Annotated in this window: 53 protein-coding genes, 1 tRNA gene and 1 riboswitch (1 of these 55 cut by a window edge); of the genes, 21 read left to right on the top strand and 33 right to left on the bottom strand. The window is 65.1% G+C overall.

What is annotated here, in order from left to right:
* The first annotated feature begins 61 nt into the window (after window positions 1-61).
* The 7 genes from ACFPPB_RS01600 to ACFPPB_RS01570 all read left to right on the top strand — a co-directional run bounded on the left by ACFPPB_RS01600 (window position 62) and on the right by ACFPPB_RS01570 (window position 8,281).
* The gene (locus ACFPPB_RS01600) at window positions 62-1,225 is read left to right on the top strand and encodes a DmsE family decaheme c-type cytochrome (protein ID WP_377323717.1); all 1,164 of its coding nucleotides are present in this window, start codon (window positions 62-64) and stop codon (window positions 1,223-1,225) included.
* Window positions 1,226-1,251: 26 nt separating this feature from the next.
* Complete coding sequence (locus tag ACFPPB_RS01595; RefSeq protein WP_377323715.1) at window positions 1,252-3,882, top strand: MtrB/PioB family outer membrane beta-barrel protein; 2,631 nt, start codon at window positions 1,252-1,254, stop codon at window positions 3,880-3,882.
* 22 nt (window positions 3,883-3,904) lie between these two features.
* Window positions 3,905-4,603, top strand: coding sequence for a c-type cytochrome (locus tag ACFPPB_RS01590; protein ID WP_377323713.1), 699 nt, complete (start codon window positions 3,905-3,907; stop codon window positions 4,601-4,603).
* Between the two features lie 82 nt (window positions 4,604-4,685).
* Entirely contained in the window at window positions 4,686-5,684 is a 999-nt protein-coding gene (locus ACFPPB_RS01585) for a TorF family putative porin (RefSeq protein ID WP_377323712.1), read from the top strand.
* 79 nt (window positions 5,685-5,763) lie between these two features.
* A complete protein-coding gene (locus ACFPPB_RS01580) occupies window positions 5,764-6,351 on the top strand; it encodes an RNA polymerase sigma factor (RefSeq protein ID WP_377323710.1) in 588 nt (195 codons plus the stop codon).
* Window positions 6,348-6,980, top strand: coding sequence for an anti-sigma factor family protein (locus ACFPPB_RS01575; RefSeq protein ID WP_377323708.1), 633 nt, complete (start codon window positions 6,348-6,350; stop codon window positions 6,978-6,980). Before ACFPPB_RS01580 ends, ACFPPB_RS01575 begins: the two co-directional genes overlap by 4 nt.
* Window positions 6,977-8,281 carry a S8 family serine peptidase gene (locus ACFPPB_RS01570; protein WP_377323706.1) on the top strand — a complete coding sequence of 435 codons (1,305 nt, stop codon included), beginning with the start codon at window positions 6,977-6,979 and terminating at the stop codon, window positions 8,279-8,281. The genes ACFPPB_RS01575 and ACFPPB_RS01570 overlap by 4 nt, the downstream gene beginning before the upstream one ends.
* A gap of 185 nt (window positions 8,282-8,466) precedes the next feature.
* On the opposite strand, the gene ACFPPB_RS01565 is transcribed toward ACFPPB_RS01570, so the two are convergent.
* The 9 genes from ACFPPB_RS01565 to ACFPPB_RS01525 form a co-directional block, all read right to left on the bottom strand.
* Window positions 8,467-8,697 (bottom strand): site-specific integrase, encoded by a 231-nt coding sequence (locus ACFPPB_RS01565; RefSeq protein ID WP_377323704.1) that lies wholly within the window; start codon window positions 8,695-8,697, stop codon window positions 8,467-8,469.
* Between the two features lie 7 nt (window positions 8,698-8,704).
* Window positions 8,705-9,016, bottom strand: a complete 312-nt coding sequence (locus ACFPPB_RS01560) for a hypothetical protein (RefSeq protein ID WP_377323702.1) — start codon at window positions 9,014-9,016, stop codon at window positions 8,705-8,707.
* The gene (locus ACFPPB_RS01555) at window positions 9,013-9,228 is read right to left on the bottom strand and encodes a DUF6538 domain-containing protein (RefSeq protein ID WP_377323700.1); all 216 of its coding nucleotides are present in this window, start codon (window positions 9,226-9,228) and stop codon (window positions 9,013-9,015) included. The genes ACFPPB_RS01560 and ACFPPB_RS01555 overlap by 4 nt, the downstream gene beginning before the upstream one ends.
* A gap of 79 nt (window positions 9,229-9,307) precedes the next feature.
* Window positions 9,308-9,400: transfer RNA gene (locus ACFPPB_RS01550), tRNA-Ser, on the bottom strand.
* A 75-nt stretch (window positions 9,401-9,475) separates the two neighbouring features.
* Window positions 9,476-9,679 carry a carbon storage regulator CsrA gene (gene csrA / locus ACFPPB_RS01545; protein WP_377323698.1) on the bottom strand — a complete coding sequence of 68 codons (204 nt, stop codon included), beginning with the start codon at window positions 9,677-9,679 and terminating at the stop codon, window positions 9,476-9,478.
* 279 nt (window positions 9,680-9,958) lie between these two features.
* Entirely contained in the window at window positions 9,959-12,586 is a 2,628-nt protein-coding gene (gene alaS, locus ACFPPB_RS01540) for an alanine--tRNA ligase (protein WP_377323696.1), read from the bottom strand.
* An 87-nt stretch (window positions 12,587-12,673) separates the two neighbouring features.
* Complete coding sequence (locus ACFPPB_RS01535; RefSeq protein WP_377323694.1) at window positions 12,674-13,210, bottom strand: regulatory protein RecX; 537 nt, start codon at window positions 13,208-13,210, stop codon at window positions 12,674-12,676.
* 224 nt (window positions 13,211-13,434) lie between these two features.
* A complete protein-coding gene (gene recA, locus ACFPPB_RS01530; protein ID WP_377323692.1) occupies window positions 13,435-14,472 on the bottom strand; it encodes a recombinase RecA in 1,038 nt (345 codons plus the stop codon).
* A 137-nt stretch (window positions 14,473-14,609) separates the two neighbouring features.
* Window positions 14,610-15,119 carry a CinA family protein gene (locus ACFPPB_RS01525; protein WP_377323690.1) on the bottom strand — a complete coding sequence of 170 codons (510 nt, stop codon included), beginning with the start codon at window positions 15,117-15,119 and terminating at the stop codon, window positions 14,610-14,612.
* Between the two features lie 89 nt (window positions 15,120-15,208).
* Here ACFPPB_RS01525 and mutS point away from each other — a divergent pair, with 89 nt between their 5' ends.
* Window positions 15,209-17,803, top strand: coding sequence for a DNA mismatch repair protein MutS (mutS, locus tag ACFPPB_RS01520; protein WP_377323688.1), 2,595 nt, complete (start codon window positions 15,209-15,211; stop codon window positions 17,801-17,803).
* Between the two features lie 120 nt (window positions 17,804-17,923).
* Here mutS and ACFPPB_RS01515 read toward each other — a convergent pair whose 3' ends face one another.
* Window positions 17,924-18,424: a hypothetical protein gene (locus ACFPPB_RS01515; protein WP_377323685.1), complete on the bottom strand. Its 501-nt coding sequence runs from the start codon at window positions 18,422-18,424 to the stop codon at window positions 17,924-17,926.
* A gap of 100 nt (window positions 18,425-18,524) precedes the next feature.
* The gene (locus ACFPPB_RS01510; protein WP_377323683.1) at window positions 18,525-19,166 is read right to left on the bottom strand and encodes a glutathione S-transferase family protein; all 642 of its coding nucleotides are present in this window, start codon (window positions 19,164-19,166) and stop codon (window positions 18,525-18,527) included.
* A gap of 143 nt (window positions 19,167-19,309) precedes the next feature.
* Between ACFPPB_RS01510 and ACFPPB_RS01505 the strand changes: the two genes are divergently transcribed.
* Window positions 19,310-19,897, top strand: coding sequence for a TetR/AcrR family transcriptional regulator (locus ACFPPB_RS01505; RefSeq protein ID WP_377323681.1), 588 nt, complete (start codon window positions 19,310-19,312; stop codon window positions 19,895-19,897).
* Window positions 19,898-20,050: 153 nt separating this feature from the next.
* On the opposite strand, the gene ACFPPB_RS01500 is transcribed toward ACFPPB_RS01505, so the two are convergent.
* Window positions 20,051-20,410 carry a hypothetical protein gene (locus ACFPPB_RS01500; RefSeq protein ID WP_377323679.1) on the bottom strand — a complete coding sequence of 120 codons (360 nt, stop codon included), beginning with the start codon at window positions 20,408-20,410 and terminating at the stop codon, window positions 20,051-20,053.
* A gap of 424 nt (window positions 20,411-20,834) precedes the next feature.
* Here ACFPPB_RS01500 and ACFPPB_RS01495 point away from each other — a divergent pair, with 424 nt between their 5' ends.
* Window positions 20,835-22,277 carry a catalase gene (locus ACFPPB_RS01495; RefSeq protein ID WP_377323677.1) on the top strand — a complete coding sequence of 481 codons (1,443 nt, stop codon included), beginning with the start codon at window positions 20,835-20,837 and terminating at the stop codon, window positions 22,275-22,277.
* Window positions 22,278-22,346: 69 nt separating this feature from the next.
* Here ACFPPB_RS01495 and ACFPPB_RS01490 read toward each other — a convergent pair whose 3' ends face one another.
* From ACFPPB_RS01490 to ACFPPB_RS01475, 4 genes are all read right to left on the bottom strand, one after another.
* Window positions 22,347-22,988: a response regulator gene (locus ACFPPB_RS01490; protein WP_377323675.1), complete on the bottom strand. Its 642-nt coding sequence runs from the start codon at window positions 22,986-22,988 to the stop codon at window positions 22,347-22,349.
* Between the two features lie 96 nt (window positions 22,989-23,084).
* Complete coding sequence (locus ACFPPB_RS01485) at window positions 23,085-23,513, bottom strand: RNA-binding S4 domain-containing protein (protein ID WP_377323673.1); 429 nt, start codon at window positions 23,511-23,513, stop codon at window positions 23,085-23,087.
* 90 nt (window positions 23,514-23,603) lie between these two features.
* Window positions 23,604-24,194 (bottom strand): response regulator, encoded by a 591-nt coding sequence (locus ACFPPB_RS01480; protein ID WP_377323671.1) that lies wholly within the window; start codon window positions 24,192-24,194, stop codon window positions 23,604-23,606.
* A 65-nt stretch (window positions 24,195-24,259) separates the two neighbouring features.
* Window positions 24,260-25,153 carry an AEC family transporter gene (locus ACFPPB_RS01475; RefSeq protein WP_377323669.1) on the bottom strand — a complete coding sequence of 298 codons (894 nt, stop codon included), beginning with the start codon at window positions 25,151-25,153 and terminating at the stop codon, window positions 24,260-24,262.
* Window positions 25,154-25,318: 165 nt separating this feature from the next.
* Here ACFPPB_RS01475 and ACFPPB_RS01470 point away from each other — a divergent pair, with 165 nt between their 5' ends.
* The 4 genes from ACFPPB_RS01470 to ACFPPB_RS01455 all read left to right on the top strand — a co-directional run bounded on the left by ACFPPB_RS01470 (window position 25,319) and on the right by ACFPPB_RS01455 (window position 30,388).
* Window positions 25,319-26,455: a phosphotransferase enzyme family protein gene (locus tag ACFPPB_RS01470; protein WP_377323667.1), complete on the top strand. Its 1,137-nt coding sequence runs from the start codon at window positions 25,319-25,321 to the stop codon at window positions 26,453-26,455.
* A 19-nt stretch (window positions 26,456-26,474) separates the two neighbouring features.
* Window positions 26,475-26,571, top strand: a riboswitch (TPP riboswitch).
* Between the two features lie 54 nt (window positions 26,572-26,625).
* Window positions 26,626-28,812, top strand: coding sequence for a TonB-dependent siderophore receptor (locus ACFPPB_RS01465; protein ID WP_377323665.1), 2,187 nt, complete (start codon window positions 26,626-26,628; stop codon window positions 28,810-28,812).
* Window positions 28,812-29,393: a nicotinamide riboside transporter PnuC gene (pnuC, locus tag ACFPPB_RS01460; protein WP_377323663.1), complete on the top strand. Its 582-nt coding sequence runs from the start codon at window positions 28,812-28,814 to the stop codon at window positions 29,391-29,393. The genes ACFPPB_RS01465 and pnuC overlap by 1 nt, the downstream gene beginning before the upstream one ends.
* Before the next feature lie 362 nt (window positions 29,394-29,755).
* On the top strand, window positions 29,756-30,388 hold the full coding sequence (locus ACFPPB_RS01455; protein WP_377323661.1) for a DUF4124 domain-containing protein: 633 nt from the start codon (window positions 29,756-29,758) through the stop codon (window positions 30,386-30,388).
* Window positions 30,389-30,433: 45 nt separating this feature from the next.
* Here the strand turns inward: ACFPPB_RS01455 and ACFPPB_RS01450 are convergent, their stop codons facing one another.
* Window positions 30,434-31,909 carry a serine hydrolase gene (locus ACFPPB_RS01450; RefSeq protein WP_377323659.1) on the bottom strand — a complete coding sequence of 492 codons (1,476 nt, stop codon included), beginning with the start codon at window positions 31,907-31,909 and terminating at the stop codon, window positions 30,434-30,436.
* Here ACFPPB_RS01450 and ACFPPB_RS01445 point away from each other — a divergent pair.
* Window positions 31,908-32,060 (top strand): hypothetical protein, encoded by a 153-nt coding sequence (locus ACFPPB_RS01445; protein ID WP_377323657.1) that lies wholly within the window; start codon window positions 31,908-31,910, stop codon window positions 32,058-32,060. The two genes, ACFPPB_RS01450 and ACFPPB_RS01445, sit on opposite strands and share 2 nt — an antisense overlap.
* 82 nt (window positions 32,061-32,142) lie before the next feature.
* Here the strand turns inward: ACFPPB_RS01445 and ACFPPB_RS01440 are convergent, their stop codons facing one another.
* From ACFPPB_RS01440 to ACFPPB_RS01415, 6 genes are all read right to left on the bottom strand, one after another.
* Window positions 32,143-33,081, bottom strand: coding sequence for a MurR/RpiR family transcriptional regulator (locus tag ACFPPB_RS01440; RefSeq protein WP_377323655.1), 939 nt, complete (start codon window positions 33,079-33,081; stop codon window positions 32,143-32,145).
* A 10-nt stretch (window positions 33,082-33,091) separates the two neighbouring features.
* Window positions 33,092-34,414: a peptide MFS transporter gene (locus tag ACFPPB_RS01435; protein WP_377323653.1), complete on the bottom strand. Its 1,323-nt coding sequence runs from the start codon at window positions 34,412-34,414 to the stop codon at window positions 33,092-33,094.
* A 45-nt stretch (window positions 34,415-34,459) separates the two neighbouring features.
* Window positions 34,460-35,479 (bottom strand): dipeptide epimerase, encoded by a 1,020-nt coding sequence (locus ACFPPB_RS01430; protein WP_377323651.1) that lies wholly within the window; start codon window positions 35,477-35,479, stop codon window positions 34,460-34,462.
* A gap of 44 nt (window positions 35,480-35,523) precedes the next feature.
* Entirely contained in the window at window positions 35,524-37,548 is a 2,025-nt protein-coding gene (locus ACFPPB_RS01425) for a serine hydrolase (RefSeq protein ID WP_377323649.1), read from the bottom strand.
* A gap of 36 nt (window positions 37,549-37,584) precedes the next feature.
* Entirely contained in the window at window positions 37,585-39,927 is a 2,343-nt protein-coding gene (locus ACFPPB_RS01420) for a TonB-dependent receptor (RefSeq protein WP_377323647.1), read from the bottom strand.
* Between the two features lie 454 nt (window positions 39,928-40,381).
* Window positions 40,382-42,184, bottom strand: a complete 1,803-nt coding sequence (locus ACFPPB_RS01415; RefSeq protein WP_377323645.1) for a DUF885 domain-containing protein — start codon at window positions 42,182-42,184, stop codon at window positions 40,382-40,384.
* 66 nt (window positions 42,185-42,250) lie between these two features.
* Here ACFPPB_RS01415 and ACFPPB_RS01410 point away from each other — a divergent pair, with 66 nt between their 5' ends.
* Window positions 42,251-43,285 (top strand): alpha/beta hydrolase, encoded by a 1,035-nt coding sequence (locus ACFPPB_RS01410; protein WP_377323643.1) that lies wholly within the window; start codon window positions 42,251-42,253, stop codon window positions 43,283-43,285.
* 189 nt (window positions 43,286-43,474) lie between these two features.
* Window positions 43,475-44,068: a TetR/AcrR family transcriptional regulator gene (locus ACFPPB_RS01405; RefSeq protein WP_377323641.1), complete on the top strand. Its 594-nt coding sequence runs from the start codon at window positions 43,475-43,477 to the stop codon at window positions 44,066-44,068.
* A 20-nt stretch (window positions 44,069-44,088) separates the two neighbouring features.
* Here ACFPPB_RS01405 and ACFPPB_RS01400 read toward each other — a convergent pair whose 3' ends face one another.
* The 5 genes from ACFPPB_RS01400 to htpX all read right to left on the bottom strand — a co-directional run bounded on the left by ACFPPB_RS01400 (window position 44,089) and on the right by htpX (window position 49,835).
* Complete coding sequence (locus ACFPPB_RS01400; protein WP_377323639.1) at window positions 44,089-44,976, bottom strand: hypothetical protein; 888 nt, start codon at window positions 44,974-44,976, stop codon at window positions 44,089-44,091.
* 256 nt (window positions 44,977-45,232) lie between these two features.
* Window positions 45,233-45,475, bottom strand: a complete 243-nt coding sequence (locus ACFPPB_RS01395) for an XAC0095 family protein (protein WP_377323637.1) — start codon at window positions 45,473-45,475, stop codon at window positions 45,233-45,235.
* 346 nt (window positions 45,476-45,821) lie between these two features.
* Window positions 45,822-46,628, bottom strand: a complete 807-nt coding sequence (locus tag ACFPPB_RS01390) for an isocitrate lyase/PEP mutase family protein (RefSeq protein ID WP_377323635.1) — start codon at window positions 46,626-46,628, stop codon at window positions 45,822-45,824.
* 330 nt (window positions 46,629-46,958) lie between these two features.
* Complete coding sequence (gene htpG / locus ACFPPB_RS01385; protein WP_377323633.1) at window positions 46,959-48,827, bottom strand: molecular chaperone HtpG; 1,869 nt, start codon at window positions 48,825-48,827, stop codon at window positions 46,959-46,961.
* A 117-nt stretch (window positions 48,828-48,944) separates the two neighbouring features.
* A complete protein-coding gene (gene htpX, locus ACFPPB_RS01380) occupies window positions 48,945-49,835 on the bottom strand; it encodes a protease HtpX (protein WP_377323631.1) in 891 nt (296 codons plus the stop codon).
* 138 nt (window positions 49,836-49,973) lie between these two features.
* Between htpX and gluQRS the strand changes: the two genes are divergently transcribed.
* Both gluQRS and phbB read left to right on the top strand, forming a co-directional pair.
* A complete protein-coding gene (gene gluQRS / locus ACFPPB_RS01375; protein ID WP_377323629.1) occupies window positions 49,974-50,840 on the top strand; it encodes a tRNA glutamyl-Q(34) synthetase GluQRS in 867 nt (288 codons plus the stop codon).
* A 107-nt stretch (window positions 50,841-50,947) separates the two neighbouring features.
* Window positions 50,948-51,688 (top strand): acetoacetyl-CoA reductase, encoded by a 741-nt coding sequence (phbB, locus tag ACFPPB_RS01370; protein WP_377323627.1) that lies wholly within the window; start codon window positions 50,948-50,950, stop codon window positions 51,686-51,688.
* Between the two features lie 100 nt (window positions 51,689-51,788).
* Here phbB and ACFPPB_RS01365 read toward each other — a convergent pair whose 3' ends face one another.
* A complete protein-coding gene (locus tag ACFPPB_RS01365; protein ID WP_377323625.1) occupies window positions 51,789-52,574 on the bottom strand; it encodes a tRNA threonylcarbamoyladenosine dehydratase in 786 nt (261 codons plus the stop codon).
* A 57-nt stretch (window positions 52,575-52,631) separates the two neighbouring features.
* Between ACFPPB_RS01365 and ACFPPB_RS01360 the strand changes: the two genes are divergently transcribed.
* Both ACFPPB_RS01360 and ACFPPB_RS01355 read left to right on the top strand, forming a co-directional pair.
* Window positions 52,632-53,108 carry a cytochrome C gene (locus tag ACFPPB_RS01360; RefSeq protein WP_377323623.1) on the top strand — a complete coding sequence of 159 codons (477 nt, stop codon included), beginning with the start codon at window positions 52,632-52,634 and terminating at the stop codon, window positions 53,106-53,108.
* A 119-nt stretch (window positions 53,109-53,227) separates the two neighbouring features.
* Window positions 53,228-53,488 (top strand): hypothetical protein, encoded by a 261-nt coding sequence (locus ACFPPB_RS01355; protein ID WP_377323621.1) that lies wholly within the window; start codon window positions 53,228-53,230, stop codon window positions 53,486-53,488.
* A 144-nt stretch (window positions 53,489-53,632) separates the two neighbouring features.
* Here ACFPPB_RS01355 and ACFPPB_RS01350 read toward each other — a convergent pair whose 3' ends face one another.
* The 4 genes from ACFPPB_RS01350 to ACFPPB_RS01335 all read right to left on the bottom strand — a co-directional run.
* Entirely contained in the window at window positions 53,633-53,935 is a 303-nt protein-coding gene (locus tag ACFPPB_RS01350; RefSeq protein WP_377323619.1) for an Mpo1-like protein, read from the bottom strand.
* Window positions 53,936-54,005: 70 nt separating this feature from the next.
* On the bottom strand, window positions 54,006-54,884 hold the full coding sequence (locus ACFPPB_RS01345) for a pirin family protein (RefSeq protein WP_377323617.1): 879 nt from the start codon (window positions 54,882-54,884) through the stop codon (window positions 54,006-54,008).
* Window positions 54,885-54,900: 16 nt separating this feature from the next.
* Entirely contained in the window at window positions 54,901-55,962 is a 1,062-nt protein-coding gene (locus ACFPPB_RS01340) for an NADH:flavin oxidoreductase/NADH oxidase (RefSeq protein WP_377323615.1), read from the bottom strand.
* 68 nt (window positions 55,963-56,030) lie between these two features.
* Window positions 56,031-56,478, bottom strand: partial view of an alpha/beta hydrolase family protein gene (locus ACFPPB_RS01335; protein ID WP_377323613.1) — the 3' end only. 470 nt of this gene lie beyond the right edge of the window; the window shows 448 of its 918 coding nt (coding positions 471-918); its start codon lies off the right edge, out of view; its stop codon occupies window positions 56,031-56,033.

Below are 56,478 nucleotides of genomic sequence, written 5' to 3'. Positions count from 1 at the left end.
CGAAGCAGGCCATGGGGGATGCATGGGAATCGGCTGGATGAGGGCAACACGCAAACATGCCTTGAGTGCAAAGAAGGTTTGTCGAGCGACGGCTGCGATAACGCTATCGCTGACGGCACTGCTGGCCGTGCTGACCGGTATTGGCGGCGTGTTGCTGTGGTCGCCCGGTGCCCGGGCGCAGCAAAGTGACGACGCGAATACCGCGCAGGCCACTGCCCACCAGCGGTCCAATCGCCTGAGCGAGAGCGATATCGCACGTATGCTGCCGTCCACCGACATGGATGCCGGCGCATCGATGCATAGCGAAGTACGCGCGCACGCCTTCGACGGCGGCTCGGCCACACCGTTCGACGCGGCCCCGATCCCGCGGAATCCGCTGGCGCCGGGCGCGGATGGGATCGGCGCGAAGAGCTGTTCCGCCTGCCACGCGCTGGAAAGCATCCAGGCCTCGCACAGCCTGCACGTGGCCTCGTTCCGCGCGGGCAGCACAAACACTGGGCCGCAGGCCTCCTGCGAGGCCTGTCATGGTCCCGGTTCCGAACACGCAAAGAACCCCGCGGCGCCGGGCCTGATCATCGCCTTCACGCACGACGCCAAGACGCCGGTGGAGACCCAGACGCGCACCTGCCTGAGCTGCCACGTCGGCGGCGCGCGCCAGCACTGGATCGGCTCGGTGCACCAGGAGCGCGGACTGTCGTGCACCGACTGCCACAACCCGATGACGCGACTATCGGCCGAGGGTGTGCTGGCGAACGATTCCATCAACCAGGTGTGCGCGACCTGTCACCAGGATGTCCGTGCCCAGTTCAACCGCCGTTCGCACATGCCGCTGCCGGAAGGGCAGATCTCCTGCGTCGACTGCCACAACCCACACGGCACCATCACCCGACCACTGCTGAAGACCGACACCGTCAACGAGACCTGCGACACCTGCCACGCCGAGAAACGCGGTCCCTTCGTGTTCGAACACGCACCGGTCGGCGAGAACTGCCTCAACTGCCACACCCCGCACGGCTCGAACCAGGAAAACCTGCTGGCACTGCCGCTGCCGATGCTGTGCCAGCAGTGCCATACGAACAGCGACCACCCCAACGATTTGCTGACGCGTCAGGGCCTGCGCAACGGACTGGCGCCGGACGAGCGCGTGATGGGACGCAGCTGCCTGAACTGCCATAGCAACATCCACGGCTCCAACGACCCCAACGGCGCCAAGTTCCACCAGTGAACGGCCACCAAATTAAGGGCGGAGAGATGCTGAAGCGTAACCCGATGACTGCGCTGCTCGGCCTGGCACTGGGTCTGGGCGGCCCTTTGCCGTTGCTGGCGCAGACCGATGCCAGCGACAGCCAGCGCGTGGGCAACATCCAGTTCGGCAACGACCTCGATCCCACCGGTTGGGAGGCGTTCGCCCTGCCGGATCCGGCGGGCATGTCCTATCTGCATGCCGGCCAACTGCGCACGCCGACCGGCATGCTCTATCCCTACCCCCGCCAGATACCCGACGAAGCCACGCTCGGCCCGGGCGACTGGACCTATACGTGGCTGGCCCAATTCGGCTACATCCACACCAGCGGCGACCGCAACGACGAATTCTTCCGCATGTACTCGGGCTGGAAGAACGGCGCGGTGCTGGGCATGCTCGCGTTCTCCGCCTTGAACCGCAAGACCGGACAGTACGTCGACTTCCGCGGCAGCCGGATCAGCAGCCAGGACCAGTACTACCGCCTGCGCACCGGTCGCTATGGCAACTACCATGTCGAGGCGTTCTACCGGGACACTCCGCATACGTTGAGCACGACGGCCTATCCGCTGTGGAACGGCGTCGGTTCCACCGATTTGACCCTGCCCAACGGCCTCGCCACCGGCAGCACGCCGGCCCAGGTGCAGGCCGTGGAGGCGGTCCGGCCGCGCCGGAACTTGTCCGTGACACGCCAGAGCGAGGGCGTCAGCTGGGAGGGCGCACTGACCCGGGACTGGATCGGCTACGCCGGTGTGACCAACGAGAACCGCAAGGGCGACCGCGACTGGGGCGGCCCGATGTATCTGACCTACTTCTTCGTTGCTCCGGGACCCGGCGGCCCTGGCACCCCGAGCATACCCGGCACGTTCGGCGGACAGTACGACACGGTCCGCCCGGTCGACTTCACCACCACCGACGTCAACCTCGGGCTGCGCAACAAGGGTGGAGCCTCGGGCTGGCTGTTCAACTTCACCATGACCGGCTCGTTCTTCCGCGACCACAAGAGCAGCCTGGACTATGCCGTACCTTTTGCCGTGTCGCCGGGCTCCACGTCGGCGATCACCGGCGGCACGTGGTCGCTGGAACCTGACAACAACTACTACAACGTGCGACTGGAGGCTTCCCATCCGCTGAAGCTCTGGCTTGGCGAATTCTCTGTCTCGGCGGCCTACGGCAGCATGCGGCAGAACGATGCGTTGCGTGCTCCGCTCAGTCCCATGTATTGCCCCAGCGGACAGTACATCGGCACCACCGGCATTGCCTGCGCCAACTGGAACACCACGGCCGCGCTGTCGCGGCAGGACGGCGATGCGCGCATCGACACTGGTTTGCTCGACCTGCGCCTGGATTTCCGTCCCACCGCGAAGCTCAGCTGGCACATCAACCTGCGCCAGCGCGACGAAAACAACATGACGCGCTACACCATGTACAACCCGCTGACCGGGCAGTACGGCTATGTTCCCGAGAACGGTGCGGAGCCTATCGTCACCGGGCAGACCCAGCTGTTCCAGCCCGGCAGCCCCCTTTACCAGTCGAATTTCGCGCAGATCGCCAGCATTCCCTTCAGCTACAACGACCGCAAGACGGAACTGGGCGGCAGCTACCGGCTCAACCGGAACAACACATTGAGCGCGAGCTACGTGTTCGACTATCAGACGCCGCACCCGCGCGAACGCACTTATGTCGACGACCAGCATTTCAGGCTGGGCTGGGATACCAAGGCCTTCGGTGACGCAACCCTGCGTCTCAGCTACGAGTACCAGAAGCGCTCGGGCGGCTCCTATAACCCCAATCCATACCTCGCTGCGTATTCGCCCTCGATGCCAGGATACCTGCTGCCCGCGGTTGGCTATACCGCGTTCACCGTCGCCCAGATGTACAAGTACGACATGAGCAACCTCGAGGCGAGCAAGCTCAAGGCGATCCTGACCAATCCGCTGGGAACCACGGCAACGTTCACCGCCACGCTGTATGGCAACCGCCATCGCTACGGGGCGGATATCGGGCGGCAGTCCTTCGACACCACCGGCGCCGACGCCTCCTGGGACTGGCAGCCGACGCCGGCGACCTCGATGAGCGTCTATGCGGGCGTCGAATCGAGCCGGCTCAAGCAGGGCAATGTCAATGACAACGAGGCGCTGACCTTTTCCTCGCCGGGACAGGCCGACATGCAATTCGGCGGGCCGTTTTTTCCGTACGCCAATTTCTGGACGGCGACGGACAACGAGCGCGACGCCAACGCCGGGGCGCATTTCAACCACATCTTCTCGCCACGCGCCAGGCTCGACCTCAACTACGACTATACCTATTCGCGCGGACTCAACAGCTACAACTACGCCAGCCTGACGGCCCTTTCCACCGTGTACCTGCCGATCCTGACCGCAACGGCTGCCGGCAACAGCTTTCCTCCCAACATCTATCGCATGCAGACGCTCACAGCCAATCTGAATTTCACGCTGACCCGGAGACTGGGCATGCGCCTGTATGGGAAATACGAGTTCGGCAACTACGCCGACTGGAACTACGCCGGCTTCGGCATGCCTGCCGACCTCATCGTCGGCAACCGCGTCTTTACCGAGTTGGGCCCGCAGCCACACTGGCATGCCATGGTGGTAGGTGTCTTCATGACCGTGAAGCTCTGAGTAGAACACCGCCATGTCCTTCATGCTCCGTTCTCTTCATCTGGTGGCGACCGCGGTCCTGTGGCTGCCGGTGTTTTCCGCTGCCGCCGCCGAGGACGCCACGGCGCGTGCGCCGACGGCGTGGACCGACCTGCGCCAGCAGCTGCCCATCTCCGGCGACGCCCAGGCCGGTCATGCGAGGTCGGCCGTATGCGCGGCCTGCCACGGGCCGCAGGGCCTGGCGATCGCACCGAACTTTCCGAACCTGGCAGGACAGTCGGCAACCTATCTCTATGTGCAATTGAAGACGTTCAGGAACGGACAGCGCAACGATCCGACCATGAGCGGCCAGGCCGCCGCGCTGAGCGACACCGACATGCGCAACCTGGCCGCTTATTACGCCTCGCTTCCGGCAAAACCGGCCGGCCACGCCGATGCCTCCTCCCGTGGCAGACGGCTCTTTCTCGATGGCGATCCGGCGCACGGCGTGCCGCCCTGCCAGGGCTGCCATGGCCCGACGGGGCAAGGACCGCGGGCGTACCCCAGCGACGCACCGCAACCACCCTGGTCGACTTTTCCCCGGCTGCGCGGCCAGTCGGCGATCTACGTGACCAAGGAACTGGGCGAGTTCGGCAGCGGCGCGCGCAGCGGCACCAGCAACGCGCTGATCATGCATGGCGTGGCGCAGACGCTCGATGACGCCGAGATACAGGCGCTGTCCACCTACATCGCGACGCAGTGAGCGGGCAAACCGCTCCTCGAGCTGGGCGGCAACGGCCCTTTCAGAGATCCTGCGCGCTTCCTGATCAAGCAGCGTGCCAGGAATGGAAGGTCTGTCCAGCCGTTCCGGTGCGATCGGCGCCGGGGTTACACTCCATGCCGAACTGCATCTGGCCCGCATTCGTTCGAAATGCGCGGCCGGATCCACCAAGCATGGCCAGCTACCCCATTCCACGGTCGGCGACATGAAATCAGGGCAAGTTCATTTCGCTGTGACTTTGCCCGACCTCCAGGGGACTTCTGTCGTTCGTACCCGCCTGCGCTTCATGTCGGCCGCCATTGCAGCATGCCTTTCCATGCCGCTTCATGCCCAGTCGACCACCTTCAGTGGCACTGCGGCACTCAGCTCGCAACTGGTCGATCGGGGCCAGGTGATTACCGGCGATACGCCCATAGTGCAGGGAGCCGCTTCCTGGACTTTTCCCACCGCGGGAGCTGCGTCCCGGACCTTTGCATCGGGTTGGTCGCTGGACCTGTCGGGAAGCACGGAAGTGCGTTCGCCCGGCCGCCTTGTGGAAGCCCTTGTCGAGGCATCACGCTACTGGTCTCTTCCCGGCGAGTGGCAGATGCAGGTGAGCCTGCTCTATTACCGATATCCCGCCATTAGCGGATCGAGAGCCTTTGATCGGACCGAAGCGGGAGTCAGCTGGAGCTACCGCGACGTGTTGAGCTTCGGACTGTCGGCCATCCACGTCGTCGGTGCGAAAAACCAGCAGGCGCGTGGCGCCGCCGACATCAATCTCCAATGGCCATTGACGCGGCGTTTCTCCCTTTCCGCCGGCGCGGGCATCACCCAGTCCCTCACGGAGTCCTACGGCCCCTATCGCCACGTTTACACAGGCTCCTACGACTACGACCGCGACTACGCAGGCCACGCCCGCCCCGTCCGCGCAAACCATTACAGCTATGGCCACCTGGGTTTATTGTGGAGCAACGGGCCTTGGCGGATTGAACTCGACCGCATCGTGGCCGCCCCGGAGACACAGCAATGGGCCAATCTGAACGCCCCATCCTGGGTTGCGACGATTTCGCGGTCCTTTTGACCCGGCAGCAACCTTTTCGCTGCGATACGGCACCTACGCAGGGAACCAGCTGCAGATCCAATGATCTCGACCCGAGCCCATGAACGACGACGCTATCGACGCTGACGCCACCGACCGCATGCTGCTTCAGCGCATGTCGGCCGGTGATCGTGTCGCCCTGGGCGTGCTGTATCGCAGCTATCACGGCAGGTTGTGTCGTTTCCTGTCCCGGCTGACGCGGCGCCCCGATGTCATCGAGGAAGTCATCAACGACTGCTTGTGGATCGCCTGGCAGAAAGCAGGCAACTTCCATGGCGACTCGCGCGTTTCCACCTGGCTCATGGGCATTGCCTATCGCTGTGGACTGAAGGCGCTGCGGCAACATGGTGACGAACCGGTCGAAGACGACACCTTGTCGGAACAACGCACTCCCGCCCATGACCTGGATGATGAGGATCGCGAATTGCGCGACTGGCTGAGCAAGGGGCTCGATCATCTCTCCGTGGATCAGCGCGTCGTGATCGAACTGGTTTACGGAGTGGGCCATACCCTGGACGACGTTGCCGTGATCATGCAGTGCCCCGTAGGCACCGTTAAAGCGCGTCTGTTCCATGCGCGGGTCAAACTGCGCAACGTGCTTCCGGCGCTGGCCGGAGACTCGCCCCGGCATCGGGAGAACGTGCCATGATGTTCCCGAAACATTCCGGCGGGGACTGCGTCCGTGCCTGGGACACGATGCCCTGGGTACTGCAGCACAGTGCCACGCGAGAACAAGGCAAATGGCTGGAAGCTCACCTGGCGCACTGCGAGTCGTGCCGTACGGAATTCGCGCAACAAAGCCGCTTGCGGCGCGCCATGTCGCTGCCCACGGATATCGCGATCGATGCGAATGCCGGATTGAGGCGCTTGCTGAGTCGTCTTGACATGCCTGATGCCCAGGAAGCGCCTTATCGTTCGCGCCCGCGACCTTGGTTGGGCCGGGCACTGGTCGCTGTGGTGCTGGTCCAGGCTCTCAGTATCGGCGTCCTGGGCGTGAAGTTGTGGTCGGCGGGTGGCGCCCCTCAGTATCGAACACTCAGTCAGGAGTCTGTGCCCGCGGCTCCCGGAACGATCCGCGTCGTGCCCGACGCGGCCATGACGCTGGCCGACTGGGACGCGCTGCTTCATGCCCTTCGATTGCAGGTCGTGGGCGGCCCCAACGACGTGGGTGCCTATACGGTCGCCCCGACGGACTCCACGTCGACAGCCCATGCATTGCAGCAGCTGCGCGCCACTCGCGGTATCCGCCTGGCGGAGCCTGTCGCCGTCACGCCATGAAATGCGGCTTTCTCATTCTCGTCGCATCCGCGGCTTTGAGCGCTTGCGCGTCCTCGCGTCCCATGGCGCTTGCGGACAATCGCGCCAGTCACGGCCACGCATCGGTCGCCAATGTATCCGCCATGGACAGCCAGCGCGACATCGTCCTGGCCGTCGCCAACCCGCTCGAATCTCCCTCCACAAACGCTGGCTCCAGCTTGCTGGGTTACGCCGCGCCACGGTATTACGGCGCCAGCCAGCGCGCGGCTTCGACGCTGGCTGCGTTGAAGAAGAACTACGGATTGCGCGAGGTCGCGGGTTGGCCCATCAAGGCGCTCGACGTGTACTGCGTCGTGTTCGAGCCGCCATCCGGCATGACCCAGGATGCATTGCTCAAAGCGCTCGCCAAGGACGATCGGGTGCAGCTTGTGCAGCCGTTGCATGATTTTTCCGTCTACGCGGAGAAATCCCGGAACGTACACCGGTACAACGACCCCTACGTCAACCTCCAGCGCGGCTTCGTGGAAACCGATGCCGCCCTCGCGCACAACCTCAGTCAAGGCGACGAGGTCCATATCGCGATCGTCGATACCGGCGTCGACGTGACGCATCTCGATCTGCAGGGGCGCATTCGCGATGTGCACAACCTGGTCGACGACGATGCGGCGACGTTCAATCACGACAGCCACGGCACCGAAGTCGCTGGTGTCATCGCCGCGGACGCGGACAACCGCCAGGGGATTGTAGGAATAGCGCCCAGGGCCGAGCTCAGCGTCTACAAGGCATGCTGGTATTCGCAGGCGCCGCACGCCGGCGCACGCTGCAATTCCTTTACGCTCGCCAAAGCCCTGGCGGCGGTCATCGATACCAACACCCGTATCATCAATCTGAGCCTGGGCGGGCCGGCGGATCCGCTGCTCAACAAGCTGCTTGGCCGGTTGCTGGACCAAGGCCGCATCGTGATCGCAGCGATGCCGCCGGACGGGGCCACCGATGGATTCCCCGTGGACGCTCCGGGGGTCATCGTGGTTCGTGCAGCGACGTCGGAGGCCGCAGCACCGCCCGGCATTTTGAGCGCTCCGGGAAACGACATCCTGACCACCCAGCCCGGCGGCGGATATGACTTCACCTCCGGATCATCGATGGCCGCCGCGCATGTGACCGGCATGGCCGGCTTATTGCTGTATCTCGCACCAGGACTGGATGCGCGCACGATCCACGATCTTTTCCTGCGGAGCAGCAAAGTCTCCGACGGCATGCTTCAAGTGAACGCGGCTTCGGCCGTGGAGGCACTGGGCAGCACCCGGAACGCTACCCCGTGAGTCGGATGACTGGCCCCATGAAGCCTGACGTTCTGCACTCATCATCATGTGGCCCGTCTCACCCTTAAACTCGGACGAGAAGCTTCCATCCTCGCGCATGTAGATGTAGCACCCCATGCAATCGGCGAGAGCGGCAAGATGACGTGCCCCATGGCGGGGTTCTCGTCTTTCTGAAACTTCGGGTACTAACTGCCCTGCACCGCCCATTCAAAAAAGCCACGCAGATAAGAGGTTTTGTTGACGAGCGTTGGGGTTTGCAACCCGCTTGCCCGCAGGGCCTCCACCCACGCATGAACATCCTCACGGGCGACCTCATGAACCATTTTCTTGGAGCCGACGTGTTGGGCGAACTCCATCACGGCCGCCGACTTGATCGTGAGCGTCTTTTGAGACGTATCCGAAGCAATGCTTTTCAACCATTGATCAGCCGCCGCTCCGATGGCGCGGGTGCGGCGGTGTTGCGGCACGGGTGCAAGGCTGACAGCCGGAGCCGGAGTGGGCGCGCAGGGCCTGCCCGCGATCGAAGGCTTCCATCGCGCGTGAGTGATCCTCTGGGCCATCCGCTTCAAAGCGGGAGGATCCATCCGCTCGCACTTCGCAGACGTAATCGACAACGTCGAACCGATCCCCTCTGACCAGCACAACCTTGGGACGACCTTCCACTGTGCTTGGCGGTGGCTCTTTGCTGATGTCGAACCAGGCCTGTCGCTCGGCGTCCCACCATTCCTTGCTCATCCCCTTCCCTCTGCTTCGTGCGTCGGCAAAGAGTTGAACATAACGCGCACCCAAGGTGTAAGCCCAAAGGCGCGCAGCGATGGGGGGTCTCGTGTGCGAAGCGAACGCTTGATGATGCGAAGCCCGAGCACCGCGTGCAGGGCCTGCGGAACCACCAAACGGAAATGCCACATGCCCGACGAATGGCGCAGAAGATGATGTGCGAGTCGCATTGGATTGACCAACCGACTTGACCAAGCACCTTTCTCAAGGTCACAAAAAAGCCCTGAAAAATCAGGGCCTTGATGTATCTGGCGGAGAGAGAGGGATTCGAACCCTCGATAAGGCTTTTGACCCTATACTCCCTTAGCAGGGGAGCCCCTTCGGCCACTCGGGCATCTCTCCGGGGTTGTTTCCGCATCGCTGCGGAGCCGGCAAGGATACTGACCGGCGGCGTCGAGGTAAAGGTTTAATTCACGATCAATGGTCGGCGGACTCGTCGGGCGTATTGCCGCCTTCGTGCTCGCCTTTGATCCGTTGGTAGATTTCTTCACGATGAACCGCGACGGTCTTCGGTGCATTGATGCCGATACGCACCTGGTTGCCTTTCACGCCAAGAACGGTAACGGTCACCTCGTCGCCGATCATCAGGGTTTCACCGACCCTGCGGGTCAGAATCAACATGATTGCTGCTCTCCATCCATAAATGCTGTTGGTCAAAGGCCTGCGGCTCGACGACGCCTCACCCCTGAGCAGCCGTCCACCCGCAGTTCGACGATTGATCCGTCGAAGGCCTTATCGCCTTCCCGGCTCACAGCCAAAACACTCCTGAGCGTCCTGACTGGCGACACCACCGTTACCGATCGCGCCGACACTCTGTCGATAGTAACTGAGCCTGATTCCCCTGTGCAATCTACCTGAATCGTGGCAAATGAAATGTTCAGGTTGTAGCTGCGGGCAGATTTATTGTGCCGAGACCCAGTCCGGCAACGCGGCCAGAATCGCCGGCAAATCCGGAGCATCCGATCCGCCGCCCTGGGCCATGTCGGGACGGCCGCCGCCCTTGCCGTCGATCTGCGCGGCGACATGCGCCACCACGCTGCCCGCCTTGATCCGGCCCAGCGCCTTGCCGTGCACGCCGGCAATCAGGGAGACTCGCCCGTCGGCTGCACCGGCAAGCAGGATCACGCAGTCGCCGAGCTGCTGCTTGAGCTGATCCACGCTGTCGCGCAGCGCCTTGGCATCAAGCCCTTCCAGCCGCGCGGCAACCACCTTGATGCCGTCGACGTCCCGCGCGGAACCGGCCAGACCGGCAGTGGCGGAACCGGCTGCCTTGCTGCGCAGCGAGTCCAGTTCGCGTTCGAGTTTCTTCTGCTTGTCGAACAGCTGGCGCAGCTTCTCCACGGCGTCGTCACCGCTAGTGGAGAGCAATTGCGACAGCTCGCCGAGACGACGCTCTTCGTCGTCGATATACGCCAGTGCACCGGCACCGGTGACCGCCTCGATACGACGGACACCCGAAGCCACGCCTGCCTCGGCGACAATCTTGAACAAGCCGATATCGCCGGTGCGGCCTACATGGGTACCGCCGCACAACTCGGTGGAGAAGTCGCCCATCTTCAGCACGCGAACTTCATCGCCGTACTTCTCGCCGAACAAGGCCATCGCGCCGAACTCGATCGCCTGGTCATAGGCCATGTTGTGCACTTCGGCGACTGCGTTGCGGCGCACTTCGGCATTCACCATCGCCTCGACCTGGGCGAGTTCATCGCGACTCATCGGCTTGAAATGCGAGAAGTCGAAACGCAGCCGCTCCGGCGCGACCAGCGAGCCCTTCTGGGCCACGTGATCGCCCAGCACCTTGCGCAAGGCCGCATGCAGCAGATGCGTGGCCGAATGATTGAGCACGATCGCCTGCCGGCGCGAGGCGTCCACGCTGGCTTCGACGATGTCGCCGGTGCGCAGCGGCTGGCCACCGTGCCAGCGGCCGGCGTGACCGAAAAACACGCCCCCCATCTTCAACGTATCGCCGACCTCGAAGCGGCCGGCCGGATTGCTCAGCTCGCCGGTATCGCCGACCTGTCCGCCCGACTCGGCGTAGAACGGTGTGCGATCGAGAATCAGCAGGCCTTCCTCGCCCTCCGCAAGCTGATCGACCTGCTTGCCGGCACGCACGATGCCAAGCACCTTGCTGCCCTGGCTACGCAGCGCGTCGTAACCCAGGAACGTGGTGGGCTTCAACTGGCTGGCCAGCTCGGCCGGCATCTGGCCCTTGGCCTCGAAACGACCGGCGGCGCGGGCGCGCTCGCGCTGCTCGTTCATCGATCGCTCGAATCCATCCATGTCGACTTCCAGTCCGCGCTCACGCGCGATGTCGGCAGTGAGATCGACCGGAAAACCATAGGTGTCGTACAGGCGGAACGCATCCACGCCGGGAATGATCTTGCCGGACTTGCCCGCGACTTCGTCGAACAGGCGCATGCCATGTTCCAGCGTCTCGCCGAAACGCTGTTCCTCGACGCGCAACGCCTCTTCGACCAACGCCCGTTTGGCAGCGAGCTCGGGGTATGCAACCCCCATTTCCTCGACCAGGGGCTGCACCATCTTCCAGAAGAAGTCGCCGCGCACGCCGAGCATCCAGCCATGGCGCAACGCGCGGCGGATGATACGGCGCAGCACGTAGCCGCGACCTTCGTTCGACGGCAGCACGCCATCGACGATGAGGAAGGAACAGGCGCGAATGTGGTCGGCGATCACTCGCAGCGACTTGTTCGCCAGATCCCCGGTGCCGGTGAGTTTGCCCGCCACGCGGATCAGGTGCGCGAACAGGTCGATCTCGTAGTTGGAATGGACGCGCTGCAACACCGCCGCCAGGCGCTCCAGGCCCATGCCGGTATCCACGCATGGCGCCGGCAACGGGCTCAGCGTGCCGTCCGGCGCGCGGTCGAATTGCATGAACACCAGGTTCCATATCTCGATGTAGCGGTCGCCATCTTCGTCCGGCGAACCCGGCGGTCCGCCGGCGATGTCGGCGCCGTGATCGAAGAAGATCTCGGTGCATGGACCGCACGGACCGGTATCGGCCATCTGCCAGAAATTGTCGGAGGCGAACGGTGCGCCCTTGTTGTCGCCGATGCGCACGATGCGCTCGGCCGGCACGCCGACTTCCTTGTCCCAGATGTCGTAGGCCTCGTCGTCGGTGTGATAGACGGTGACCCACAGCTTGTCGGCGGGAAGCTTGAACACCCCGGTCAGCAACTCCCACGCATAAACAATCGCGTCGCGCTTGAAGTAGTCGCCGAACGACCAGTTGCCCAGCATTTCGAAGAAGGTGTGATGGCGTGCGGTGTAGCCGACCGCGTCCAGGTCGTTGTGCTTGCCGCCGGCCCGCAGGCACCGCTGCACGTCCGCTGCCCGGACGTATCCAGGTTTCTCGCTGCCGAGAAATACGTTCTTGAACTGCACCATGCCCGAGTTGGTGAACAGCAGGGTCGGGTCGCTGGCCGGCACCAGCGAGCTGGACGGCACGATGGTGTGCCCCTTGGAGCGGAAGAAATCGAGGAAGGTCGAACGGATTTCGGAGGTTTTCATGCGGATCATGGTGGCAGGCGGTAAAAGGCCACACCGCGGCCAAGCCGCCCGACCGGTCAATCCATCATCATCCCTGGATGATGGATTTCAGGAATCCTCGTCGGCAGCTTCGTCCACATCGGCGTGGGTAACACTCCGTACTGTGGCGGCGGCAAAGCCGCGGCGCAAGAGGAATTGCGCCCGGCGGCTGCGTTCGGCGGGGTCGGTCGTGCCCGCGCCGCCATAACGGCGGCGCAACTGGGCGGCGGCGGAAGCATCCCAATCGACCTCGGCCGCGTCCAGCAGTTCGCGGATGCGCGCGTCGGACAAACCGTGGGTCTTCAGCTCCATCCGCAACCGCATCGGGCCGTAGCCCTGCGCGATCCGGCTGCGCAGCAGCACTTCGCCGAAGCGGTCGTCGTCCTGGTAATGCTGCTCGCCGAGACGATCGATCGCGGCGCTGGTCTCGTCGCCTTCGTAACCGCCCTGGCGCAGCTTGGTCTTCAGCTCGCGGCGCGAGTGTTCGCGGCGAGCCAGCAGGCCCAGCGCCTTGTCGTAGGCGCTGCGTTTTGGCTTGGCTGGCCGATTTTGGCCGGATCGATCTTCGCCGGATTGATCCTTGCCGGGCGGGCGTTTCATGGCCATGCCGGCAAGTGCCTGGCTGGGGCAGATTTCCTCAGCCGTTCGCCCTGAGCGTAAGCCCGAAGGGCTGAAGTCGAAGGGCAACCCTTCGACTCCGCTGCGCTGCGCTCGGGGCGAACGGCTGGGCTGTCCCGCGTTGCCTTGTCCAGGCTCGACGGCGGGCCGAAACGCACATGGCCCGGGCGAGCCGGGCCATGTGCGTGCAACGGGCCGCTAACGAGCACGGCTCACGCTTCCTCTAGCGCCTCTTCCGGCGCGGCAGCAGCGGGCTTGCCGACCGGCACCAGCAGACGCTCGCGCAGGAGTTTATCGATCTCGTTGGCGATCGCGGGGTTGTCGCGCAGGAACTGGCGTACGTTTTCCTTGCCCTGGCCGATGCGGTCGCCGTTGTAGCTGTACCAGGCGCCGGACTTGTCGATCAGGTTCTGCGCCACGCCAAGCTCGATGATCTCGCCTTCGCGCGAGGTGCCTTCGCCATACAGGATCTCGAACTCGCACTGGCGGAACGGCGGCGCCACCTTGTTCTTGACCACCTTGACGCGGGTTTCCGAACCGATGATCTCGTCGCCCTTCTTCACCGCGCCGATACGGCGGATGTCCAGCCGCACCGAGGCGTAAAACTTCAGCGCGTTGCCGCCAGTGGTGGTTTCCGGGCTGCCGAACATCACGCCGATCTTCATGCGGATCTGGTTGATGAAAATCACCAGGGTGCCGGACTTCTTGATGTTGGCGGTGAGCTTGCGCAGCGCCTGGCTCATCAGGCGGGCGTGCAGGCCGACGTGGGAGTCGCCCATCTCGCCTTCGATTTCCGCCTTCGGCGTCAGCGCGGCGACCGAGTCGACCACGACCATGTCGACCGCGCCGGAGCGCACCAGCATGTCGGCGATTTCCAGCGCCTGCTCGCCGGTGTCCGGCTGCGACACCAGCAGGTCATCGACCTTGACGCCCAGCTTTTCCGCGTAGGTCGGGTCGAGTGCATGCTCGGCGTCGATGAAAGCGGCGGTGCCGCCGGCGCGCTGGCAGCTGGCGATCGCCTGCAGCGTCATGGTGGTCTTGCCGGACGACTCCGGCCCGTAGATCTCGACCACGCGGCCGCGCGGCAGGCCACCGACGCCGAGCGCGATGTCCAGCCCGAGCGAGCCGGTGGAGACCGTCTCGATCGCTTCGTTGACGCGGTCGCCCATGCGCATGATGGCGCCCTTGCCGAACTGCTTTTCGATCTGGCCTAGGGCGGATGTAAGTGCCTTGCGCTTGTTGTCGTCCATCGTCTTGAATTCCGGTTGGGCTGTGAATGGGGAACATGATGCCCGGAACGGGTCTCACGGGCTGCGATCACTGGCGGTCGACAGCAGGGGAGTCATTATCCCACACCGGTCAAGCCGGCCTGAGCGTCCGCGCCGCCTCATTCCGTCAGTGTTTTGCGCAATCCGGTGAGCGCGGCGGCCACAGTCTGCCGCCGCACGGCTTCGCGGTCGCCCGGAAAGTGGAACAGTTGCGCATGACCGTAGCCGCCACGGCGCTTCCAGCCGATCCAGACCGTGCCGACCGGCTTGTCCGGCGTACCGCCGGACGGCCCGGCAATCCCGGTCACGGCCACCGCCACGCCCGCACCGAAGCGCGCCAGCGCGCCGGACACCATCTCCAGCACGGTTTCCTCGCTGACCGCGCCGGCGTGCTCCAGCGTGCGGGGATTCACCCCGAGCAGCGCCTCCTTCGCCTCGTAGCTGTAGGTCACCACGCCGGTATCGAACCAAGCCGAACTGCCCGGGAGATCGGTCAGCGTCTTGGCGATCCAGCCGCCGCTGCACGACTCGGCGGTGACCAGCATCAATCGGCACCGCTGGACCTCGCTGGCAACCTCACCGGCCAACGCCAGCAACTCCGCATCGGTAGGAACAGACGACAACTCCATGCGAGACTCCCGAACTTGAATGAGCTTGGCGCTGCGCGCTGAGGCACCGTTCTACCTGTTCCGCGCGACCACGCCAAGACTTGCATTTCATGAGCCACGACGATCTCACCAAGCACACCCCCTTCATGCGCCAGTACCTGTCGGCCAAGGCCGAGCATCCGGAGGTGTTGCTGTTCTTTCGCATGGGCGACTTCTACGAGCTGTTCTATGACGACGCACGCAAGGCGGCGCGGCTGCTCGACATCACGCTGACCCAGCGCGGGCAGTCGGGCGGTTCACCGATTCCGATGGCGGGCGTGCCGTACCACGCGGCGGAGAATTACCTGGCGCGGCTGGTGCGTTTGGGCGAGTCGGTGGCGATCTGCGAGCAGATGGGCGACCCGGCTCTGGCCAAGGGTATCGTGGAGCGCAAGGTGGTGCGCATCGTCACGCCCGGCACGGTGACCGACGCCGCGCTGCTGGAAGAGCGCCGCGACAACCTGCTGCTGGCCATCGCCACCGGAGCGAATGGCGCGTACGGTCTGGCCTGGGTCGACCTGTCCAGCGGTCGCTTCCTGCTCAGCGAGGTGCCGCACGCCGAAGCGCTGGCGGCCGAACTGGCCCGGTTGCAACCGGCCGAGACCCTGGTCGACGAGAGTGTGGCGTGGCCGAAATTCGTCGGCGGCCTGCCCGGCCTGCGCAAGTGGCCGCCGTGGCACTTCGACGGCGATGCCGCAGGACGCGAACTGAACCGTTTCTTCGGCACCCGCGATCTCGGTGGTTTCGGTGTCGACAAGCTGCCGCTCGCCACCGCCGCGGCGGGTTGTCTGCTCGGCTATGTCGAGGAAACCCAGAAGAGTGCGCTGCCGCATCTCACCGGCATGGCGGTGGAAAGCGCCAGTGAGACGATCGCACTGGATGCCGCCACCCGGCGCAATCTGGAACTGGACACCCACCCCAGCGGCCGCATCGAGCACTCGTTGCTGGGCGTGCTCGACGAAACGACGACGCCGATGGGCGCGCGCCTGCTGCGCCGCTGGCTGACTCGTCCGCTGCGCTCGCGCGAACCGCTGCGACGGCGCCATCAGGCGATCGGCGCGTTGATCGACAGCCGCCGCTACGAATCCCTGCGCGAGCAGCTGCGCGGCATCGGCGACCTGGAACGCATCCTCGCCCGCGTGGCGCTGCGTTCGGCGCGTCCACGGGACCTGTCCACCTTGCGCGACGGCCTCGCCGCGGCGCCCGTGCTGCGCGAGCGGATCGCATCGCTGGACAGTCCGTTGCTGCATGCCCTGGTCGAGCGCATCGGCGACCATGCCGACAACGCAGCCCTGCTCGCCCGCGCCATCGTGGCGCAGCCGCCGGTGCTGCAGCGCGACGGCGGCGTGGTCGCCGACGGTTACGACACCGAGCTGGACGAACTGCGCCGCCTGTCCACCCATGCCGACCAGTACCTGGTCGAACTGGAGGAACGCGAGAAAGCCGCCAGCGGCATCAGCACGCTGAAGGTCGGCTACAACCGCGTGCATGGCTATTACATCGAGATCACCCGGGCGCAGTCGGACAAGGCGCCCGCGCATTACACGCGCCGGCAGACGACCAAGAACGCCGAGCGCTACATCACCGAAGAACTGAAAACCTTCGAGGACAAGGTGTTGTCGGCGAAGGAACGTTCGCTGATGCGCGAGCGCGCGCTGTACGAAGCGCTGCTCGACACGCTGACCGAAAAACTCGAGGCGCTGAAGGCCGTCGCCGCCGCGATGGCCGAACTCGACGTACTCGCCACGCTGGCCGAGCGCGCCGAGGCGCTGGACTGGAGCGCACCGGAACTGACCGACGAACCCGGCATAGCGATCGAACGCGGCCGCCACCCGGTGGTCGAGAAAGTCCGCGACGAGCCGTTCGAGCCGAACGACCTCGTCCTCGACGACAACCGCCGCATGCTGGTGATCACCGGCCCGAACATGGGCGGCAAATCGACGTACATGCGGCAGAACGCGTTGATCGTGCTGCTCGCGCATATCGGCAGCTACGTACCGGCGCGCCGCGCCGCGATCGGCCCGATCGACCGCATCTTCACCCGCATCGGGGCCGGCGACGACCTGTCGCGCGGGCAGTCCACCTTCATGGTGGAAATGAGCGAGACGGCGAACATCCTGCACAACGCGACCGAACACAGCCTGGTGCTGATGGACGAAGTCGGCCGCGGCACCAGCACCTACGACGGCCTTTCGCTGGCGCGTGCCGCCGCCGTACATCTGGCGCGAAGCAGTCGCGCCTACACATTGTTCGCCACGCACTATTTCGAGTTGACCGAACTGGCCGGCGAGCATCCCACCATCGCGAACGTGCACCTGGACGCGGTCGAGCTTCACGATCAGAAGCGGGGCGAGCAGCTGGTGTTCATGCATGCCGTGAAGGAAGGACCGGCCAACCGCAGCTTCGGCCTGCAGGTGGCCGCGCTGGCCGGCCTGCCGAAGTCGGTGATCGCCGATGCGAAACGCACGCTGGCCGAACTCGAGCGCGGCATGCATGCGCACGCAGGCGCACCCGCGCCGGTCACCACCGAATCATCGCCGCAACTGGGTCTGTTCGCGTCGGTGCAGTCCTCCGCAGTGGAGCGTGCGCTGGACGGCATCGATCCGGATGCATTGACCCCGCGCGAGGCGCTGGAGGCGCTGTACCGGCTCAAGTCGCTGGGGTGAAAACGGCGGGAACGATGTCACATGCCGACATCGTTCCCCACGGCATGGTCCGCCGCTGTCGCTCGACGTGAACGGACAGCGCTGAATTCGCTTTGATTATGTCCCTTCAGAGGAGGGCTCTCAGGCTGACGCGATGGCGCTCCTGGGCGCCTTGGACAACAACAGGGCGAACAACATGGCGTGGGTGACGAGCAGCAGCGGAACACAGATTGTCGGAAGGAAGAACGCGGCGCCAAGCGCAGACGGCGCAATGTGCACACCGACCACGCCCTGGTAGAAGGCAAAGAGAATATCTACCGTACCCCAGAGATTGAATATCCATAGTGCAAGGCGCTCGAACGGCCCCCGGAGCGCAAGCAGCGCAGCCCACGCAAAAAGCACCGCCACGAGATCGCCATACGCGGCCGGAACCGCGAAGCCCGCTTGCAAGGTGGGGGAAACGACGCCGGGCACAACGAATGCGAGGCCAATAAAGCGAAAACAGTGCAGCAACAGGATGGGTCTCGCAGCGTCAGCGAGCGTGGCGCTTTTCATCGATGGCCATGCATAGCGGAAACACACCACGCTCCACGTGAGAAGGCTCAACGCAACGCTACCTGCAAACAGCAACAGCTCATTCATTGCAAACGCTCCTTCATATTTGGGGTGAATCACGTTGCCACGTGCCCACGTCTTGAATGCATGCAGGTCTTGACGCGTAGCGCCGTATCACACCTCGCGCTTACGCCGCGGCGGTACGCATCTGCTGCATCGGAAACGGCTCGCGCCATGCCGGTAGTGCCATCAAGCGTTCGTGCCAGTGTCCGATGTGATCGAAGCCGTCCAGCGGCAACCGCGCCTGTGTCGCCCAGCCCAGCGGCGTGGAGACGGCGAAATCGGCGATGCTGAGACGGTCGCTGACCAGCCAGTCATGCGTGGCCAGATGCGCGTCCAGGATCGCGGCGAAGCGCTTGAAGAAGCCGTTCGCCTCGTCGACCGCGGCAGTGTTCGGCCCGCCCATGCCGAGATACGGCTTGATCACGTACTCGAAATACAGCGCGCCGCCATGCCGCGAGAAGTGCGCCGCGTCCCACGACAGCCAGCGCAGCACCTCGACTTGTGCAGCGCGGTCGGACGGCCACAACTCCGAGCCGGCCTTGACCGCCAGGTGAGCCATGATCGCGCCGCTCTCCCACAACCGCGCGTCGCCATCGATCAGCAGGGGCACCTTGCCGTTCGGATTGATTGCGAGATACGCCGGATTCATCTGTTCGCCGCGCGCCAGGTCGACGCGTACGTACTCCACCGGCGAACCGAGGTATTTCGCCACCGCGCAGGGTTTGCGTGGATTGAACGTCTCCGCGTAGTACAGCTTCATGATCATGCGTCCTCGTGTAATGGGGATGCTTGGGCACCGTCGATCGGCCCGCATGCGAGGCAGTCTGGCAAGGATTGATTTATGTTCAAGAACATTTTTTGCCGAAGGACTAGGCTGGCCTTCCCCGCAATCACCGCGTGATCCGTGCCATGTCCTACACCGCCGAGCACAAGCAGCAGACCCGCACGCGCATCGTCGAGTGCGCGCGCGAACTGTTCAACCGCAAGGGTTTCGCCGAGGTCTCGATCGACGAGGTCATGGCACGCGCCGGCCTCACCCGCGGGGGTTTCTACAATCACTTCGAGACCAAGGAAGACCTGTTTGTCGAGGCGGTCGAGGCGTATCGCCACTTCGATCCGGCCACGCGCTGGCCCGAGGTGGACCTCGACCCGTCCTGCGGCGGCAATCGTTTCGCCCGGCAACTGATCCACGCCTACCTCTCGCAGACGCACCTGGACGACGTCGACGGCCATTGCCCGATGATCGCGCTGCCGTCCGACGTGGCCCGCGCCAGTCCGCGCGTGAAGCAGGCCTATCGCGAATTGCTGGAAGGCATGGCCGGCGTCCTCGCCAATGGTCTGCCGAAGCCGCGCGGCCGCGACGCCCGCCGGCGCGGACTCGCGCTCGCCGCGCTGTGCATCGGCGGCATGGTGCTGGCGCGCACCTTCGAGGACGCCGACTTTCGTCGCGAGATTCGCGAGGCTGCGCGCGCCACGGCACTCGAACTGATCGGCTGAGTGAGGCCGGCATTCACACACCATCCGTGCAGCCGCCGCGATGGCGACTGCATGTCCTTGCCTGTTTGCATGCAAGGAAACCTCTCCGCAAACGCGAAGAGGTTTGAATGGCCTGATCGAGCAGGCGGAAAACGCGCCCGCCTGCAGATCCGATCAGTATTTGCGCTGATGATGGATCTTGTGGCTGTCCTTGTTCAGCGACTTGTTGAGGTTGTGCCGTTCGCGCTTGGTGAGGTGGCCGCCGTGCCTGGCCTCGTCGGCGCTTTCGCGCGCCGCGATGTTGTTGTCGCGGGTTTCGTCGCGCGTGGCCTGCCTGGCATTGAGCTGGCCGTCCTTCACGCCCGCCTGGATGCGATCCTGCTGGTTCTCCAAGCGATTGTTGACTTCATTGACCCGCGGGTGACCGGGGACGTCGGTCTGCGGCGCGGACTGAGCCAGCGCGGCACCCGACGCGAATACGGCCGATACCAGCAGGCCGATCAAGCTGAAGCGGCAAGTCGTCTTTGCATTCATGAGTTGAGCCTCGTTGAGTAGTTGGCAGGAGTGATTGGCATGATCAAGACATACCTCGAAAAAAACCGCACCGGCGCCCCAGGGAATCACGGCATCCGCGCACCATCGCCGACGTAAGCGCCGGATCATTCGGGATCGAACATTCGGGATCGATCAGCAAGAACCCCCTTTCCCCCACATCCCCCCGTGTTGATCCAGACCCCATCGTCTGGCTGGCACAGTGCGAGGAACGGCATCCCTGGAGATCGCGTTGACAACCAGTGCATACGCCGGATTTCCGTTCAGCCATCGTTGCGGTGCGCGCCACCGCTGACGGATGCCGTCACGATAGTCTTCGACTATGGGAAGCATCCGAACAAACGAATTCTCCCCGTGCATGCCAGAGGCGTAGCCTGCAGGACGTCCCCACCGAGCAGGATCCGCCATGAGCCACGATCGCAAGACCTTGACCACCGACGCCGGCGCGCCGCTGGCCGACAACCAGAACAGCCTCACCGCCGGCCCGCGCGGTCCGTTGCTGGTGCAGGACCATCAGCTGTTCGAGAAGCACGCGCACTTCAATCGCGAGCGCATCCCCGAGCGTGTCGTGCATGCCAAGGCTTCGGCCGCGTTCGGCACGTTGACGATCACCCGCGACATCACCCGCTACACCCGCGCCAAAGTGTTCGAGCCGGGGGCTCAGACGCCGATGCTGGCGCGCTTCTCCACCGTCGCCGGCGAACGCGGTGCCGCCGATGCCGAGCGCGACGTGCGCGGCTTCGCGCTGAAGTTCTATACCGAGGAAGGCAACTGGGACCTGGTCGGCAACAACACGCCGGTGTTCTTCATCCGCGATCCGTACAAGTTCCCCGACTTCATCCATACGCAGAAGCGCGACCCGCGCACCAACATGCGCAGCGCCACCGCGATGTGGGACTATTGGTCGCTGTCGCCCGAATCGCTGCACCAGGTCACCACCTTGATGAGCGACCGCGGCATCCCGGCCAGCCTGCGCCACATGCACGGCTTCGGCAGCCACACCTTCAGCTTCTGGAACGACCAGGGCGAGCGCTATTGGGTGAAGTTCCACTTCAAGACCCAGCAAGGCATCAGGAACATCACCAACGCCGAATCGGCGTCGCTGATTGGCGCCGACCGCGAATCGCACCAGCGCGACCTGTACGAGGCGATCGAACGCAAGGATTTCCCGAAGTGGACGATGTACGTGCAGATCATGCCGGAAGCCGACGCGGAGAAGACCTCGTACAACCCGTTCGACCTGACCAAGGTATGGCCGCACAAGGACTACCCGCTGATCGAGGTCGGCGTGATGGAGCTCAACCGCAATCCGGACAACTATTTCGCCCAGGTCGAGCAATCCAGCTTCTCGCCGGCCAACGTGGTGCCCGGCATCGGCTTTTCGCCCGACAAGGTGCTGCAGTTCCGCATCTTCTCCTACGCCGATGCGGCGCGTTACCGCCTCGGCGCGAACCACGACCAGCTGCCGGTGAACCAGCCGCGCTGCCCGGTGCGCAACTACGCGCGCGACGGCCAGATGCGTTTCGGCGATAACGGCAGCGGCAGCGTGAACTACGAACCGAACTCGTTCGGCGGGCCGGTCGAGGATCCGTCGGTGAAGGAGCCGCCGCTGAAGATTTCGGGCGATGCCGATCGCTACGATCATCGTGTCGGCAACGACGACTACACCCAGCCCGGCGACCTGTTTCGCCTGATGAGCGCGGATCAGAAGCAGCAGTTGTTCGACAATATCGCCGCGGCGATGCGGGGCGTACCGCAGGAGATCGTGCAGCGCCAGCTCGGTCACTTCGCCAAGGCCGATCCGGCGTATGCCGCCGGCGTGGCCAAGGCGCTAGGCATACGCAACTGAGCGTCCGATGCGGGCCATGCCGGAGGATGTCCGACGCGGCCCGCGCAACGAACGCTCGATACATGCCGCTCAATACACGCTGTGCACCATCTGCAGGCCGGGGCGCGGGCGCGGCGACGGCGCGACTGCGGGCGCTTCGTCCGCATAAGGCATCGCGATATCCGGGATCGCGGCCAGAACTTCCTCGGACAATCCGGGCAGCGGCAGGCTCGCCGGCTCCGACGACTCGCGTGCGAGCAGCCGTCCCGACTGCACCAGTTGCCCGATGCGGTCGCACACCTCGTCGCGACCAAAGGGCTTTTTCATGAAATCGTCCGCACCGAAGCGCTGCACGTAGAACTGCTCGGTGGCCTGCTGGTTGCCGCTGATCATCACGATCGGAATGTGCCGGGTCTGCGGATCGTGGCGCAGCGCACGCAGCACCGCGAAACCGTTCATGCCGGGCAGCACGATATCCAGAAAGATCAGCGCGGGCTGTTCGTCGCGCGCCAGCCGGATGGCATTCTCGCCATCGGTCGCGCTGGACACCGCATAGCCTTCATGGCCCAGCAGCTTGCCCAGTACGGCGCAGATGGTAGGCGAGTCATCGACCACCAGCATGCGCGCACCCAATGCAGCCTGCACGTGCGGCACCGACGGCTGCTCGCCATCCGTGCCGCCAAGCAGACGCTTGATGAAGCCCATGCCGGCCATCCGCGCTAATCCGTCCATGCCATATCCCCCGCGTCGTGGGGATGCACAGGCGCAATCCCCTTGAGTTGGGTGGGATGTTCCCGCAGATCGGACGGCCAATCTGCGATGCACTGCTCAGCGCGGGTCCTTCAATCGCCGCAAATCGCGCCGCGCATGTTTGTCCGGGCGTTTCGCCGGGCCGCTCGCGCCGACCAGCTGGCGCTGCTGCTGCATCGCTTCCCGGGCTTCGCGGCTGGCCGTGGTCTCGCGATACAGCGTTTGCGCCACGCTGGCCGGACCACGCCGGTGGGACAAGCCCAGCACCTCGACTTCCAGCCGTTCCTCGCCGCGCGAGATGCGCAGCATGTCGCCCACATGCAGCGCCTTCGCCGGCTTGCACCCGGCACCGTTGACGTCGACCTTGCCACCGTCGATCGCCTGCTTGGCCAGGCTGCGCGTCTTGAAAAAGCGCGCCGCCCACAACCACTGGTCGGCGCGCAGATCGGTGGCCGGCGGCTCACCTGTGGGAGCGGCTTCAGTCGCGATTCTCTTGTCGGCATGCATGCAAAAGGCGTCGCGACTGAAGTCGCTCCCACAGTTCGTCGCGGCGATTATGGCGCCACCCTCGCCGGCAGCGAAAACCCGCCGCGCCGATCAGGAGGGTTCCGCGGACGACGCGGCCAGGTCCAGCGGATCCGGCATCGCGATGTCCGGGATCGCCGCGTGTTCCGCCTCGGTGTGCTCCGGCGCCGCCGGCGCGACATCCTCCGCGGTGCGCTCGCGCACTACCAGCCGGCCGCTTTGCGTGAGGTGCTGGATGCGCGCGAACACCTCGCCGCGACCGAACGGCTTCTTCATGAAATCGTCCGCGCCGAAGCGCTGCACGTAGAACTGCTCGGTGGCCTGCAGGTTGCCGCTGATCATCACGATCGGGATGCGGTGTGTCCGCGGGTCCCGCCGCAATGCCCGCAGCACCGCGAAACCATTCATGCCCGGCATCACGATATCGAGAAAGATCAGGTCCGGCCTTTCCCTGGCCGCCATCTCGATCGCCGTCTCGCCGTCCGGCGCCTTCAACACCACGTGGCCATCCTGGTTCAGCATCTTGCCGAGCACGGCGCGGATGGTGGCCGAGTCGTCCACCACCAGCACCCAGGCGCCTTTGGGTACGCCGCTGCGCGGTGCCGCACGGCGATCGCCAGGCTCGTTCCCGAAGAACCGCCGGATCAGTTCGAAGCCTGCCATGACACGAGCCCCCTTGCCCATGAGAATCCGCCGCTAGTCTCGACGCAGCCGATGCCGGGCGCAAGTCAGCCACCGAGCAACAGATTGCCCAGCGGTATGGTGACCAGCGACAGGACGGTCCCGGCGCCCAGCACGGTGTTCGCCAGCGTCGGATCCAGCTCGTACTCGTCGGCCAGGATCGCCGCCGACACCATCGGCGCCATCGCCGCCTGCAGCAGGCCGACCGTAAGCACCAACCCGCCCACGCCGGCGGCCGTGCCGAGCAGCCAGCACAACAGCGGCGCCAGCAGCAGCTTCCAGCCCAGGCCCCAGCCGGTCGCGCCCAGTTGCCCGGGGACTGGACGGAACTTGAACTGCAGTCCCACCGAGAACAGCGCCAGCGGCGTCAGCGAGGCGCCGATCGGCGCGAACACACCGTTCAACAGCTCCGGCCAGCCGCCGAACAGACCCACCGCGATGCCGACCACCAGCGCCACAAAAGCCGGAAACGTGGCGATGCGCCTGGCGATCAGCCGCAGCGGCGGCGTGCGCCCGGAATACATCGAAGCCACCACGATGCCGGCCGAGGCCAGCAGCGGAAACGTGCCGATCTGGTCGGCCACCACCGCCAGCGCCAGGCCCGGCTTGCCGTGCAACGCCTCGATCAGCGGATAACCCATGTAGGCGGTATTGCCCAGGCCGCAGACCAGAATCAATGCCCCGGTGCGTTGTCGCGACCAGCGCAGTCGCGATCCGAGCAGGCCGAACAGCAGCCAGGCACCGCCGAACGTGAGCCACGTCGCGGCCACCGGAAACCACAGCTGCGGGTCGAACTTCACCTTCGGGATGAGTTCCAGCACCAGGGCCGGCAACGCCACGTTGAGCACCCACCAGTTGATGCCTTGCACGATGCCCGCCGGCGGTTTCGCCAACCGCGCCACCACGAGGCCGAGGATCAGGCAGACAAAAAGCAGCAACATCGCACTCATCGGACGGCGGCATACCTCGGGGGAGTCACCGCATTAGACGCGATGCCGGCCACGTTCGAAAGCCGCCAGGCACTCCTGACGCGCCCTGTAGGAGGCCTGAGGTATCCGGGCCTCCTTCAGCGATAATCCATCTTTCGAATGCACCACTCATCCGCCATGAACGATCCCCTCCACCTCGCACACGGACTGGCCGGCGACAGCATCTTGCCGGACTGGCCCGTGTTGACCGTGGCCGAGATCGACACGCTTTTGCGCGGCTATCCGCGGCTCGGTACTTCCGTGCGCATCGACTGGCACAGTCCGCGCCCGCTGTCGGCTGCCTGTCTGGTCGAGACGAGCGGCGCGTCCGTCTTCGTCAAGCGCCATCACCGCCGCGTGCGATCGGTCGGCACGCTCGGCGAGGAGCATCGCTTCATCGCGCACCTGCGCGGCAACGGCATGCCGATACCGGCCGTGCTGAGCGATGCGCACGGGCAGACCGCCGTGGCGATCGGCGACTGGACGTACGAGGTGCACGAACGCGCCGCCGGCATCGACCTGTATCGCGAGGCGATCTCGTGGTCGCCGTTGCCGAACCGCCAGCACGCCTACCGCGCCGGCCGCATGCTGGCTGCATTGCACGACGCGGCCGAGGATTACCACGCAGCCCAGCGCGACACCTACATCCTGGTCGCGCGCAGCGAGCTGATCTGCTCACCCGATCCGGTCGCCACCCTGCGGGCGCAGTTGCCGGCACGGCCCGGCCTGGCCGATTACCTGCAAGAACGCGACTGGCCCACCGATCTCGCCGAGCTGTTCGCTCCCTGGCACGCCGCCGCGCAACCGCGACTGGCACGACAGCCGCGGTTGTGGACGCACGGCGACTGGCACGTCTCCAACCTGTGCTGGAGCGGCGACAGCGCCACCTCGCGCATCAGCGCCGTGCTCGATTTCGGACTTGCCGCCGCCAACGGCGCCTTGTTCGACCTGGCCACCGCAATCGAACGCAACGCGATCGCCTGGCTGGCGCTGGACGCCGGCATCGATGCCGCACACCCCGACATCGCCCACGCGCTGATCGAAGGCTATCGCCGGCAGCGCCCGCTGAGCACCGCGGACATCCGGCTGCTGGCCGACCTGCTGCCGCTGGTGCACGTGGATTTCGCGCTGTCCGAAATCGAGTATTTCCACGCCATCACCCACTCGCGCGCCAATGCCGACGTGGCTTACGACACCTTCCTGCGCGGCCACGCTGCCTGGTTCGGCACGCCGCCCGGGCAGGCCTTGCTGCGGGCTATCCGCGACGGCGCCTGACATCCGTGGTCTAATAGCGTTCTTGAAGCGGGGGTGCCCGGCGTTTGCCGGGCTGAGAGAGTCCCTTGGAACCTGATCCGGCCCGTACCGGCGTAGGGAGCTTGCTGATCCGGCACGTCCGTTCGGACGTCCGCCTCGCCGTCGCTTCGTCCGTTCACCAGAAGACGACGATGGCCTCACTCCCGATCCCCCTTGCCCGCACTCCCCTGATCCTTGCGTTGATGTCGGTGATGGCGCTCGCCCACGCGCAGAGCGACGCCACGACCCAGCCGCGAGTCACGCCACTGGCTCCCGTGCATGTGCGCGCGAACGGCGACAAGGGCTATCGCGCCACCGACACCGATCTCGGCGGCCTCGGCAACACACCGCTGCACGACACGCCGGCGGCGATCACGGTGATTACCCGGGACCAGCTCGACGATCGCCAGCCGCGCACGCTGAGCGAACTGGCCCATGCCGACGCCGCGATCGGCGACAACTATGCGCCGGTCGGCTACTACCAGGACATCGCGATTCGCGGCTTCGCGCTGGATCTGGCCAGCGGTTTCCGCTTCAACGACCTCAGCATGACCGGCGAACAGTATGTGACGCTGGAAGACAAGCAGCAGGTGGAAATCCTCAAGGGACTCGCCGGCCTGGAAGCGGGCGTGGTCGCACCGGGTGGATTGATCAACTACGTCAGCAAGCGCCCGGCCGATGTGCACACGGCCACCGTCGGCACCGACTCGGAGGGTTCGCGTTATCTGGCGCTCGACATCGGCGGCTGGCTGACACCGGATTTCGGCGTGCGGGTGAACGCCGCGCACGAGGACATGAACTCCTACGTCCGGCATGCCGATGGCCGGCGCAATTTCGTGTCGCTGGCCGCCGACTGGAAGATCAGCGCCAACGCCACGCTGCAGCTGGACACCGATTACCAGACCAGCGGGCAGCGCTCGGTCTCCGGCTACCAGCTGCTCGGCGGTACCGTGATTCCGCCCCATCCCAGCCGCACCCGCATGCTCGGCTTCGAGCCATGGCAGCAGCCCGTCGGCATCAACGCCAGCAACAGCACGCTGCGCTTCAACTACCTGTTCAACGACCACTGGCAGGTGCAGGTATCGGCCGGCCACAGCCATGTGGTGATCGACGACAACGTGGCCTTCGCCTACGGCTGTTTCTACTCGCCGGCCTGCGCCAGCGGTGCCACGCCGGGCTACTTCTTCGCCCCGAACGGCGACTACGACGTCTACGACTATCGCAGCCCCGACGACACCCGCCGGAACGACGAGCTGCGCGCGGTGCTCAAGGGCACGTTCGACGCCGGCGCATTCACCCATGAGCTCAGCGCGGGCGCCAGCACGTTCCAGCGCACGCTCAACCAGCGCCCCTACGTTTACGACTACGTCGGCACCGCCAACATCGATCAGGTCGACCCGCCGTACTTCGCGCCGTCGCCGAACCAGCCCGGGCCATTGGCACGCCGGCTGGACAGCTGGCAGCGCTCGCTGTTCGCGCTCGATCGCATGCATATCGGCTCCCAGTGGCAGGTGCTCGCCGGTGGCCGCTACGTAAGACTGAATGAGAGTGCCTTCGACGACAGCGGCGTACTGCAGCGCCACACCGTGGAGAACAGGCTGCTGCCGCAGGCCGCCGTGCTGTGGCAGCCGACCGCGACACTGACGACGTACGTCAGCTACAGCGAAAGCCTGGCGCTGGGCGGCCAGGCACCTTACTGGGCATCCAACGGCGACGCCGTGCTGGCACCGCTGCTGGCGCGCCAGATCGAAACCGGCGTCAAGTACGAATGGAGCGATGCGCTGAGCCTGCAAGCCGCGCTGTACCGCCTCCGCCAGCCGTACCAGTTCGCGCAACCGGACCAAACCGCCGCGGGCTTCACCTTCGTCGAGCAAGGCAACGAGGTGCACAGCGGGCTGGAACTCAGCGCCGCCGGCCAGCTGAGCGACAACCTGCGCCTGACCGCCAGCGCCAACCTGATCCGGGCACGGGCGCAGAACACCGGTACGCCCAGCTACGAAGCCCACCAGATCGTCAACGTGCCGCGCCTGCGCACGTCGGTCTACATGGATTACCGCCTGCCGTTCGCGCCCCATCTCAGCCTGCTCGGCGGCTGGCGCTACAGCAGCGCCAACCCCGCCACCCCGAACGGCCTGGTGAGCGTGCCGGCTTATAACGTGTTCGACGCGGGCCTGCGCTACGTCACCCAGTGGAACCGCCATGCGCTCACCTGGCGACTGAACATCGACAACGTGTTCAACCATTTCTACTGGCGCGACACCGGCACCTCTGGCGGCGACAGCTACCTGTTCCCTGGTGCACCGCGACTGGCACGGCTTTCCGTGACCTTCGACTTCTGATGTCCTGGATCGAACTCATCGGTGCACTGATCAGCGCCTGGGCGGTGTGGCTCACTGCCCGCCGCAAGCCCTGGTGCTGGCCGATCGGCTTGCTGTCGGTGGCGATCTACGCTGGGATCTTCGTCGACGCGAAGCTCTATTCCGACGCCTTGCTGCAGGTCGCGTTCGGCGTGCTCATCGTCTATGGCTGGGTACGCTGGCTGCAGAACCTGGGCGACGACGGCCTGGTGCGCGTCGCGCCGCTGCCGGCGGCGCAAGCCGTCGCGCACCTGCTCATCGGTGCCGCCGGCGCGCTCGCGCTCGGCTTCGTCATGCACCGCTGGACCGACGCCGCCCTGCCCTGGCTGGACGCCGCGCTGACGGCCTTCAGCCTGGTCGCGCAGTGGTGGCAGGCACGGCGGCACATCGCCGCGTGGTGGCTGTGGATCGTGGTCGACGTGATCTATGTCGGCGAATACGTCTACAAGTCGCTGATGATCACGTCGGTGCTGTATGCCGGGTTCATCGTGCTGGCGATGATCGGATTGCGCAGCTGGCTGCAGGTGGAACGGCGCCCCGCGGGCGGCATCCAGATCGGCTGAAAAGCGGGATCGTTCCAAGGAAACAGACAGGGCGTCCGCCTCGCGGCGCACACCGGTTTGTTCATCGCGCGCGCATGCGACACGGCCTGCAGTCAACCCCCGGCACGCTGATGACCGGGGTCGTGCGGCGGAGCTCCCCGAGCTCGCCGGCAAGCAGGTTAACACCGCGAATCCGCTTCGAATGCCGAACGTGTCCGGGATTCCGTCGAATTTCCGGACCTGGATTCGCTACAATTATTTGCGATTGCGCAATTTCTTTCTGAGCGCGAACCGAGCAGGTGGCAGCCCGTAATGCCGGCTGCTTCCAGCCTCGACACTTTCCTTACGCAGCGTTGCCGCGGCGGGTGCAGAATGGCCTCACGATGAAAGCCTCGATTACCGGAATGCGGGTTTTGTATATCGCCATCCTGCTGCTGGCTGCGACGCAGGCTGCGGGTGCGCAAAGCATCTACAAGTGCACGAAGGCGGGGCAACTCGAATACACCGACCGCCCCTGCCCCGGTGGCAAGGGCGAATTGATCCATCAAGCCAGCGACAGCGAAATCATCAACCAGTATCTCGACCTGGGCCAGGACGCCCTGGCGAAGCGTTATGCGGATTCACATCACCTCGAAGCACTCTACAAAGAGCTCCTCGAGGCCCGCCAGGAGAAGATGGAAGCCAGGGCACAGCAGCAGGCCGACGAGGCAAAACAGCGCGACGCGGACGCACGGCAGCAGGAGCTCCTCGATGAAGCAGCCAACCGCGGCCGGTTACAGGGCGAAAACGATGCACTGCGCCGGAAGAATGACCAATACCGCGATCAACTCGCCCAGCCGGTCTACGGCCAGGCACCCGCCTACTGGGGCACCGTGCCGCCGTACTGGAATCGCGAACATGATCACGACCACGACCACGATCATGACCACGATCATGACCACGATTCGCGCCCGCCGGCGTCCAAGCCGGTCTTCCACCCCTGCACGCAGCTGGCCGGCGGTCGGGTGCAGTGTTGAAGGTGGCGCTGGCCGTGCATGCTTCGACGCATGCCGACGCCTGTCCTACGGATCTTTCGCCACTGGCGTGAAGTGCAGGTCCTGATAGTCGTAACTGAAGTCGGCAATGGGCGACACCGCCCGCATCGTCATCCGATCGATGCTGCCGTCGGGCTTGAGCGCGAAGGTGAGGTAGGCATCCTCGACGTCGGGCATCGCCCAGTGCGTGCGGAACGTGTCGTACTGCACGTGCTCCAGTGCTCCGTGCAATCCCGGCGTGCGATCGAAGCTGATGCTCAGCGCGCCCTTGCCGTTGTTGCCCTGGCTGATCGTGGCGGTTCCATACCAGGGGTCACGATAGACGCCGGCGTAGCCGGACAACGGCAATGACGGGCCGCGTTCCGGGTGCGTGGCAGCGTCGTGGGCGCGGAGTGCGGCCACGGCGCCGGCATTGATCCCGTCGAACACCTGTTTGTAGCTCGCGATCCAGTCCGGCGAAGGCAGCCCCAGCAGGATATCGAGCAGGTGTTCGCGCATCGCGAACAGCGCGCCGGCGTCTTCGCAGTTGAGCATGATGGCAAAGGCAGCATGCCTTTCCGGAATGATCACCACCGCCGATATGCCGCCCAACACGCCACCGAGATGGGTGATGATCTTGTGCCCGCGGTAATCCTGCACTTCGAGGCCGAGCGCATAGGCCCGGAACTGGGGCTGTGCCAGAGCGAGCACAATCGGTGCGGGACGGATCGGAATCAGCGTCTGCGGCGTCCACAAGGCTTGCGACGCCGCGTCGCTGAAGATGCGTTTGCCGTCATCCAGAGCACCGTGCCGCAACTGCAAATGCAACCAGCGGCCCATGTCGTCGGCGCTGACCTGCAACGCGCCAGCCGGGGCGAACACGCTGCCCGTCATTACCGTGGCAAGCACCTGCTGCTTGCCGACACCGCGAACCGGCGTGGAATTCCTGGCGTGCAACGACACCTGGTCGGCGACGCGTGCGTCGATACTTACCTGGGTGTCGTGCATGCCCAGCGGATCGAGGATGTGCTGTTGAACGAAATCCTCCCAGCGCTGGCCGGACACCGCCTCGACCAGTTGTCCGGCGACGATGTACAACACGTTGTCGTAGTCGTAGTCGGCGCGGAATGAATGGGCCGGCTTCAAATAGCGGATGTCATGCACGAGCCCGGCCCGGCTGCGGTCGGTGGTGGGGAAGATCATCAGATCGCCTTCGCCCAGCCCAAACCTGCTGCGGTGAACCAGCAAGTCGGTCACCGTCATCTCGTTCGACGCGTAGGCGTCGTACATGCGAAACCCGGGCAACTTGTCGACCACGCGGTCGTCCCAATGCAACTTGCCCTGGTCGACCAGGATCGCCAGCGCGGCGGCGGTGAACGCCTTGGTGTTGGAACCGATTGGGAAGATGGCGTGCGCATCCACTCGCGCGGCCGAACCCAGCTTGCGCACGCCATAGCCATGCGTCGTGATCGTGCCGCCATCGATAATTGCCACCGACATGCCCGGCGCGCCAAACGTCTGCATGACCTTGCCGGCGAACGCATCGAGCGATTGCGGCGCGACCGACCGGGCGGGCGTCGCGACGGATGAACCCGACGGCAGCAGCATGGCCAGCGCGACCATCGAAGCGGCAAGCCAATGGCTCGCCGCACGCTGGCACGGGGGCTTTGCATGAGTTCTGTGGATCATCAGTCACGCCCCTGTCCGATGGTGTTACCTGTCGCCGACGGCGACGCCTTCAGCACTGCGGATGCACGTCAAACCCTGGGTCGGCCACGGCTCTTGTGTGCGGCCACGCCGCCCTTCCCCTTGCCGTCGGTCTTGCTCTTCGTGGCTCCGCCCGATGTGCGCCTCGCGTCTGGCGGCGCCTCCACGTAACCCACCAGCTTCTGCCGCAACTGCGTGATGTCGCCGATGCGCTCGAACATGTCGCCCTGCTCGCGACTGACGGCAGCGATCAGCAAACTGAGCAGACTGGTAGTCGCGGTGAAGTCGTGCCAGGCGCGACCGAGGTCCACCGGCATCATCAATACGTTGTCGGTGAACTGACGCGCCCAGTAGCACTGGCTGTCGGTGACGATGGCCAACGGAATGCCGCGCGCCGCGGTTTCCTCGGCCAGGATGCGGAAGTGCCGCGAATAGCGCCGGAAGTCGATCAGCACCACGCAACTCTTTTCGGTCGCATCGAGCAGCATGTCGGCATAAGCACCATCAAGTCCTTCGACGAACACGGTGCGCGGCTTGACGCTCTGCAGCAGGCCGGCGAAACCGATCCCGAGAAAGCGGGCCTGGTGAAAGCTGGCGACGGATATGCGGTCGGCGGCCACCAGCAGCTTGACGATGGCTTTCCACTCCGCGGTGCGGGTCAGCGCGTGCACCTTGGTCAGGTCGCGTATTTCTGCCTTGAGGGTCTCGGAAACAGGATCGGAATGAGTGTGCTCCGGGGTCGCATACAACTGCAGCCACGGCTCGTCGCCGCGCAGCTCTTCTTTCAACTCGTTGAGGCCGGCATAACCGAGGTTGCGCAAGAACCGCCCTACCGTCATCGGGCTGACACCGACCCGCTTGCCCAGCGACGCCGCCGTCTCGAACGGGATGCCACTGACGTTGTGCAACAGATGGGTGGCGATCTTCTGTTCGGCGGCGGTGAACGATTCCCACCGGCTCTTCAATTTCTTCTGCAAGTCTTTGGTCATGGCGATCGGCTCAATGGGCGGGTAGCGCGGGCCCGGTCGCGGCCCGCTGATGTTCCACATTACCCATACGCAGGCTGAGCGCATACAGCAGCATCGCCGCCACGCCGGAAACCGCGCCGATCAGGGCGAAGAACCAGCCGTGGGAAAGCACGCTCCACAGCGTGCCCAGGGCACCGGCGAGCAGGTTGCCGAAGAAACCGGCGAAGAACCACGTAGCGATGCTGGTAGCGCGGAATCCCTCTGGCGCCAGTCTGCCGAACAAGGCCAGCCCGACCGGCAGTATGTAGAGCTCGCCGATGGTGAACAGCACGAACCAGCCGAACAGCCAGAGCCAGCTCGCGCGCGTGCCGTGCGCTTCATTCCATGCCGCGACGATACCGAGCGCGACGTAGGAAACGCCGACGATGACTGCGCCGAACGCCATCTTGCCCAGCAAGGGTGTTTCCACACCGCGCCGGGCCAGACGCGCCCAGCGCGCGACCAGGACGGGAGTGAATGCGAACACCACCAGCGAGTTGACCGACTGGAACCAGGTCATCGGTATCACCCAGCCCGATACCAGCTGCCGGTCGATGCCGGTATCGGCCCACAACGCGATGGTGTTGCCGTTCTGCTCGTAGGCGCCCCGGAAGATCACCACGATCGCGGCAATGACGATCAGAAAAGCAAAGCGATCCCGCGCCGCACGGTTCCACGGAGGCCTGGCCGCGCGCATGGCGGCGCCGCGCGCCGGCTCGGGCGGCAGGTAGCGCCGCCCTGCCAGATAGATCACCAGCGACAGCAGCATGCCGAAGCCGGCCGCGGCGAACCCCCAGTGCCAGCCATACGATTCGCCGAGCGTGCCGCACACCAGCGGGGCCAGGAAGCCGCCCAGGTTGATGCCCACGTAATAGATGTTGTAGGCGCTCTTGCTGCGTACGTCGCCATCGCGATAGAGGCCTTCGATCTGGCTGGCCAGACTGGGCAGGAACAGGCCGTTGCCCAGCGCGATCGTGGCCAGCGCCGGATAGAACAGCGGCTCGGAGGACATCATGAAATGGCCAAGCGCCATCGCCGCACCGCCGATCACCACGGCGTTGCGCTTGCCCAGCCAGCGATCGGCCACCATGCCGCCGAATACCGGCGTGAAATAGACGAAGGCCGCGTAGGCACCGTAGACCAGCGACGCGTATTCCTGCCCCATGTCCAGGTGCTTGGTCATGTAATAGACCAGGATCGCGCGCATGCCGAAGAAGGAGAACATCTCCCACATCTCGGTCAGGAACAGCACGCTCAGGCCACGCGGATGTCCGAACCAGTTGCGCTCGGAGGCTGGAATCAGGCTATTCGACACATGTCACTCCCTCCGTTCCCGACAGACCGATCATCGGAGCGCACCTTACGCAACCACCGCCGGCCCACCCCACAGCTCGTCCGCACACCAGATGTATCCGTCTTCGTAGCTGGCAGCGGGCGATCGATCCGTGGTCAGAAAGGTCGGGCCATCCAGATCCACCACCCCGCAGCACTGGCCCACCACAAAGGCCGGCGCCATGGCCAGCGACGAACCGGACATGTTGCCGACCATCAGCTCGAAACCCAGCTTGCGCGCGTCCGTGACGATCGACAGCGCCTCGGTCAGGCCGCCGCACTTGTCCAGCTTGATATTGATGATATCGACGCGGCCGACCATCTTCTGCAGGTCGCTGCGATCCTGCACGCTTTCGTCCGCAGCGATTCGAATCGGCCGCTCCAGCCCGTCGAGCCAAGCCTCCTTGCCAATCGGGAAAGGTTGCTCGACCACATCGACCCGCGCCTCCACCAGCGTCGGCAACAGGCGCGCAAACGACTCGCGCGTAAAACCCTGATTGGCGTCGACCATCAGCCACACGTCGGGGCGTGCCGCGCGCACGGCCAGCACACGTTGCGCATTGATATCGTCATCGGTGAGCTTGAGCTTGATCGCACGGGCGCTGGCGAATGCGCGGGCACGCTCGGCCATCACCTGCGGCTGATCGGCACCGACCGTGTACGTAGTCATCAGCGCCTTCGGCTTGTCCTGGCCGGCCAGCATCCATACGGGTTTGCCGCTGCGCTTGGCCTCCAGATCCCACAACGCACAGTCGAGCGCATTGCGCGCACCGCACGCGGGCAGGATCCGCTGCAGCTGCTCGCGGGTGAGGCCAGCCTCGATCCGGCCACGCAAGGCCTCGATCTGCGCCAGCATCTTTTCCGGCGTGTCCTCTTTGTAATAGACCCCGAGACCTTCACCCTGGCCGATCAGACCGTCCGCCTCCAGGGTGACCACCACCGATTCGAACGCGGTGAAGGTATAGCCCGTGATGTGGAAAGGCCCCACGGTCGGTCGCCGATCGATACTTGCCTGCATCCGCAGTCGCGTTTGTCCGTTGCTGTTCATGAAAACTCCTGTTGATACGGGAATGCGCGCCCGGCGGCTTGCCGTCAATAACGCGCGCTGAAGCTGACCAGGCCGAACGCCACGATGAACCACGCCAGGTAGATCGCAGCGAATGCCAGTACGGTTTCGCCTGCGCGCACCCAGCGGCTGCGGCGCGGCGCCAGCCAGCTGCGTATCGCATGCGCGACCACGGCGACCACGCCCAGCAGGCCGAACAGACCCAGCACGTAAAGCAGATAAAGCCACGGCGTTGCCCTGCCCTGCAGCACGATGTCCTCGCTCACCGACAGCGCGGCAAGCAGACCCAGCCAGCCCGCCATATCCACGAACAGCGCCAGCGCGCCCAGCCGCGACAGCAGCCGCGATCGACGCTGGGCAGCCTCGATCGCAAGCGGACGGCGATAGTGCCGGCGCACCCAGCCGCCAATGAACCAGGTCAGCAAGGCCACGATGACGACGGCGAAGGACAGGCTTGCCCACAGGCCGACGGTGCCCATGGCCTTGGCACCGGACACGCGCTGGAACACGAACACCGGCGCTTCCACGTCGGTGGCCCAGTAACTGATCTTGCCCTGCGCATCGGTGACGAACTTCAGGTGCGCGTCACCATTCACTTCGCGGTAGGTCAGCGGACCGGTTTCGCGCCAGTGCAGCGGTTTGTCGGCATAGTCGTTCCAGGCCGATACGACGATGGTGTCGTCCGGCTGCGCCGTGACGCTGACCTGGCCCAGCATGTAGAGCACGCGCATGGCGCTTTCGTTGCGCCGGCTCGACTCGTACCAGCCCGCGACACGTGCGGCATCGGTCTTGGCGCTGCTCGCCGTCGGTTCCGTCGGCGCATTCCAGGGGAAATAGCGGTCGAGGAACTTGGCAAAGATCGCCTTGCGTATCACATGCGCGCCGCCCTCGTTGCCGGCGCTGTTGAACGACATGAAGATGCCGACGTTCGCATCCAGCAGGAGATGCAGGTCGCTATGAAAAACGATGGTGTCGCCGGCATGGCCGATGATGCGCTGGCCGTGGCTGTCTTCCTGATAGAAGCCCAGATCGAAGCCGTTCAAGCCCGGCGCCGCGGTGTACTGGCGGCTATGCATCAGATCGGCGGTGGCCTGCTTGAGAATCCGGGTGTCGCCGAAGCGGCCGCCTTGCAACTGGGCGATCATGAAATTCGCCATGTCCATGGCCGAGCTGCTCAATGCGCCGGCGGGTGCCGGATCGACCGCCTCGAACGGCTGCGGCTTGCCCTTCGAAGCGCTCTCGTAACCCTTGGCCATCAGCGGGGCCAGCGCAGCCGGCAACGGCTGGGCGAAGCTGGAGTGCAGCATGTCCAGCGGCCCGAAGATGTGATGCTGGATGTAATCCTCGAAGCGCTCGCCCGATACGCGCTGGACTATGTAACCGGCGAGGCCGCAGCCGTAATTGGAATAGGCCACGATTTTCCCCGGCGCAAAGATCCGCGCCGGGATGTGCGATTTCAGGTATTTCCCCAGATCGACTTCGTCCGTCGACGCCGGCAACAAGCCACGAGCGGTTTCTTCGAAACCCGGCGTGTGCGTCATGAGGTTGCGCAGGGTGATCGGCTTGCCGTCGAACGGCGGGATCTTGAAGTCGAGGTACTGATTGATATCCGTGTCCAGATCCAGCTTGCCCTGCTCGACCAGTTGCATCACCGCCGTCCAGGTGAACAGTTTGGAGGTCGAGCCGGGACGGAACAGCGTGGTTTCGGGCGAAGGAGGCATCCGGGTCTTCAGGTCGGCGTAGCCGTAACCCTTGGCGAACAGCACCTTGCCGTCCTTGACCACCGAGATCACGCCACCGGCGACGTCATCGCGTTGCAGCGCAAACGGCACCAGGCCGTCGAGGAAGGTCGACAGATCGTCTGCGGTCAAGGCGTGCGTCGCAGCGGCCGGGCTGCTCGCAGCGGATGCGGCAACCATGGCGCCGGAAGGCATCGGCATGGACGCCGAGCTGGCTGGTGCCGGCTGGATCGGCTGCGCCACCTGCGCCATCGCGATGCTGGCGACGCAACTGATGACGAATGCCGCACCACGTTTCACGTAGTTGTGCATGGTTGAACTCCGGATACAGATGGGCGGTGGGCTTGCTCAGAAATTCACGGTGGCCGATACACCGACGGTGCGCGGCATCACATAAGTCGCAGCGAACGGGCTGCCCAGGGGATCGGTGGTTTCCGGGCGGACCGAAGTGATACCGCGCCCGTTGGTCACGTTCTTGACGTAGGCCTTGAAGGTCCAGCTGGCGTAGTTGACCCCCGCGCGCAGATCGACTTCGTCGTAACTCGGAACCGTGCTGCGCGGCCCCGGGACGACCGCGAAATCGGCCTTGCGCGCGCCGATGAAGCGATAGCTGCCGCCCGCGAAACCCGACCAGCCCCCCGCCAGCGGGAAGTCGTAGTCCGCGCCCAGGTTCACATTCCATTTCGGCACGAACGGCAGGCGGTCGCCCTTGTAGCCGTACAAGCCCGGCGGGGTATCGGCCGCCAGCTCGGCATCGGTCCAGCTGGCGTTGGCCGACAGCAGCAGGCCGTGCACCGGCGCGTACTGCCAGTTCGCTTCCAGGCCACGGCTGGTGGCTTTGCCGCCGTTGCCGAGAAAACCGAAACCGTCCGCATAGGAAGTCAGCTGGATCTGGCTCCAGTCGATATAGAACGCGTCGACATCGACGGTCATGCGTTTATCGAGCATGGTCGACTTGAGACCAAGCTCGTAACTCACCAGCTTGTCCGGACCGAAGGTCACCGGCGCGCCCAGGCCTGGCGGCACGCCGACGTTGGGACCGCCGGGCCGGAAGCCCGAGGCGATGCGCGCGTAGACCATCAAGTCATCGCTGAATTTGAAACTCGGGTTGAGCAGATAGGTGGTCGGGCTGTCCGACTGGCGGATGGTGAAGTCGGTGGGCCCGACCAGGATGCCATTGCCGATCTGCGTGTAAGAGGTCTTGTCGCTGCTGTAGCGCACACCGACCAGCAGGCTCAGCTGCGAAGTGACGTGCCAGGTCAGGTCGCCGAAGCCGGCCCATTCCTTGAAGATCGCGGGCCCAACGGAGATATGGCCAAGCGTCGGCAGCGCGACCGGCGCACCGGTACTTGCATCGAAGCTCAGCAAGTCCTGCACGTTGTTGCTGTGCTCGCGCGTGTAGAAAGCACCCACCCGCCATTCCAGCGTCTGGTCCTGCGGCGATTGCAGCCGCAGCTCCTGGGTGAACTTGCCCAACGTTATCGGGTTGAGCAGCGAATAGCCGACGCCGGTCAGGCCAAACGCGGGATTCAGTATCGGCGCGTAGGCGGTGGTGTAGTCCGTGTTGGCGCCCTTGGCCAGAGTGCTGTAACTGCTCGTGGAGATAAGCGCGGCCCAGCCAAAGTCGTCATTCACGTCGGCGCTGTACAACCGGTAGCGCAGATCGAACTTGCCGGTACTGGCGGCACGACTCTGCTGCAGGCCAGCGTAAATCGGCTCCAGCGTCACCGGATCCACGTCGATGCCCGCATTCGCGAGGCTGCCGCTGCTCAGATTCTGCGCGAGCGCCGACAATTTGATGGAGAACTGTCGCGTCGGCGTCCACAGCAATTGCGCGCGTGCACCGTGCACCTTGTCGCCGTCGAGATCTTTCTGGCCAGTGAACACGTTGTCGACGTAACCCGGATCCTTGCGGTCATACGCATTGACGCGCAGGGCGAGCTTGTCCCGAACGAGCGGCAGGTTGACCGTGACATGTGTGTCGTAACCGCTGCCGCCATCGGCGACGCTGCTGGCGCCGGCCTCGACGCGGCCGGAAAACTGCGTGCTGTCGGGCGGCGTGCTGACGAACTTGACCAGTCCGCCCAAGGTGTTCGAGCCGTACAGCGTGCCCTGCGGTCCGCGCAGCACCTCGATGCGCTGCAGATCGTCGGGGTCGATATCCGGTGTCAGCAGGGAGCCGGCCGAATAAACCGTGCTCGAGCCGTACGGGGTGTCGTCGATATAGGTTCCCACCGAAGCGTTGGCCTGGCCGTAACCCGAGGTGACACCGCGCAACACCAGTTGGGTCTGACCCGCGCCGGTTGAAATGACGTTGAGTCCCGGCACCTGCGTTGCGTAGTCGGCGAAGCTGAAGGCGCTCTGGCGATCGAGCTGGTCGCCCGATAGCGCCGCCACAGCCATCGGCACGTCCTGCAGGCGTTCACTGCGCTTGTTGGCAGTGACCATGATGGAACCCAGATTGACCGGTGCCGTGCTGCTGGCGGCAGGCAACTGCGCCGCGCGGTCCGGGCCTGCAGCAGGAGCGGCCATCCCGCTTTCGGTCGCCCCGCCGCTGGCGGGCACTTCCGCTGCGGTGTCCGTCCCGTTGGTGGCCGATGGTTGTGCCGCGACGCCGAGCGGTCCCAGCAAGGCCACGGCAATGGCCATGCAGATGCTGCGTCGACTGTGCTGCAGATAGCAAAGCTTCATGACGTTCTCCCCCGAGATGGTCGCGTGGACAGCCCACCGTTACAGTGTTATTCGATTAACATTGAAGTGTCAATGATATTTTTATATCAACGCCGATCGTCGCGCGCCATCGAAGGCGGCCTCACCGCCTTCCATCTTTTCCCGCTTGTTTCAGCACTCATCTTCGCGCCGCTTTACCTGCCGGGTCGGCAGGAGGCGTTGCAGGAGCGCACCCTGTGCGCGAAAGCGCGATGCGATGTGGCGACGTGGTGTTCGCGCACAGGGTGCGCTCCTACATGCCGAGATCATTCGAGGAGACGCGAAGTCTCGGCCATGGACAAGCTCGCGCAGGCACGCCCCTGTTGCCCACTTGATAAGGCACCGGCGATTCGCGGCGCAGGCGTGGCAACCGCCCGATATCGACGGCCGGCGTCATCGCCCACCGGACTTCCGGTGGGCGATGACGCGAGCGGGTTTACTGCGGTCGCCTGCCGCCGTGGGCGGGGATGAATCGTGCATCCACCGCCTCGGCCAGCTGATCCGGCGGCAACATGCCCTGAGCGATGAGGAAATCGTTGAACTGCTTCAGGTCGAACTTGCTGCCCAGCTCGATCTGCGTGTGCGCGCGCAGCTCCAGCAGGCGCGAGTAGCCGTAGAAATACGCCGTGGCCTGGCCCGGCGAGCGGAAAGTGAAGCGGTCGAGTTCCTCGCGGGCAAACGCCTCCGACAAGCCCACGTCGTCGACCAGGATGTCGTGCGCGCGGTCATGCGTGATCAGCCCGAGATTGAGCATCGGATCGAGGAAGGCACGCGCCGCGCGCAGCAGGCGGAGTTGCAGCGCGATCATCTGCCCGCCTTTCGGTTCGTACGGCATCATCATGTATTCCGAATACAGCGCCCAGCCTTCCACGTTGACGCTGTTGAAGGCGAACAGCGAGCGCGCCAGCGACACGCCATGCTCGACCATCGCCGAGAACTGCAGCTCGTGCCCCGGCCGGCCCTCGTGCGCGGTCAGCGTCCACGCGCAGGCCTTGCAGGTGAAGTCGTCGTAGGCCTGGTTCTCGCCCTTGCCGTTCGGCGGATTGCCCAGCGGCAGCACGAAGCTGCCACGCTCGCCGTGATTGCCGATCAGCGGCGGTGGGTCCATGTGCGGCGCGGGCTCGGCCGCGCTCTCGGCTTCCGAGGCCAGGCGCATGATCATCTGCCGGTTGGGCAGCGAAACGATCTTCCGCTGCCGGATGATGTCCTCGATCTTGCCGATGATCTGGTGGTAATACGGCTCGATCGAATCGCGGTCCAGCTGCTGCTTCTTCAGGCCCTTGATCACGTCGCGGTAGTCGGTGGCGTCGATGCCCTCGGCCTTCGCCACGTCAGGCGCCATCATCTGCATCTGCGCCTGGGTTTCCATGAATTCCAGCTCGGCCTTCTTGATCAGCTCCTGCGGGCTGATGTCGAGGCCGACCCGCTTGAGATTGTTGGCGTACACCGCCGGCGGCAGGCGGAAGTCGGTGCGCGCATGCGGCAGCACGGTGGACTTGACCCATGCATCGTAGGCATCCAGCTGCTTCTGCAAGGCATCCAGCGCCGGACCGGCACCGTCGATCTTGTACTTGGCGTACAGCTTGCGGACGCCGTCCACATAGCGCGCTGTATTGGCCATGTTCTGCTCGACCTCGACCTTGTACGGTCCGATCAGCTTGGGGTTGTCCAGCTTCGCCTGGAACAGCGCCTGCGCCTCCTGCGTGACCGGCGTGCAGCCGGCGGCCATGCCGACGTAGCACTGCAGGCGCTTGAGCGCGGCAGGCCGGCGCGCGGCCGCCACCTGATCCTGCAGCAGCGAGAACTCGCCGTAGAAGATGGTCTGACCGATGTCGGTATACGGCAGCATGTACTGTTCCTCGATCCTGCTGCCCTCGACCCTGCGGTCCGCCGCCTTGATCATGATCTGCAGATCCTGGCGCACGTCCGGATCGGTTTCCGCAGCCAGCTTTTTCTGCAGCGCATCGCGCGCCGCGATCAGCGCGGCACGCATGCGTCGCTCTACCCCCGGCTTCAGATCGATGGCTTTGTCGTCATAGCCGGGAATGCCGAACTGCGAGGCGAACTCGGGGCTGAAATCGGCCAGCACCTTCAACAGTGGCTGGGCATCGGCGTTGCTCTTGGCCACCCACGCCGGCGTCGCCATGGGCGCGGAAACCGGCTTGCCGGCAGGTGCAGCCTGGGCCGCGACGGCGCCAACCAGCGTCAATGCGAAACCCGTGACCATCAACTTGAACATGAGATGCCTCCCCGGTAGATGACCGAACGTAGACCGTGCGGCATGCGGCCACATATGCCGTAGGTCATGCTTGGCGTTACCCGGCCCGGCCTGATCCGCGTCAGCCGCAAAGCAAAAGCACCCCGCGCAAAGCCGCTGAGCCCTGTCTTACTATTCGCGCACGCGACCAACGCTCGTGTAGCCGGTTGGTCGGACGGCAAGCGGCAGATATCCATCCGTAAACGGGAGGGGCATATGCGCCAGAGGAACGTGCGTGCGACAGGCGTATTCGCCATCGGCTTTCTCATCGCCTGCTGCGCCCACGCGCAGACGACCCTGAAAATCTGGCCGGGCGCGGCCCCCGGCTCTGGGCATGCGACGCAGCAAGAACAAGTGGTGCACGGCACCCCGCTCGGCACCGTCGTCCTCGACGTGACCTCGCCGACATTGACGGCCTACTTGCCGGACAAGTCCAAGGCCAGCGGAACCGGCGTGATCATCGCACCGGGCGGATACTGCGTCGCGCTGGCCATCGACGTCGAAGGCAACGACGTGGCGCGCTGGCTGCAGCAAAGAGGCATGGCCGCCTTCGTGCTCAAGTACCGCCTCCAGGAAAAGAAACAGCAAGGCATCCCGAAGAATCTGGACATGGACCCCGCCTGCAAAGACGGGATCGCCGATGCGATCCGGGCCGTGAAAGTGGTTCGGAAGCACGCCGCACAGTGGGGCATCTCTCCCGACCGGGTCGGCATCCTGGGCTTCTCCGCGGGCGCCATGGTCGCCAGCGGCGCCCTGCTGCAGCCCGACGCCGCGGCGCGTCCGAACTTCGCCGCGCTGATCTACGGCGCCCCGTTCGGCACGATGCCGGCTATCCCGGCAAAGCTTCCGCCCATCTTCATGGCCTGGGCGCAGGATGACGATGTCGCGCACGAATCCGTAGTCAAGTTCTACGAGGCGTTGATGGCGGCAGGCCAGAAACCCGAAGCCCATATCTACAGCGCCGGCGGCCATGGCTTCGGCATGCGCAAGCAGGGCACCAGCAGCGATCACTGGATCGACGAGTTCGATGACTGGCTGACGGCACAGGGATGGATGAAACCGCATCCCAAAAGCAGCGCGTAGCCCAGCTCTGTCCAGGCCTTGCCCCTTCCTGGCCGGCTCTCCGAAACGGCGTACCCGTTGCTCAGGGCCCAGGAGCGAACCTGGCCTCATTGTCCTCTGCGTGCAGGCCCAGGCGGGCCACGCTCCTCGGGCACCTCGGCGACGGCAGCGGCGGGTGCCCCGGCGTGCGCCTATCCCGGATCGCGGGCCATGGCCCCACAAGAAGACCGCGGGATCCAGCGCACGCGGCAACTCCTGCGCGAATCGCTGCTGGCACTGGTCAAGGAAAAGGAGTTCGAAATCTTGTCGGTGCAGGAGATCGCCGATCGCGCCGGCGTCGGCCGCACGACGTTCTACGCACACTTCAGCGACAAGGAAGAACCCCTGCTTTATGACTTCGACGAACTGCGCGTCCTGCTCCGGCAACGCCAGCGCGAGGCACGCGCCCGGCAAGACCGTCGAAGCGAACGGCTATTCGGTTTCAGTCGCGAGCTGTTCGAGCACGTCAACGACCATCGCGACGTGTTCCAGGCCATGGTCGGCAAACGCAGCGGCACAGCCGTGCAGCACCATATCCAGGGCCTCGTGGTCGAGCTGGTGCGCGAAGAAGTGAAACTCGTCCTGCCGCCCTCACGCGCCAGGGCAACACAGCGCGAGCCGCTGGTCCCGTTCATTGCCGGCGCGCTCTTCGGCCTGCTCGGCTGGCGGCTGGACGAAAAAACGCATCTATCGCGGAAAGACATGGACCGCACATTCAGCCAGCTCGCCATACCGGCGACGAATGCCGCCGCACCAACACCGTAAATTCGCCGCGGCAATCCGCTTCAACGATCCGTAAGAATCCTTCCGTCGCGCAGCGGCGGCGCCTGCGTACGGCAGAGCACCCTTACCAGCAACCAGCACAGCAGAGTCGATACGACAAACCAGATCCCCGCCATGAGCACGGAGACAGCGGAGAAAATGGTACGCGGCGCAAAGTCATTGCCGACGAATCCGCTGATGCAAACCATCGTGAAAGTCGCCACGACCATCGCCAGCGTACCCGCCAGCCACAGCCGTAGCGGCCGGGTCTGCGACATGGTTCGCGGCAATCCAAGCAAACCTCCGAGGAACGCAGGCAGCACCAGGGCGATCGAGCCTGCATATGGGATCGCGGGGGACGCTTCCAGCTCGCTGCCATAGAACTGCATCGCCATGGGCGCCACCAACTGCGCCAGCACCAGCAGCCAGGACCACGCGAACAGCGTGAACATCAGCAAGGCGCGTCCGCGCAACTCTGCCGGCTGAGGCGAAGCCGGTATCGCCTGCCCGCGCAGAACCGAAAAAGCCAGCCCTATCGGAACCATCACCGCAGCCACCGTAATCAGATGACCCAGGACCAGGCTCAGGATCGCGACCAGCTGCACGCCCGCGTAGTGGTCGTACGCCGTGAGCAACGCCTGCGCCGCCATCTGCCAGGCGAACATCAGCGCAACGCCGAGCAACCCCTTGAGCACCCCGATACCCACGGCGGCATAGTCAGGCAAACCGGCAAGGCGTCGCCGCTCGAGCATCCACTGCGTAAAGCCCAGCGCGAACGCCGCCGATATCACCAGGCCGGCCAGGTCGCTGCCCAGCATCATATAAAGAACTCCCAACCGCCTCGCATCGTCCATGCCCATCGACATGTATCGCCAGCGATAGAGGCCGAAGGTGGCCAGCGCCAGGCTCACCGCCATCACGGCGAGCATTACGGCATACGGAAACGACGACGGCTTTTCCTTGGCTGATGGCACTTTCCAAACCCCCTCGTGATCTTGTCAGACACAGGATGCCCGATCAGGCACATCACGTGCACCCGCGTTCCATCCGCATTCCCTGCCCCACCCTTATGGACGCCTGATTTTGTTCGTCATCCCGGAATCGCGAAGCGATTTCCGGGACCCAGTGCCCTTGGGCATCGCCGCGTTGCGCGAAAGGCACAGGGCCTTATCTCTCAGGGTCTTTCTTCGTCGGCCAGAAGCTCTCGTGCAAGGCGCCGGACAACTCATCGGCCAAGCGATCGAAACATCGCGCCGGCGCCTTGGGCGACGCCTGGAGATCATCCGCTTCGTCGCTGATGCGCGCGGTGAGATCGGCAAGCAACCGGATCTCGTCGCGTATGTTGCACAGTTGTTCATGCGCCTCTTCGGGAAGCTGGTAGTACATCTCGGCAACCTGGTTCTTACCCATGGCCCATCACTCCTGGTGAGCGTGACAACGTGTGGTGGCTTCGCTGACACCCAACGGCTTCTTCATTGCCATCGTTGGAGCCCTCCGGTGGCCACGCAAGAGAAAAGTGACTCGGGCGCCAGAGGCGCACGAAAGCTCTTCGCTTCAAACAACCAACCAGAGCAAGAGCATCGCCCGCCAGCGGGCTCCTACAAGAATTCGCAAGGTGGATGACTCGGGCGTCGAAGGCGCACGAAAGCTCTTGCCTGTGGGTGCTGATGCAGCAGCGAGCATTCAGCTGAAGGCACTGGACCCCAGCCTACGCTGGGGTGACGGGTAGGCAGTATTCGAACGAGCGCTTCGTCGCTTACGTTCCCGCGAACAAAGCCTGGATCCGGCCGTACGCCATCGCGCCCTTGGCCAGCGACTCGGAGCGCCCGCTATCGAGAAAATCCCGCGCCAATGTTTCAGCGTGGCCCCACAGCATCTGCGAGATGCCCGAGCCCGCGCTGAAGCGCCGCACGCCGAGCTGGTCCAATTCGTCGACCGGCAGCAGGCCCGGCCACGCCATCACGTTGAGCGGCAGGCCGGCCCCCGCCACGATGGCCTGGATCTCCGCCGGGTCATGCAGGCCGGGCACGAACAAGCCGTCGGCACCGGCCGCGCGATAGATCGCGCCGCGCGACAGCGTTTCATCGACCCGTCGCGAGGCCTCGGCCAGGTTGGCCAGATACACGTCCGTGCGCGCATTCACGAAGATGTCCGAACCCGCTTTTGCGGCAGCGTTCTTGATGGCTTCGATTTTCGCGGCGAGCGCGGTCGGCGCCTGGCTGCCGTCCTCGATATTGATGCCGGCGACGCCGACATCGAGCAGCCGCCGGATCGTCTCGCCTACTGTCGCCGCATCATCGGAGTAGCCGTTTTCCATGTCGATCGACAACGGCACCGTGAGGACGCGCGCGATGCCGGCGGCGGCATGGATGGCGGCATCCACCGGCAGCTTCCCCCCATCCGCGTAGCCGAGCGCCCAGGCCAGACCCGCGCTGGTGGTGGCGATGGCCGCGGCGCCCAGGCTTTCGAACAACCTGGCACTTCCGGCGTCCCAGGCATTGGGCAGCCGCAACGGCTGCGGGCCGCCGTGCAATTGACGGAAGATGGCTGCGTTCTCTGACATGTCGAGCTCCCGATGCATCGCCGATGCGGATCGTGCATTCTGCTTGAAGTTTCATCCCGGCAACAGGCGCGCCCTTGCAACGGTTCGCCGCGATACCGCGAAGCGCATGGAAGAATCTCCCGGAAGGGACGAAATCTGCATGAGCTGAAGGCACCGGGCCCCAGCTGGCGCTGGGGTGACGGGTAGGCGGGATTCCCGCGAGCACCAGCCGCTCACCCCAACCCTCCTCCACCTGCAACGGGACTCCTTTCGGTCGCCTCCGGGGAGAGGGAGCAAAGGAAAACCCGCCGGACAGGCGGGCCTCCTCATAGCGGCAAGGCGCGCCGCGCCTCACCCCAGCAAGACCCGATTCATTCGCTGCACGAATGCCGACGGATCCGGCAGCTGCGCCCCGGCGGCAATCTCCGCCTGCTCCAGCAGCAGCGTGGCCAGATCTTTCGCCTTCGCCTCATCGGTTTCGGCTTCCACGCGTTTCAGCAACGCGTGCTGCGGATTGATCTCCAGCGTCGGCTTGTTGTCGGGCATGTCGTGGCCGGCTTCGCGCAGCAAGCGGGCCAGGTGCGGGGCCATTTCGTAATCGCTTAGGGCGAGGCAGGACGGCGAGTCGGTGAGGCGGGCGGAGACGCGCACGTCGCCGACGCGGTCGCCGAGCAGCGCCTTGAGCTTCTTGACCAGCGGCTCGGCCTCCTTCGCGGACTCCTCCTGCTTTTTCTTGTCCGCTTCATCCAGCGGCAGTTCGCCCTTGGCGACGTTCTGCAGTTTCTTGCCGCCGTATTCGCTCAAAGACCCGAGCATCCATTCGTCGATGCGATCGGACATCAGCAGCACTTCGGTGCCCTTGGCCTTGAACGCTTCGAGCTGCGGGCTACCGATGGCGGCGGCGTAGCTGTCGGCGGTGATGAACCAGATGGTGTCCTGGCCCACCGGCATGCGGCCAATGTAGTCGTCGAACGAGACGGTCTGCGCGCCGCCCTCGCCTTTGGTCGAAGCGAAGCGCAGCAACTTGGCGATGCGCTCGCGGTTGTTGGCGTCTTCGCTGATGCCTTCCTTGAGCGTGTTGCCGAACGCCTTGTAGAAGGTGGCGAATTTCTCCGGCTCGTCCTTGGCGAGCTTCTCGATCAGGTCGAGCACGCGCTTGACGCAGGCGGACTTGATGCGGTCGAGCTGGCGGTTCTGCTGCAGGATCTCGCGGCTGACGTTGAGCGGCAGGTCGTCGGCGTCGACCACGCCACGCACGAAGCGCAGGTAGTTCGGCAGCAGTTCCTCGGCCGCGTCCATGATGAATACGCGCTTGATGTAGAGCTTCAAGCCCTTGCGCTCGTCGCGGCCGCCCATCATCAGGTCGAACGGCGGCTGCGAGGGGATGTACAGCAAGGTGGTGAAACTCTGGCTGCCTTCGACGCGGTTGTGCGTCCACGCCAGCGCGTCGTTGAAATCGTGGCCTAGCGACTTGTAGAAGCTCTGGTAGTCCGCGTCGCCGATCTCGGACTTGGGCTTGGTCCACAGCGCCGAGGCGGCGTTGACGGTTTCGAATTCGTCGGTGGGCTTGCCGTCTTTCTCTACCGGCATGCGGATCGGGAAGGCGACGTGGTCGGAGTACTTGGTGATCAGCGAGCGCAGCTGCCAGCGCTTGAGGAATTCGTCCTCGTCGGCCTTCAGGTGCAGGATGACAGTCGTACCTCGCTCGGCCAGCTCGACCTGCTCCAGCGAATATTCGCCCTTGCCGTCGCTCTCCCACTTCACGCCCTCGCCGGCCGGCGCGCCGGCGCGACGCGTGAGGACGGTGACCTTGTCGGCCACCACGAAAGCGGAATAGAAGCCCACGCCGAACTGGCCGATCAGCCGCGCGTCGGCTTTCTGCTGGCCCGACATCGCTTCCAGGAAGCGCTTGGTGCCGGAACTGGCGATGGTGCCGATGTTCGCCACCACCTCGTCGCGGTCCATGCCGACACCGTTGTCGCGGATGCTGACGGTGCGCGCATCCGGATCCCAGCTCACGTCGATATGCAGCTCACCGTCGCCGGCCATCAGCTCGGGTTTGGCGATCGACTCGAAGCGCAGCTTGTCGCAGGCGTCGGAGGCGTTGGAGATCAGCTCGCGCAGGAAGATTTCCTTGTGCGAGTACAGCGAGTGCGTGACCAGGTGCAGCACCTGGGCGACTTCGGCTTCGAATTTGCGGGTTTCGGCGGGTGCGTTCATGCGTGGATGTTCCGTTGTTGCGTGGATGTTGAATTCTCTGGATCGTCATTCCGGCGCGGGCCGGAGCGGCGGATGGGAAAGTGTACGGTTTAACCAGGTTCAGCTGGTCGCTGTGTCTTAGCTGGCGTTCCGCAGCGCAGCGATGCGCTCGTCCAGCGGCGGGTGGCTCATGAACAGTTTCTTCATGCCCTCGGCCAGCGGACCGGAGATGCCGAACGCGGCGATGGTGCTGGGCAAGGTGCTTTCGCCGTGGTTGGCCTGCAGGCGCTGCAGCGCCGAGATCATCGCGCCGCGACCGGCGAATTTCGCCCCCGCGGCATCGGCGCGGAACTCGCGCCAGCGCGAGAACGCGGCCACGATCATCGAGGCGAACAGGCCGAACACCACCTGCAGCACCATCACCACCACGAAGTAGCCGATACCGCCGCCGTCGCGATTGTCGCGACCGCCGGACAGCCAGCTGTCCACCGCCCGGCCGACGATGCGGGCGGCCAGGATCACCAGCGTGTTGAGCACACCCTGGATCAGGGTCAGCGTCACCATGTCACCGTTCGCCACATGGCCGATCTCGTGACCGAGCACGGCACCGATCTGCTCGCGATCCATCTGCTGCAGCAGACCGGAACTCACCGCGACCAGCGCATGGTTCTTGGTCATGCCGGTGGCGAACGCGTTCATCTCCGGCGCGTCGTAGATCGCCACCTCGGGCATGCCGATGCCGGCGTTCTGCGCGTGGCGGCGTACGGTGTCGACCAGCCAGCGCTCGGTCTCGTTCTGCGGCTGGGTGATCACCTGCGCGCCGGTGGACCACTTGGCGATCATCTTGGACATCGCCAGCGAGATGAAGGCGCCGCCCATGCCGAACACGGCGGCAAACGCCAGCAGGCCGCCCATGCCGCCATAGCCGCGGCTGGCGGCCATCTGGTCGATGCCGAGCAGGTGGCAGACGATGCTCAGCAGGACCAGGACGGCGAGGTTGGTAGCGATGAACAATGCAATGCGACGCATGGCTGTCTCTCTCTTGGGTGTGGCAGTCATGAAGGGGGATATGCGCGGAGCGCGTGGATGAAAATTCGGGGCACGGGTGCACAGTTTCAAGGGTCCACGATGTCTGTCGGCGACCGATGCGTGGCTTAAAATGGCCGCATGACCTACCGCGGCCGCTTCGCCCCTTCGCCCACCGGACAACTGCATTTCGGCTCGCTGGTGGCCGCCGTGGGCAGCTGGCTGCATGCGCGGCATGCCGGCGGGCAATGGCTGGTGCGGATGGAGGATATCGACCCGCCGCGCGAGGTCGCCGGCTCGGCGGCCGGCATCCTCGCGGCGCTGCCGGCGTTCGGGCTGGTGGCCGATGCGCCGCCGCTGTTCCAGTCGCAGCGCATCGCGGCGTATGACGCGGCGTTCGGGCAGCTGCGTGCGGCGGGCCAGTTGTTCCCGTGCTGGTGCAGCCGCAGCGAGCTGGCTGCCGGGGGTGGTTTGCATCGGAATGGCCAGTGCATCGCCGCCACCAATCCGGACCGCTCCCCGGCATGGCGCTTGCGCGTACCGGATATCGAAGTGGATTTCGACGATGCGCTGCGGGGACCGCAGCGTGAAAATCTGCGCGGGAGCGTCGGCGACTTCGTGATACGCCGCGCCGAGGGTTTCTATTCCTACCAGCTGGCCTGCGTGGTGGACGATGCGTTCCAGGGCGTCACCGAGGTGGTGCGCGGCAGCGATCTGCTCGATTCCACCGCGCGGCAGATCTGGCTGCAGCGCTGCCTGGGCCTGCCGACGCCGGCGTACCGGCACCTGCCGCTGGTGATGGGCGCGGACGGCCGCAAGCTGTCCAAGTCCGAACAGGCCAGCCCGGTCGATCCCGCCAACCCGCTGCCTGCGTTGCGGCAGGCGCTGACCTTTCTGTCCGTGCCGATTCCGGCAGCCGCGACGGACGTACGGGATCTGCTGGCGCATGCGCTGGCGAATTTCGACCCCGCGCTTTTGCCGCATTGCAGCGGTCACTCTGCCGTCTGAAACGCTATAAAGCTGATTGTGTATCGGCATGCCGTGCGATTGCAGCAACACCTTGGCATGATGCCGATACGACAGCCCTCTGCTTCACTCCACAGGAGATCAAGGATATGACCCAGCGTACGGCATTGGTCACCGGCGGCACCGGTGGTATCGGCAGCGCGATCGTTCGTTACCTGGCCGGCCAGGGCCACAAGGTCGCCACCAACTACCGCGACGCGGCCAAGGCCGAGACATGGCGCCAGGCGATGGCGAAGGACGGCATCGAGGTGTGCATGGTGCCGGGCGACGTCTCCGATCCGGATAGCAGCGAGACGATGATCCGCGCGATCGAGCAGCAGTGCGGTCCTGTGGATATCCTGATCAACAACGCCGGCATCACCCGTGATACCACCTTCCACAAGATGACCTACCAGCAGTGGATGGACGTGATCAACACCAACTTGAACGCTTGCTTCAACGTCACCCGTCCGGTGATCGAAGGCATGCGCGCGCGCAAGTGGGGCCGTATCGTGCAGATCAGCTCGATCAACGGCCAGAAGGGGCAATACGGCCAGGCCAATTACGCTGCGGCCAAGGCCGGCATGCACGGCTTCTCGATTTCGCTGGCGCAGGAGAACGCGAAGTTCGGCATCACGGTCAACACGGTTTCGCCCGGCTACGTCGGCACCGAAATGGTGATGGCGGTGCCGGAAGAGGTTCGCGAGAAGATCGTGGCGCAGATCCCGGTGGGACGCCTGGGCCGGCCGGACGAGATCGCGCATGCGGTGGCCTTCTTCACCGGCGACCAGGCGAGCTGGATCACCGGCGCGAACCTGGCGATCAACGGCGGGCATTACATGGGTTGGTAAGCGGCGCCCCATGCTCCCCCTGTAGGAGCCCACTCGTGGGCGATGCCGTTGTTTTGATATTTGGAGATTCAGAGCAACGGCATCGCCCACGAGTGGGCTCCTACCGGGGAGTCAGCAGCTTCTCCAGCACCTTGCCCACCGCCGCGAAGGCGAATGCGCCGGTAACGTGGGTGGCCGCACCAAGGCCGCCGCCGCAGGCGAGATTCAACGCATCGCCACCTGGCGGCCGGTTGCCGCATACCGTGCCGTCGGGCTGCGGGTACTGCACGTTCTGCAGCGAGTACACCGCGGACACGCCGAAGTAGCGATCGGGATTGCGCGGAAAGTTGAAGTCGGTGCGGAGCTTCTTGCGGATCAGGCTGAACATCGCGTCGTGCTCGGTGCGCGACAGGTCGCGTACGCGGATCTGGGTAGGATCGGTACGTCCGCCGGCCGAACCCACGCTGACGATGGGCAGCTTGCGTCGGCGGCACCAGGCGATGGTCTCCAGCTTCACGCGGAACGCGTCGCACGCATCGAGCACCGCGTCGTAGCCGCGGTCGAGCAGTTCGTCCAGCGTCGATGGGGTGAGGAAGCGCTCGATCGCTTCCAGCCGGATCGCCGGATTGATCGCATGCGCCCGCGCCGCGATCACGCCGACCTTCGGCTTGCCGAACTCGCCGTCCAGCGCATGGAGCTGGCGATTGGTGTTGGACACGCAGACTTCGTCGGCGTCGATCAGGGTGAGCCGGCCCACGCCGCTGCGCGCCAGCGCCTCGGCGGCCCATGAGCCGACGCCGCCGATGCCGATCACGCAGACATGCGCCTGCGCCAGCCGGTCCAGCGTGCCGGCGCCGTACAGCCGCTCGATGCCGGCGAAACGTTCGGCCGCCTCAGTCGCCCTCATCGGTGCCGCTCCGGCAGCGGGCGGACGGAGGCGACGACGGGAACACGGAAGGCAGGCATGGCTTTCATGCCGCGCATTCTACGTGGTGTCGCCGCCGGCGCTTGCTATGCTTGGCCTTTTCCCATTGCAAACCATGAGGTATCTATGCGCGCCGCCCTCCTGATCGTGCTCGGCCTGGTCATCGGCATCCTCGGCACCGTGCAGGTGATGAATGTGCTGGGCGAGCGCAATCCGCTGCCCAAGGCGGTGATGCACGTGATGGCTTATCACGCCGGCGAGCTCAAGCACGCCATGAAGGCGCAGCGCTGCGATGCCCAGTCCACGCGCCCGCACCTGCTGGCGCTGCAGGCGATGTCCTCCGACATCCGCCCGGCCTTCGCCGGTGCGGACCCAGCCCTCTTCCAGATCGCCGACAAGCTGCACCGGGCCGCCGATGCCGCCGTGCAGGCCGCTCCCGCCGACTGCCCGGCCCTGGACGCCGCATTGAAGCCGGTCGGCGAGGCCTGCCAGTCCTGTCACCAGCAATACCGCTGAAGCACTGGATTCGCTCGCCGCATAACCCGCCATTTCGGGTAGGCAAAACGCCATTTTCAGTGCCCTGCGCCTGAGCCCCGCCGGACCATGCTCGCCTCATCCCGTCCGTTCCGGCGTCCATGAGGCTCAAGCAGTCCGTCGCCTCCGGCCGGTGCGAAGCCGGTACGAGCGACCTCGGATTGCAGCAGATGTCGATGGCCTCGATCGACGCGGAGCCTGCCTTCACCGGCGCCGATCCGGATTTCCTGCACCTCGCAGGCAGGCTGCACGGCACACTGGCGGATGCCGCGCAGGCGTCGCCGATCGATTGCCGCGCGCTGGACGCCACCAGCTGGCCAGTGCTGCAGACCTGCCATGACTGCCACCAGAAATACGATTGAGGCTCGGGGCGCCTCGCCATTGGGCCATTAGCTCGTCATCCCAGCGAAAGCTGGGACCCAGTGACTTCAATTCGTCGAAACCCAAGGACGCTGGGTCCCAGCTTTTGCTGGGATGACGAGCGATCGCGAGTTCTTCGAGGTTCCCTAGAACTTGATCTTCCCGCGCAGCGCCTGCCAGTACATCACCCAGTCGCCCATCAGACTGTAGAGCGGATGGCGGAACGTCGCGGGGCGGTTCTTCTCGTAGACGTAGTGCCCGATCCAGGCAAAGCCGTAGCCAGCGATCGGCGCCAGCCACAGCCAGCGCGGCTGGCCGCTGACGATAGCCAGCAACACGATCAGGATTACCAGCGTGCTGCCGATGAAATGCAGCCGCCGGCACGTGCGGTTGCGGTGCTCACCGAGGTAGTAGGGATAGAACTCGCTAAAACGGGTGAATTCGGACATGCGAACCTCCAGATGAAGCCGCGGCAACCGGCCCGGCGCGCTGCGCCAAGGCGCAAGAGCGCAAGAGAACTCAGCGCTCCGGCAGCGGAATGAACTCTTCCTCGTCACCGCGCACCTTGCCGAAGCGCTGGGCTGCCCAGTCGGCCTTGGCTTGCTCGATACGTTCGCGCGTGCTGGCGACGAAGTTCCACCACAGGTGGCGCTCGCCATCCAGCGGCGCGCCGCCGAACAACATCACGCGGCTCGCTTCGCGTGCGCGCAATGGTGGTGCCGATGGTCCGGCCTGCACCGCCATCTGGGTGGCGCCGACGTCCAGCGCCCCCCAGCTGACCGCACCTTCGACGACATGCACGCCGCGTTCGGCGTGTTCTTGCGGAAGTGACAGTTCGGCGCCTGCGGCCAAACGCGCCTCCAGAAAGAACATCGGCGCGAACACCTTCACCGGCGAGTGCTCGCCGTACGCGCTGCCGGCGATCAGCACGGCCTCGATACCGGGCTGGCGGATCTGCGGCAGCGCAGCGCGATCGTGGTGATGAAATTCCGGCTCCACCTCGGCATCGGTCTGCGGCAGCGCCACCCAGACCTGGATACCGTGAAGCTTCTGCCCGCTCTGGCGTTCTTCCGGCGGCGTGCGTTCCGAATGCACGATGCCGCGGCCGGCCGTCATCCAGTTCACTTCGCCAGGGTAGATGTCGGCCATGCTGCCCAGGCTGTCGCGATGGCGGATCGCACCGTCGAACAGCCAGGTGACCGTGGCCAGGCCGATATGCGGATGCGGCCGCACGTCCATGCCCTTGCCGGCGCTGAACCGGGCGGGCCCGATATGATCGAAGAACACGAACGGACCGACGTGGCGCACCTGCAGCACGGGCAGCATGCGTCGAACCATGAAACCGTCGCCGAGATCGTGCACGCGGGCGTCGGCAATCAGTTTCGGGGTGGCTTCCATCGGGCTTTCCTCCGGTTCACCAGGCACGCTGATACTGCACCGGCGCGGCGATCTGCGCATCCAGCAACTGCGCGGCACGGCGCGGGAAATACGGATCGCGCAGACTTTCGCGAGCCATCAGCACCACATCGGCCTCGCCGTTCGCAACGATCGCGGCGGCCTGCTCGACTTCGGTGATCAGCCCCACCGCACCGGTGGCGATGCCGGCCTCGCGCCGGATGCGCGCGGCGAACGGCACCTGGTAGTCCGGTCCCAGCGGAATCCTCACGTGCGGCAGCAGGCCGCCGCTGGAGACGTCGATCAGGTCCACGCCGAGGGACTTCACTTCTTCCGCCAGCCGCACGCTCTGTTCGATGTCCCAGCCACCAGCATCGGCCCAGTCCGTGGCCGAGATGCGCAGCCACAGCGGCAGCTCGGCCGGCCATACCTCGCGTACCGCGACGATGACCTCGCGCACGATGCGGCTGCGATTCTCGAAACTGCCGCCATAGTTGTCGCTGCGCTGGTTGCTCAGCGGCGACAGGAACTGGTGCAGCAGGTAACCGTGTGCCGCGTGCAGTTCGATCAACTCGAAGCCGGCCGCCAGCGCCCGCTGCGCGGCGGCACGGAAGTCCGCAACCACCGCGCGTATGCCGGCCTCGTCCAGCGCCTGCGGCACGTTCCAGCCCTTATCGAACGCCAGCGCCGACGGCGCCACGGTCAGCCAGTCGCCCTGCCCGCCCGGCACCGGGCCATGGCCTTGCCACGGCCGCAGCGTGCTGGCCTTGCGCCCGGCGTGCGCCAATTGAATGCCGGGGATCGCACCTTGCGCCTTGATGAACCGGGCGATCGGCTGCCATGCCTCCGATTGGGCCTGATTCCACAGGCCGGTGTCCTGCGGCGAGATGCGCGCCTGCGCCGACACCGCGGTGGCTTCGGCGATGACCACCGCCGCTCCACCGACGGCTCGGCTGCCCAGATGCACCATATGCCAGTCGTTCGGCACGCCTTCGACGGCCGAGTACTGGCACATCGGCGAGACCACCAGGCGGTTGCGCAGGCTGAGGCTGCGCTGGGTGAACGGTTCAAACAGATTCATCGTGCAGATTCATTAGTGGTTTCCGCAGCAGAGACAGCCCATCCAGATGCTGGCTGAAGTCCATGGAATCAAGCGACCGTGCCCGCGTGCCTGACGGCTGCGGCGTCCTGGCCGGCGAGCCAGCGGGCGATGCGGGCAGCGACGGGAGCCGGCGTTTTCATCCAGCCAAAATGATCGGCCGGCCCAGCCAGCTCCTGCGGCGCGATCACATCCACGCTGCGTTCGCCCGGCCCCAGCTTGCCCAGCAGCCAGTCCAGCGACGCCTGCGGTGCGAGCCAGTCGTCGCGCAGGCGCAATGCCAGCAGCGGCAGCCGCACTGACGCCAGTTGCCGTTCCATATCCTGGGTCATGCCCGCGGCCGCGTAGCGGCCGGTGCGCCCTGTGCGCGACCAGTCGGCGATCACGCCGCGCGCCTCGTTGCCGCCAAAGCCGATCCGGCGCCCAGGCAGATAGCCCAGCACACGGGCCAGCCAGGGGGCCAGCGCGTAAGCCACGACGATCAGCCAGCCATGCCGG

The sequence above is a fragment of the Rhodanobacter terrae genome, from assembly GCF_042657005.1.
GTDB lineage: Bacteria > Pseudomonadota > Gammaproteobacteria > Xanthomonadales > Rhodanobacteraceae > Rhodanobacter > Rhodanobacter terrae.
Note: the sequence above shows the minus strand (reverse complement) of the source record. Positions and strands in the feature narration are given on the sequence as shown.

Coding starts and splice junctions, on each gene's coding strand:
- ACFPPB_RS01360 (WP_377323623.1), top strand. CDS start 52,632: ATGGCTTTCATGCCGCGCATTCTACGTGGTGTCGCCGCCGGCGCTTGC.
- ACFPPB_RS01555 (WP_377323700.1), bottom strand. CDS start 9,228: ATGCGACTCGCACATCATCTTCTGCGCCATTCGTCGGGCATGTGGCAT.
- ACFPPB_RS01495 (WP_377323677.1), top strand. CDS start 20,835: ATGAGCCACGATCGCAAGACCTTGACCACCGACGCCGGCGCGCCGCTG.
- htpG (WP_377323633.1), bottom strand. CDS start 48,827: ATGAACGCACCCGCCGAAACCCGCAAATTCGAAGCCGAAGTCGCCCAG.
- phbB (WP_377323627.1), top strand. CDS start 50,948: ATGACCCAGCGTACGGCATTGGTCACCGGCGGCACCGGTGGTATCGGC.
- ACFPPB_RS01485 (WP_377323673.1), bottom strand. CDS start 23,513: ATGCATGCCGACAAGAGAATCGCGACTGAAGCCGCTCCCACAGGTGAG.
- ACFPPB_RS01590 (WP_377323713.1), top strand. CDS start 3,905: ATGCTCCGTTCTCTTCATCTGGTGGCGACCGCGGTCCTGTGGCTGCCG.
- ACFPPB_RS01500 (WP_377323679.1), bottom strand. CDS start 20,410: ATGAATGCAAAGACGACTTGCCGCTTCAGCTTGATCGGCCTGCTGGTA.
- ACFPPB_RS01515 (WP_377323685.1), bottom strand. CDS start 18,424: ATGAATGAGCTGTTGCTGTTTGCAGGTAGCGTTGCGTTGAGCCTTCTC.
- ACFPPB_RS01570 (WP_377323706.1), top strand. CDS start 6,977: ATGAAATGCGGCTTTCTCATTCTCGTCGCATCCGCGGCTTTGAGCGCT.
- ACFPPB_RS01390 (WP_377323635.1), bottom strand. CDS start 46,628: ATGTCAGAGAACGCAGCCATCTTCCGTCAATTGCACGGCGGCCCGCAG.
- ACFPPB_RS01455 (WP_377323661.1), top strand. CDS start 29,756: ATGAAAGCCTCGATTACCGGAATGCGGGTTTTGTATATCGCCATCCTG.
- recA (WP_377323692.1), bottom strand. CDS start 14,472: ATGGACGACAACAAGCGCAAGGCACTTACATCCGCCCTAGGCCAGATC.
- ACFPPB_RS01480 (WP_377323671.1), bottom strand. CDS start 24,194: ATGGCAGGCTTCGAACTGATCCGGCGGTTCTTCGGGAACGAGCCTGGC.
- csrA (WP_377323698.1), bottom strand. CDS start 9,679: ATGTTGATTCTGACCCGCAGGGTCGGTGAAACCCTGATGATCGGCGAC.
- ACFPPB_RS01345 (WP_377323617.1), bottom strand. CDS start 54,884: ATGGAAGCCACCCCGAAACTGATTGCCGACGCCCGCGTGCACGATCTC.
- ACFPPB_RS01580 (WP_377323710.1), top strand. CDS start 5,764: ATGAACGACGACGCTATCGACGCTGACGCCACCGACCGCATGCTGCTT.
- ACFPPB_RS01355 (WP_377323621.1), top strand. CDS start 53,228: ATGAGGCTCAAGCAGTCCGTCGCCTCCGGCCGGTGCGAAGCCGGTACG.
- ACFPPB_RS01340 (WP_377323615.1), bottom strand. CDS start 55,962: ATGAATCTGTTTGAACCGTTCACCCAGCGCAGCCTCAGCCTGCGCAAC.
- ACFPPB_RS01465 (WP_377323665.1), top strand. CDS start 26,626: ATGGCCTCACTCCCGATCCCCCTTGCCCGCACTCCCCTGATCCTTGCG.
- ACFPPB_RS01510 (WP_377323683.1), bottom strand. CDS start 19,166: ATGATCATGAAGCTGTACTACGCGGAGACGTTCAATCCACGCAAACCC.
- ACFPPB_RS01445 (WP_377323657.1), top strand. CDS start 31,908: ATGACCTTGCCGGCGAACGCATCGAGCGATTGCGGCGCGACCGACCGG.
- ACFPPB_RS01575 (WP_377323708.1), top strand. CDS start 6,348: ATGATGTTCCCGAAACATTCCGGCGGGGACTGCGTCCGTGCCTGGGAC.
- pnuC (WP_377323663.1), top strand. CDS start 28,812: ATGTCCTGGATCGAACTCATCGGTGCACTGATCAGCGCCTGGGCGGTG.
- gluQRS (WP_377323629.1), top strand. CDS start 49,974: ATGACCTACCGCGGCCGCTTCGCCCCTTCGCCCACCGGACAACTGCAT.
- ACFPPB_RS01365 (WP_377323625.1), bottom strand. CDS start 52,574: ATGAGGGCGACTGAGGCGGCCGAACGTTTCGCCGGCATCGAGCGGCTG.
- ACFPPB_RS01560 (WP_377323702.1), bottom strand. CDS start 9,016: ATGAGCAAGGAATGGTGGGACGCCGAGCGACAGGCCTGGTTCGACATC.
- ACFPPB_RS01440 (WP_377323655.1), bottom strand. CDS start 33,081: ATGACCAAAGACTTGCAGAAGAAATTGAAGAGCCGGTGGGAATCGTTC.
- mutS (WP_377323688.1), top strand. CDS start 15,209: ATGAGCCACGACGATCTCACCAAGCACACCCCCTTCATGCGCCAGTAC.
- ACFPPB_RS01470 (WP_377323667.1), top strand. CDS start 25,319: ATGAACGATCCCCTCCACCTCGCACACGGACTGGCCGGCGACAGCATC.
- ACFPPB_RS01415 (WP_377323645.1), bottom strand. CDS start 42,184: ATGTTCAAGTTGATGGTCACGGGTTTCGCATTGACGCTGGTTGGCGCC.
- ACFPPB_RS01430 (WP_377323651.1), bottom strand. CDS start 35,479: ATGAACAGCAACGGACAAACGCGACTGCGGATGCAGGCAAGTATCGAT.
- ACFPPB_RS01350 (WP_377323619.1), bottom strand. CDS start 53,935: ATGTCCGAATTCACCCGTTTTAGCGAGTTCTATCCCTACTACCTCGGT.
- ACFPPB_RS01490 (WP_377323675.1), bottom strand. CDS start 22,988: ATGGACGGATTAGCGCGGATGGCCGGCATGGGCTTCATCAAGCGTCTG.
- ACFPPB_RS01395 (WP_377323637.1), bottom strand. CDS start 45,475: ATGGGTAAGAACCAGGTTGCCGAGATGTACTACCAGCTTCCCGAAGAG.
- ACFPPB_RS01505 (WP_377323681.1), top strand. CDS start 19,310: ATGTCCTACACCGCCGAGCACAAGCAGCAGACCCGCACGCGCATCGTC.
- ACFPPB_RS01425 (WP_377323649.1), bottom strand. CDS start 37,548: ATGCACAACTACGTGAAACGTGGTGCGGCATTCGTCATCAGTTGCGTC.
- ACFPPB_RS01410 (WP_377323643.1), top strand. CDS start 42,251: ATGCTTGGCGTTACCCGGCCCGGCCTGATCCGCGTCAGCCGCAAAGCA.
- ACFPPB_RS01405 (WP_377323641.1), top strand. CDS start 43,475: ATGGCCCCACAAGAAGACCGCGGGATCCAGCGCACGCGGCAACTCCTG.
- ACFPPB_RS01475 (WP_377323669.1), bottom strand. CDS start 25,153: ATGTTGCTGCTTTTTGTCTGCCTGATCCTCGGCCTCGTGGTGGCGCGG.
- htpX (WP_377323631.1), bottom strand. CDS start 49,835: ATGCGTCGCATTGCATTGTTCATCGCTACCAACCTCGCCGTCCTGGTC.
- ACFPPB_RS01420 (WP_377323647.1), bottom strand. CDS start 39,927: ATGAAGCTTTGCTATCTGCAGCACAGTCGACGCAGCATCTGCATGGCC.
- ACFPPB_RS01595 (WP_377323715.1), top strand. CDS start 1,252: ATGCTGAAGCGTAACCCGATGACTGCGCTGCTCGGCCTGGCACTGGGT.
- ACFPPB_RS01450 (WP_377323659.1), bottom strand. CDS start 31,909: ATGCAGACGTTTGGCGCGCCGGGCATGTCGGTGGCAATTATCGATGGC.
- ACFPPB_RS01525 (WP_377323690.1), bottom strand. CDS start 15,119: ATGGAGTTGTCGTCTGTTCCTACCGATGCGGAGTTGCTGGCGTTGGCC.
- ACFPPB_RS01535 (WP_377323694.1), bottom strand. CDS start 13,210: ATGGCCATGAAACGCCCGCCCGGCAAGGATCAATCCGGCGAAGATCGA.
- ACFPPB_RS01585 (WP_377323712.1), top strand. CDS start 4,686: ATGGAAGGTCTGTCCAGCCGTTCCGGTGCGATCGGCGCCGGGGTTACA.
- alaS (WP_377323696.1), bottom strand. CDS start 12,586: ATGAAAACCTCCGAAATCCGTTCGACCTTCCTCGATTTCTTCCGCTCC.